Source organism: Saccharopolyspora sp. 6V, from assembly GCF_020176785.1.
Taxonomy (GTDB): domain Bacteria; phylum Actinomycetota; class Actinomycetes; order Mycobacteriales; family Pseudonocardiaceae; genus Saccharopolyspora_C; species Saccharopolyspora_C gregorii.
Window position 1 is genome coordinate 113,848 of record NZ_JAIUKB010000014.1, and the last position, 56,717, is coordinate 170,564.

Genomic DNA, 56,717 nt, shown 5'->3' on the forward strand with positions numbered 1-56,717 from the left:
GGCGCTGGCCGATGCCGCTCGCGAGGGCGGCCTGGAGTTCTGACATGCGTACGACTGAGATGACAACGATCGAGAGGGACGCCTGATGCCTGGACGCACTCGGCGTGACGGCGGTTCGGAGTCCGGCGGCAAAGACCGCCGGGACCGCCGCGACGGTGGCCGTGGCGGGGCGGCCCAAGAGAAGAGCATGCAGTTCGAGCGCGTCGTGACGATCAACCGCGTCGCGAAGGTCGTCAAGGGCGGCCGGCGGTTCAGCTTCACCGCGCTCGTGGTCGTCGGTGACACCGACGGCATGGTCGGTGTCGGCTACGGCAAGGCCAAGGAAGTGCCCGCGGCGATCGCCAAGGGCGTGGAGGAGGCGAAGAAGAACTTCTTCCGCGTCCCCCGCCTCGGCGGCACGATCACGCACCCGGTGCAGGGTGAGGACGCCGCAGGCGTCGTCATGCTGCGCCCGGCCAGCGCCGGTACCGGTGTCATCGCCGGTGGCCCGGTGCGCGCGGTGCTGGAAGGCGCCGGCGTGCACGACGTGCTGAGCAAGTCGCTGGGCAGCGACAACCCGATCAACATCGTGCACGCCACCGTGGCGGCGCTGAAGAGCCTGCAGCGTCCGGAGGAGGTCGCGGCCCGCCGCGGTCTGCCGCTGGAGGACGTGGCTCCCGCGTTCATGCTGCGCGCCCGTGCCGGTCAGGGGGCGTGACGTGGCACAGCTGAAGATCACTCAGACGCGTGGTCTGGTGGGCACCAAGAGCAACCAGCGGGACAGCATGCGCACCCTCGGGCTGCGCAAGATCCGCCAGTCGGTTGTTCGCCCGGACGACGCGAACACGCGTGGCCTGATCAAGGCCGTGCACCACCTGGTGACGGTTGAGGAGGTCGACTGATCATGGTCATCAAGATCCATGACCTGCGGCCCGCGCCGGGTTCGAACCGGGACAAGATCCGGGTCGGCCGTGGTGAGGGTTCCAAGGGCAAGACCGCGGGCCGCGGTACCAAGGGCACCAAGGCTCGCAAGACCGTCTCCCCGCGCTTCGAGGGCGGGCAGATGCCGATCCACATGCGGCTGCCGAAGCTTCGCGGCTTCAAGAACCGCAACCGCGTGGAGTACCAGGGCGTGAACCTCGGCCGCCTGGCCGTTGCGTTCCCGAACGGCGGCACCGTCGGTCTCGACGAGCTGATCTCGGCCGGTCTCGCCAACAAGGGCGAACTGGTGAAGATCCTCGGTGGCGGCGAGCTGGAGGGCGTCAAGCTGGACGTCACCGCGCACGCCTTCACCGGCAGCGCGCAGGAGAAGATCACTGCCGCGGGCGGTTCGGCGACCAAGCTGGACAGCTGAACGACGCGGTGATCCGGTCGTGGGGGGCGGTCGACCTGGGGGGGGGCGGCCCCTTTCGCATGTGCGGGGCCGGAACGCCGGATTCTGGTGATTTCCTGGTTCTTCGCCGTTCCACCTCGCGGGCGCGAGGCGCTGACCTGCGGTTCCGGTTCGTCGGCCGGGCGCGGGGCGCGCTGCGCCGCGGTTTCCGCGCCGCCGTGGTGAACGGATCGTGCCGCCGCGGTGAACGGCGGTGGTGCGCGGCCGGTCCGCTCCGCGTTCCCGACCGGGTGCGGCCGACGTCGGCGCCGAGCGGGTGAGGGCCTTGCTGTGCTGGGGTTTCGTCGTTCGGCGCTCGTGGTTCCGGTCGCCGCGCGGGGCTCACGGAGCAGTGGTGCTGCGCCGAACGGCCGCCGCGAAAAGTGTGAGCGCCCGCCGCCGTTCCGCCGAATGCAGCCCTCCCATTTGCTGGTGCAGACCAATCTCGGGCCGCTCTACCTTGATCGGGCAAGTGCCCCGAAGCACACCTCCGATCGACGAAGACCTGAGGAGCGGACATGCGGCTTCGAACGTTGCGCGCAGGACTCCCGCTGGTGGCGATGTCGCTGCTGGCGGCCGCCATTCCCGGAGTCGCCACCGCGGCCAAGACCGCGGACGCCGCCCCCGCGCGGCACTGCGCCTTCCACGCCGACACCGGGCAGCAGCACTGCTTCGACACCCTCGCCGAAGCCACCGGCAGCGCCGGCGCCGGCGCCGCGGACACCCGGGACGGCGAGGTCGTCCAGGGCACGCTGTTCGACGAGGAGAACTACGGCGGCGACAGCTTCACCATCTACGGCTCCGGGTTGTGCGAGAAGGACGGCTGGGTCGACTACCAGATCGACCTGCCGGACGACTGGAAGGACCGGGTCACCTCGGTGCAGCCGTGGGGCGACTGCTGGATCTGGCTGTACCCCGAGCCGGGCCTCGGCGGCGACCGGGACGGGCCGTTCAAGGAGAACACCGCCTACGTCGGCGACCTGATGAACGACCGCACCCAGTCGGTCGGGCTGAGCTGAGCGATCGGGCGGCCGGATCTCCCCGCGGCGCGATCCGCCCCCCCCGCACCGAGTTCCGCCGCGGGCCCCGCTCTCAACGAGGAGAAGCCATGTCCCCACGCCGGACCAGCGCGGTGCTCGTCTCCGCGTTCTCGCTGGCCTCGCTGGCCTTCGCCCCCGCGGCCTCGGCCGCCGACGAACCGACCACCCGCGAGCTGATGGAGAAGTGCGACAACGGCACCGACAGCTGCGTGTTCCACCCGGAAGGGCAACCCGAGTACTACGTGGAGGACCGGCACACCGTCGGCGACCCGGTCTACAACTGCACCGACGGCCTGCAGCGGTTCTCGGTGGAGTGGTCGGACACCACCTCGCAGAGCAACAGCGTCGGCCTGTCCATGACCACGGAAGCCGGGTTCGGCAAGGTCTTCGCCGTCGCCTACGAGCAGAGCTACGAGCACACCTGGGAGGAATCGCACACCGAATCCCAGACGACCCACGTGGACACCGAACCGAACCAGGTGGGTTCGGTGGAGCGCGCCGCGCAGATGCAGAAGGTGAAGGGCACCTACGAGCTGCATTTCGAGGACAAGTTCCACGACCACTACATCTGGTACGTGCCGATGGAGATCACCGGGCCGGCCCCGGACCCGACGAGCGCGGTCAGCCAGCACGTGCGGGACATGACGGAGGAGGAGATCTCCCAATGCCCGTGACGGGAACGGCGGGCCCGCCGCCCGGCCCCAGCCCCCACGCGCCGCGGACCGCGCCGAGCTCCGATCGAGAAGAGGTCTCCCGATGATCCGACGCATCGCCACCGCCGCGGCCGCGACCGCCGCCGCGGGACTGCTGATCGCCCCGCCCGCCTCCGCCGCGGAGGAACCGACCGCTCGCGAACTCCTGGAGAAGTGCGACAACGGCACCGACAGCTGCGTGTTCCACCCGGAGGGCGAGCCCGAGTACTTCCAGAACACCTCGGAGCAGGTGGGCAGCCCGACGTTCAACTGCACCGAGCTGCCGCAGCGGATGGGCGTCAGCTGGTCCGACACCACCTCGGAGAGCAACAGCCTCGGGCTGTCCATGTCGACCTCGTTCGGCGAGGTGTTCAAGGTGACCTTCAAGGCCAGCTACGGCCACGAGTGGAAGGAATCCCACACCGAGAGCCAGACGACGAACATCGACGTGCAGCCGGGCGACGCCGGGCGGGTCTACTACGGACCGAAGATGCAGAAGGTGACGGGCACCTACGAGCTGCACTTCGAGGACAAGTTCTACGACCACTACATCTGGTACGTGCCGATGGAGGTCACCGGCCCGGCCGAGGACCAGCAGAGCACGGTCGTCCAGGACACCAGCCCGATGACGGAGGAGGAGCACGCCGCGAATTGCGGCTGATCTGCTCCGCTCGTCTTGTTCCGGGGGTGGGGTGGCGGAACCTCAGCGTCCTCCTCGCTGCGGGATCGTTCTCACCGGTGGCTCCGCCACCGGAGGAAACGCTGTCCTCGCGAGGAGAACGCTGAGAACCCCGAGTGGTCCTCTTGCTCGGGTGGTCTCCGCTCATCGGCTTCGCCGCTGACATGGCGGACCGCGCGACTCTTCGTGGGGTTTCGAATTCGGGCGGTGTGGGGGTTTTCTCCGTCGCGCGGGGCGGGGTGCTCGGCCTCGGCGGTGGCGGTCACCGTGCGTCGCTCGGGTCGTTCCCAGTCGTGTTCGCCGAACGGGAACGATCCGAGGTGCGGCGGATCACCGCCGACCGGCGGGACGCGTTAGGCGACCTGCTAGAGTCGCCCAGGCAGCACCGTGCCGAGCACGGTGCTGTGGATTTTCCAGCCGTGCCGGCCCCGTGTACGAGGAATTGGGAAGCCGGCCATCGTTCGGCCGGTACTCCCGGCTTGCGCACCAGGAGGTTCGCGTGCTCGGCGCCTTCCGCTCGGCTCTGGCGACGCCGGACCTGCGCCGCAAGATCCTGTTCACTCTGGGCATGGTCGTGCTGTACCGGCTCGGCGCCACGATTCCCTCCCCGGGGGTCTCGTATCCGAACGTCCAGCAGTGCTACCAGGAGTTGCAGGGCAGTCAGAGCGTCTTCTCGCTGTTGAACCTGTTCAGCGGTGGCGCGTTGTTGCAGTTGTCGGTGTTGTCGCTGGGCATCATGCCCTACATCACCGCGAGCATCATCGTGCAGCTGCTCCAGGTGGTCATTCCACGCTTCGAGCAGCTGAAGAAGGAAGGCCAGTCCGGCCAGGCGAAGCTGACGCAGTACACCCGGTACCTGGCGATCGCGCTGGCGGTGCTGCAGGCGACCGGCATCGTCGCGCTCGCCGAGCGCGGCCAGCTGTTCCCGAACTGCACCGCGGACGTCATCCCGGACAGCTCGGTGCTGAACCTCATCACGATCGTGGTCGTGATGACGGCGGGCGCCGCACTGCTGATGTGGATGGGCGAGCTGATCACCGAGCGCGGTATCGGCAACGGCATGTCGCTGCTCATCTTCACCTCGATCGCGGCGCGGATCCCCGCCGAGGGCGGCCAGATCCTGCAGACGCACGGCGGCCTGGTGTTCGCGGTGATCCTGGTGTTCGCGGTGGCCATCATCGCGACGGTGGTCTTCATCGAGCAGGCGCAGCGCCGCATCCCGGTGCAGTACGCGAAGCGGATGATCGGGCGCCGCATGTACGGCGGCACCTCGACCTACCTGCCGTTGAAGGTGAACCAGGCCGGTGTGATCCCGGTGATCTTCGGTTCCTCGCTGCTGTACCTGCCGCAGCTGCTCGGGCAGCTCGCGGGCAACCAGGACTCCTGGTGGGCGCGGTTCATCCAGACCTACATCGTCGACCCGTCCAGCTGGGTGCACATCCTGCTGTACATGGCGATGATCATCTTCTTCGCCTACTTCTACGTCTCGATCACGTTCAACCCGGAAGAGCGGGCGGACGAGATGAAGAAGTTCGGCGGGTTCATCCCCGGCATCCGGCCCGGCAGGCCGACCGCGGAGTACCTGAGCTTCGTGCTCTCCCGGATCACGCTGCCCGGTTCGCTGTACCTGGGCATCATCGCGATCCTGCCGAACTTCTTCCTGGGCCTGACCGGCCAGGGCGGGAACCAGAACTTCCCGTTCGGCGGCACCGCTGTGTTGATCATGGTCAACGTCGGCTTGGACACGGTGAAGCAGATCGAGAGCCAACTCACGCAGCGGAACTACGAGGGTTTCCTCCGGTAAACTCGTCGGACAACGGATACCGGACACGGCGTTTCGCATCGCGGAAGCTCACTCACGAGCGTTCCGCGCAGCGCTTGCACTAGGGTGTCCGTCCGCGGCGACGTCTGACGCGGTGCCTGCCTGGGCTGAGATCCCAGGCGCACCGCACGGTCGCCGGAGCGCCGGGCAACGCGCGCGGTGACCAGCATCCGCACTCCACGGGGTGAGTGCGGAGCGCTCGACGAAGGTGGCGGCAGACCACCGGAATGATTCGGAGGCAGACCCTTGGTGCGATTGGTTCTCGTCGGCCCGCCGGGTGCGGGCAAGGGCACCCAAGCGGCCGTGCTGGGCGAACGGCTCGCCGTTCCGCACATCTCCACCGGCGACCTGTTCCGGGCGAACATCGGCAATTCCACGCCGCTCGGGCAGCAGGCCAAGTCCTACATCGACGCCGGTGAACTGGTGCCCGACGAGGTCACCAACGAGATGGTGCGGGAGCGCCTCGCGGAGCCGGACGCGCAGAAGGGGTTCCTGCTCGACGGGTTCCCGCGCACCACGCCGCAGGCCGACGTGCTCGGCGAGATCCTGGCCGAGAACGGCATGGAGCTGTCCGCGGTCCTCCAGTTCGACGTGCCGGAGGAGGAGCTGGTGAGCCGCATGCTGGCCCGCGGCCGCTCCGACGACACCGAGGACGTGATCCGGCGCAGGCTCGCGGTCTACCACTCGGAGACCGAGCCGCTGCTGGACTACTACCGCCCCAAGGTGGTCAAGATCAACGCGCTCGGTTCGGTCGAGGAGATCACCGACCGCGCGCTGGACGCGCTGGGCCAGAAGGCCTGACGAGCGGCACCGAGGAACGGACGGGAGCACGGGTGTTTCGGCGAGGCAAGGGCATCGAGCTCAAATCGACCGGCGAGATCGAGGCCATGCGGGCCGCTGGGCTGGTCGTCGCCGACGCGCTCGCCGCGGTGACCGCGAAAGCGGAGCCGGGCGTGAGCACCGGTGAGCTCGACGAGCTCGCCGAGCAGGTGATCCGGGACGCGGGCGCGGTCCCGTCGTTCCAGGGCTACCACGGTTTCCCGGCGTCGATCTGCGCGTCGCTGAACGAGAAGGTCGTGCACGGCATCCCCTCGAAGTCCGAGGTGCTCGCCGACGGCGACCTGCTCTCGGTGGACTGCGGGGCGATCCTGGACGGTTGGCACGGGGACTCCGCGGTCACGCTGTCCGTCGGCACCGTCAGCGCCCGCGACCAGGCGCTGTCCGACGCGACCCGCAAGGCCATGTGGGCCGGTCTGCAGCGCGCCCAGGCCGGTGCGCACCTCACCGACATCTCGCACGCGGTGCAGAGCGCCGCCCAGGCCGCGGCCAAGGCCGACGGCAACCAGTACGGGATCATCGCCGAGTACGGCGGGCACGGCATCGGCACCGAGATGCACATGGAGCCCTTCCTGCCGAACCTCGGCAAGCCGGGCCGCGGTCCGAAGCTGCGGGTCGGCATGGCGCTGGCGGTGGAGCCGATGCTGACGCTGGGTTCCGCGGAGACGGAGGAGCTCGACGACGAGTGGACCGTGGTCACCGTCGACGGTTCCCGCGCGGCCCACTGGGAGCACACCGTCGCGATCACCGAGAACGGCCCCTGGGTGCTGACCGCCCCGGAGAGCTGACCGGACCCGAACGCGCAGGACGCCCCGCTCGCCGATCCGGCGGGTGGGGCGTTCCGCTGTTCGGGGCCACCGGCCCGCCCGCGAGCACGCGTTCGCGGCAGGGCTGCGGCGGCAGGGGTCAGCGGGGGCGGCGGCAGACGTAGACGCGGGCCGGCGGGACGTTGCGCCACACGGTGCTGCGCGGCAGGACCTCCTCGAAGGTCTCCCGCAGCAGTTCGGTGAAGGCGATCGTGTTCCGCCGCCACAGCGTCGTCACGTAGGTGACGGTGGTGAACACGCCGCCGGGGGTCAGCGCCTTCGCGACCTCCGCGAGCAGTTCGCGCTGCTTGTCCGCCGGCAGCAGGGTCCACGGGATGCTGCTGATCACCGCGTCGACCTGGTTGCGGTTCGCGGTGCGCAGCAGGTCGCCGAGGTGCCCGGCGTCGCCCTCGATGACCTCCAGCCACGGCTTGGTCGCGGCGAGGTAGCGCACCATCTCCGAGTCGATCTCCACCGCGAAGTGGTCGGCGCCCGCGGGCAGCCGTTCGTGCAGCGCGCCGCTCAGCGCCCCCGTGCCGGGGCCCAGTTCGAGGACCGTCGGCGTCCCGTGCGCGGGTACGACCTCGGCGACCGCGCGGGCCACGTGCTCGGAGGTGGGCAGCACCGCACCTACGGTTCCGGGCTGCCGCACGGCTCGCGTGACGAAGGTGCGGTACTCGTGCAGCTTGGCTCGCTTGCTCACTCGGCGCTCCTGGATCGGTCGGGCGGTCCGTGCGGCACGGTAGCGACTCGGGCGCCGCGCGCGGGCGATGACGCTGCCGTGCGGGGGAATTGCGTGCGCTGGGCGGTCCGTCCGATCAGAGCAGCGGTCGGCGGCAGATGTAGTGCAGGATCGGCGGGAGGTTGCGCCACGTGGTGTGCGTGATGACCTCGTCGAAGGTGGCGGCGAGCCGTTGCCGGAAGCGCCGCCCGCCGGTGTTGTGCTCGGCGGGCAGGTAGGTCAGCGCGGTGAACGCGCCGTGCGGGGCGAGCACCTTGGTGACCTCGCCGAGGATCCGGTCCTGGTCGGCTTCGCCCAGCAGCGACCAGGGCAGGCTGCTGATCACGGCGTCCACCTGGTCGACGCCCCGTTCGGCCAGCAGCGGGACCAGGTCGCCTGCGTCGCCGTGGACCAGCTCCATCCACGGGGCGTGCACCTGCAGGTGGCGCACCATTTCGTCGACGAGCTCGATGCCGACGTGCCGGGCCCCGGCGGGCAGCCGATCCCGGATGCCGCCGCTGAGCGAACCGGTGCCGGGGCCGAGCTCCAGCACCACGGGCTGGCCGGTGGTGGGCACCACCTGGGCGACGACCCCGGCGACCGCCGCCGAGGTGGGGGTGGCCGCGCCGACCTTCTGCGGGTTGCGCACGGCTCCGGCGAGGAAGGCGCGGTACTCGCCGAGCTTGCCGGGCAGGCCGGACGGGCGAGTGCTGGCGGGACGGTCCTGTTGGGCGGTCACTGCTCTCCTCGAAGCGCGGTTCGGTGGTCGGAACGGGATCGCTGGGGTGGCCGATGCCCTGGGCGGGCGGCCTCGCGGCTTCCCGTGGCCGGGGTGCGCGGCGGAGGCACCGGTGACCGGAGTGCCCGCGGCTCCGGGCGACGTCGTCGTCGCGCCGCCGGGTGAGATCGAACGTAGACAGCCCGCGAGCGGCCCCGCAACCGCCCGAGTGGGCGGTCCCGTCCCACCGCCGCGCCGGGACGGACCCGGCCCGCGGGCGTCCGCCGAACCGGCCGAGCCCGCCGACCTGGGGTGTTGCCCGGCCCCGGGTGAAGGCGCGATCCGCGTGCGCGTACAGTGGAGCAACGGCGCACTCATCGCGCCGGTTCGTCGTGCGTCCTGCTCGCAGGGGGCGCGTGCAGGGGGTCGGTTCCGGCTCGCTGGCCAAGTCGCCCCACGGGTGTCCAGCGGTTCACGCCGCAGGGCTCAGGGCGTCCGGACCGGCCGCAGTGCGCCTGCCACCAGTCCTGGGGGAAGTCTCCTGGTCAGGTGGCCGAAGGCGCAAGCCTTACCAACCGTCACCGTCACGAAACGCGGAGGACATGGGCAAAAAAGACGGGGCCATTGAGGTCGAGGGTCGCGTGATCGAGCCGCTCCCCAACGCGATGTTCCGCGTCGAGTTGGAGAACGGGCACAAGGTCCTCGCGCACATCAGTGGCAAGATGCGTCAGCACTACATCCGCATCCTGCCCGAGGACCGGGTCGTCGTGGAGCTCTCGCCCTACGACCTTTCCCGTGGGCGCATCGTCTACCGCTACAAGTGACCTCCACGGTGTCCGGGAGACCGGGCACGCGTCCGAGCAGGAGAGCACAGGCCGTGAAGGTCCAACCGAGTGTGAAGAAGATCTGCGACAAGTGCCAGATCATCCGCCGTCACGGGCGGGTCCTGGTCATCTGCGACAACCAGCGCCACAAGCAGCGCCAGGGCTGATCGCGTCCGTCGCAGACGGGTAGCTACAGACAATCCAAGGGAACTCCCCTGACCTGCCGGCTCGCGAGGTGAGCCGGTCGACCCCCGGTTCCAGGCCGGGGCTTCGCGCCGTCCGCGGCGCGGAGGTGGCTGGGGTTGCAGACCTGGAACGACACGAAGGAGACCTGCCGCAATGGCACGGATCACCGGTGTCGACCTCCCGCGCGACAAGCGCATGGAGGTCGCGCTGACCTACATCTTCGGGATCGGCCGCAGCCGTTCCCAGGAGATCCTGAAGGCGACGGACATCTCGTTCGACGCCCGCGCGAAGGATCTCGACGACGAGCAGCTCGCGAAGCTCCGCGACTACATCGAGAACAATTTTCGGGTCGAGGGTGACCTGCGCCGCGAGGTCGCGGCCGACATCCGCCGGAAGATCGAGATCGGTTGCTACGAGGGGACGCGGCACCGCCGCCACCTCCCGTTGAACGGGCAGCGGACGAAGACCAACGCCCGTACCCGCAAGGGGCCGAAGAAGACGGTCGCCGGCAAGAAGAAGGCCGGGAAGAAGTAAGCGTCGCTAGGAGACCACGACAGCTATGCCACCCAAGTCTCGCACCGGCGCCGTCAAGAAGGTGCGGCGCAAGGAAAAGAAGAATGTCGCGCACGGACAGGCGCACATCAAGAGCACCTTCAACAACACCATCGTGTCCATCACGGACCCGACCGGTGCTGTGATCAGCTGGGCCTCCGCGGGCCACGTCGGGTTCAAGGGCTCCCGCAAGTCCACCCCGTACGCCGCGCAGATGGCCGCTGAGAACGCTGCCCGCAAGGCCGCCGAGCACGGCATGAAGAAGGTCGACGTCTTCGTGAAGGGCCCGGGCTCGGGCCGCGAGACGGCGATCCGCTCGCTGCAGGCCGCCGGCCTCGAGGTCGGCACGATCCAGGACGTGACCCCGCAGCCGCACAACGGTTGCCGGCCGCCCAAGCGGCGCCGGGTCTGATCGCGGGAGAGGAGTAGAAGAAGATGGCACGTTACACCGGTCCCGCGACCCGCAAGTCCCGCCGTCTGAAGGTTGACCTCATCGGTGGGGACCAGGCGTTCGAGCGTCGTCCGTACCCGCCGGGTCAGCACGGGCGCGCGCGCATCAAGGAAACCGAGTACCTGCTGCAGCTCCAGGAGAAGCAGAAGGCTCGTTTCACCTACGGCATCCTCGAGCGCCAGTTCCGCTCGTACTACGAGGAAGCCAACCGCCGCACCGGCCGTACCGGCGAGAACCTCCTGCAGCTGCTGGAGTCCCGCCTGGACAACGTGATCTACCGGTCGGGCCTGGCCCGCACCCGGCGGATGGCGCGGCAGCTGGTCAGCCACGGCCACTTCGTGGTCAACGGCACCAAGGTGAACGTTCCGAGCTTCCAGGTCTCGAAGTTCGACATCATCGACGTGAAGCCGAAGTCGATCAACACCACGCCGTTCATCATCGCCAAGGAGACCTTGGGCGAGCGGCCGGTGCCGGCGTGGCTGCAGGTCGTCCCGTCGAACCTCCGCGTCCTGGTGCACCAGCTCCCGGAGCGCGCGCAGATCGACACCCCGGTCACCGAGCAGCTCATCGTCGAGTACTACTCGAAGTGATGCTTCCCGCCGGCGGCCCCACCAGGTCGCCGGCGGTGGCCGTCCGGGCGGCGGAGCCGGATTCCGCCGTCCGCCCGCGGTTCGCCGCGGGCAGCCATTCCACCGACGTCAAATAGCGGGCGTCGTAGGCAAAGGAAACTCACATGCTCATCTCCCAGCGACCCTCACTGGCCGAAGAGGCCGTGACCGAGACCCGCTCCCGGTTCGTCATCGAGCCGCTGGAGCCCGGCTTCGGCTACACCCTCGGCAACTCGCTGCGCCGCACCCTGCTGTCCTCGATCCCCGGTGCGGCCGTCACCAGCCTGCGGATCGACGGTGTGCTGCACGAGTTCACCACCATCCCGGGCGTGAAGGAGGACGTCACCGACGTCATCCTGAACCTCAAGGAGCTCGTCACGAGCTCCGAGGAGGACGAGCCGGTCACGATGTACCTGCGCAAGCAGGGCCCCGGTGAGGTCACCGCGGCCGACATCGTGCCGCCGGCCGGGGTCACCGTGCACAACCCGGATCTGCACATCGCCACGCTCAACGGCAAGGGCAAGCTGGAGATCGAGCTCGTCGTCGAGCGCGGTCGCGGCTACGTCCCGGCGGTGCAGAACAAGCAGACCGGTGCCGAGATCGGCCGCATCCCGGTCGACTCGATCTACTCGCCGGTGCTGAAGGTGACGTACAAGGTCGAGGCGACCCGCGTCGAGCAGCGCACCGACTTCGACAAGCTGATCCTGGACGTCGAGACCAAGCCGTCGATCACGCCGCGCGACGCGGTCGCGTCGGCCGGTCGGACCCTGGTCGAGCTGTTCGGGTTGGCGCGCGAGCTCAACGTGGATGCCGAGGGCATCGAGATCGGGCCGTCGCCCGCGGAGGCCGACACCATCGCGGCCTACGCGATGCCGATCGAGGACCTGGACCTGACGGTGCGTTCCTACAACTGCCTCAAGCGGGAGGGGATCCACACCGTCGGTGAGCTGGTGTCGCGCAGCGAGGCCGACCTGCTGGACATTCGCAACTTCGGTGCGAAGTCCATCGACGAGGTCAAGCTGAAGCTGGTGGGTCTGGGCCTGTCCCTCAAGGACAGCCCGCCCGGGTTCGACCCGTCGGCCGCCGCTGCCGAGTACGCCTCGGAGGGCTGGTCGGCGGACGACGACACCCCGCTGGGCTCCTTGTCGGTGGCCGAGGACAACGGCTACGACGACGGTCAGGACTACGCGGAGACAGAGCAGCTGTAGCTGTGTTGCGCGGGAGGGCCACCCGATCCGCGCCTTGAGAGGAGCAAGCGATGCCCACCCCCACCAAGGGAGCGCGTCTCGGCGGGTCGCCGGCGCACGAGCGGCTGATGCTGGCCAACCTGGCCACGTCGCTGTTCGAGCACGGCAAGATCACGACTACCGAGGCGAAGGCGAAGCGGCTGCGTCCGCTCGCCGAGCGCCTGATCACCAAAGCCAAGAAGGGCGACCTGCACAACCGTCGCGAGGTCATGAAGACCATCCGCGACAAGGACGTCGTGCACAAGCTCTTCGCCGAGATCGGTCCGCACTTCGCGGAGCGGCCGGGCGGCTACACCCGGATCGTCAAGGCGATGCCGCGTCGCGGTGACAGCGCCAAGATGGCCGTGATCGCCCTGGTGACGGAGAAGACCGTCACCGCCGAGGCGGAAGCCGCTCGCGGCACCAAGTTCGCCAAGGACGCCGAGGCCACCCCGGCTGCGGAGGAGACTCCCGCGGTCGAGGAGACCACGGCCGACGAGGCCGTCGAGGCCAAGGCCGACGACGCCGCTGAGGCAGGGGTCGAGGAGACCGCGAAGAAGGACGAGTCCTGATTCGGGTCGACGACGCCGCGAACGAGCCCGCCGCTCCCCACGGGGACGGCGGGCTCGTTCGTCTCCGCCTGGACGTGTCCTACGAGGGCACCGACTTCTCCGGCTGGGCGAAGCAGCCCGGCAGGCGCACCGTGCAGGGGCTGCTGGAGGACGCGCTGGCCAAGCAGCCCCCGGGCCGCGACGTCCCGCGCTCGGTTGTGGTGGCCGGACGCACCGACGCCGGGGTGCACGCCACCGGTCAGGTGGTGCACGTGGACGTGGTGCCGTTCGAGCCCGGCTCGACCGTGCGGATCCCCGTGGACGAGCGCGGGATCCCGGACCTGGAGCGGATGCGGCACCGCTGGAACCGGATCCTGCCGGGCGACGTGCGGGTGCTGGACGCGCGGGTGGCTCCCGCGGGGTTCGACGCCCGGTTCTCGGCGCTGCGGCGGCACTACCGCTACCAGGTCTCGGACGCGTCGTGGGGAGTCGATCCGCTGCGGCGGCGGGACACCTTGGCGTGGAACCGCCCGGTGGACGTGGCGGCGCTGAACGCGGCCTCGCTGGACCTGCTGGGGTTGCGGGACTTCGCGGCGTTCTGCAAGCCGCGGGAGGGCGCGACGACGGTGCGGGAGCTGCAGCGCTTCGAATGGGAGCGGGTGGCGGAGCACCTGATCGTGGCGCGGGTGAGCGCGGACGCGTTCTGCCACTCGATGGTGCGGAGCCTGGTGGGGGCGCTGCTGCTCGTCGGGGACGGGCGGCGCGGCGGTGGCTGGCCCGCGGAGCTCGCCGGAGCCGGGGAGCGCACCAGCGCGGTGGCGCCCGCGCACGGGCTCACCCTGCTCGGCGTGGACTACCCGGACGAGGCCGAGCTGGCGGTGCGGGCAGAACAGACGCGCGGCCTCCGCTCGCTCGGGTGAGGCTGCGCCGTCCCCCTGCTGCTCGGGTGGTGGGGTGGCGGAACCTCAGCGGCCCCCTCGCTGCGGGATCTTTTTCGCAGGTGGCTCCGCCACATGCGAAAAAGCTGTCCTCGCGAGGGAACCGCTGAGAACCCGCGGGTGGTCCCGTTGCGTGCTGGGTCTCCGCTCAGCGGCTTCGCCGCTGACAAGACACGGCCAAGACCTGCCGGGCAGCGGGAGGGTCGGGCCTGCCGGTCAGGTGCGGCGCAGGGCTTCGGTGAGCTTGACCCGGGCTCCGGTGCGCAGCACCGCGTTCGCGTAGATCCGCCCACCGAGCCGCAGCAGCACCAGCAGCGCGGCGACGCCGAGCAGCACCGACACCACGCACTCCCACGGTTCGGCGACGCCCAGCGCGGTCCGCATCGGCATCAGCACCGGTGAGAAGCCGGGCACCAGGGACAGCACCGCGCCCAGCCGGCTCTCCGGGTCCTGCGCCAGCACGGTGACCCCCACCAGGAACGGCACCACCAGCACCATGATCACCGGGCTGACGACGCTCTGCAGGTCCTCCTGCCGGGAGACCAGCGAGGCCGCCGCCGCGAGGACCGTCGCGTACAGGTAGAAGCCGAGCAGGAACCACACCAGCGTCCACACCAAGGTCCCGGCCAGGGCGGTCGACGGCAGCGCGAGCACACCGGACCCGATGGCGGCGGCCAGCCCGATGCCGCCGATCAGCACGAACTGCGCGAGCCCGGCCAGGCCGATGCCCAGCACCTTCCCGGCGAGCAGCTGGGCGGGGCGGATGGTGGACAGCAGGATCTCCACGACCCGGCTGGTCTTCTCCTCCACGACGCCCTGCGCCACGGCCTGCCCGAACATGATCAGGAAGAAGTACAGCAGCATCCCGGCGCCCACGGCCACGCCGAGCCGTTGGTCGCGCTGGGGGTCCGCGGGTTCCAGGGTGCGCACGTCCACGTGCGCTCCGGCCAGCACCTGGTGCACGTCGGCGGGTTCCAACCCGGCCATCGCGAGCTGGGCGTCGAGGGCCTGCTGGCGCACCACCTCGTCGAGCGCGGTGCGCACCGCCGAGTCCGGTTCGCCGCGCACCACCAGGTGCAGCGCGTCCGGGGCTCCGGTGACCAGCCCGTCCAGCTCGCCGTCGGCGACGAGCCGTTCCCCGGTGGCCCGGTCCGGGATCCGGCTGCTCTCGACGGTGGTGCCGAGCCGGGCCGCGGTGCTCCGCAGCGGGGTGGCGACGGCGGTGGCCTGGCCGGTGAACCCGATCTTCGTGCTGCCGCTCTGCTGCCCGATGAAGAACATCAGCCCCGCGTAGCCGATCAGGATCACCAGGATCGCTGCCGTGCTGAGCAGGAACGATCGGGTGCGGATGCGGGTGTTGACCTCGCGGCGGGCGACGAGCCACACGGTGCGGGCGGGGCTCATGCGGCGGGCTCCTCGGTGACGACGGTGCGGAACAGGTCGGTGAGGTCGGGGCGGTCCCGGCGGAACTCGTGCACCGGCCCGGTGGCGAGCGCGGCGCGCAGCACCACCTGGTCGTCGGTGCCGTCGGCGAGTTCGAGGGTGCTGCGGCCGTGCTGCTGGCCGAGGACGCGGACGCCGGCGAGCCCGTCGGTCCAGCCGGGCGCGGCCTGCGGCGCGTGCACCACGAGCCGGGCGGGCCCCCGCTCGCGCAGCTCGTCCACCCCGCCGCAAGCGATCATGCTGCCGCCGCGGACGATGCCGACCCGGTCGCAGAGCCGCTGCACCAGGTCGAGCTGGTGGCTGGAGAACAGCACGGGGACGCCGCGGTCGCGGGTTTCGCGCAGCACCTCGCCCATCACTTCGACGGCGACCGGGTCGAGGCCGGAGAACGGTTCGTCGAGCACCAGCACGTCGGGGTCGTGCACGAGGGCCGCCGCCAGCTGGACGCGCTGCTGGTTGCCGAGGCTGAGCCGCTGCACCTGGTCGTCGCGCCGTTCCCGGAGGCCGAGCCGGTCGGTCCAGCGCTCGGCGGCGGCGCGGGCGGCGGCACGGCTCATGCCGTGCAGTTCGCCGAGGTGGGCGAGCTGCTCGGCGACCTTCATCTTGGGGTAGAGCCCGCGTTCCTCCGGCATGTAGCCGAAGCGCCTGCGCACGTCGAGGTCGAGCGGCCGGCCGCGGAAGCGGACCTCGCCGGAGTCGGCGGCGAGTACGCCGAGCGCGATGCGCATGGTGGTCGTCTTGCCCGCGCCGTTGCTGCCGACGAAGCCGAACAGCTCCCCGGGTCCCACGGTGAACACCATGTCGCGCAGGGCGGCGATCTCGCCGTAGCGCTTGGAGATGTGGTCGATCTCCAGACCGCTGTCCACCACGTGCAACGCCTCCTCCGGTCGGCTGCCGACTCGGATCATCGTCCCCGATGGCAGCGCCGGAGTGGGCGCCGGGGGAATTCCCCGCGGGTCAGCCGAGCAGACCGTGCAGGGCCTTGTCGACCAGTGCGGTCACCGCGGGCGCGGCCCGCGCTCGCAGCTCGGGGTGCATGCCGAGGCGGCTGCGGCGGTCGAGCACGTCGTCGGCGTCGAGCGCGCCTTCGTGCCGCACCGCCCACAGCACTTCGGCGGCGGTGAGCTCGGTGCCGGGTGCGACGGGGTCGGCGAGGTCCGGGTCGAGTTCGGCGAGCGCGGCGACCCGGGCGGCTTCGGTGCCGTGCCGGGCGACGAGCCGCTGCGGACCGTCGATCTCGTGCAGCCGAGCCCGTTCGGCGGCTCCGACCAGCGGGACCGCGGTGGTGCGGGACGGGCCGGCGGGCAGTCCGGCGGCGCGGACCGCGGTGTCGACGGCGTGGGCGGCCAGCCTGCGGTAGCCGGTGGTCCGGCCCCCCACGACGGTGACCACGCCGTCCGGCGAGGTGCGGATCGCGTGCTTGCGGAACAGGTCGGGGGAGTCCTTGCGGTTGCCCGCGGAGTCGTCGTACCGCGGGCGCAGCGCGGCGAACGAGCCGAGCACGTGCTCCCGGCGCAGCGGCACGTCCAGCGCTTCGCGCACCGCGGCGAGCAGCGAGTCCACATCGGAGTCGGGTGCCTCGGCGGGGACGGGGCCGGTGGCCGGTTCGGCGGCGAGCCCGAGCAACGCGGTGCCGTCGGCCTGCGGCAGCAGCGCGGTCCACCGCCCGGATTCGGCGGGCAGCACCAGCCCGGTGGCGGTGATGCCTGCCGCTTCGGCGTCCACGACCAGGTGCGCGGCGCGGACGGTGCGCAGCCGCACCTCGGGGTCGAGCTCGGCGGCCCGCGCCCCGGTCGCGTTCACCACGGCCCGCGCGGAGAGCCGCAGCCGCCGGCCGGTGCGCTCGTCGACGGCGTCCGCGCCGTTCCGGTCCAGCGCGGTGGCGCGCACCCGGGTGAGCACGCGGGCGCCGAACCCGGCGGCGGTGCGGGCCAGGGCGACGACGAGCCGGGCGTCGTCGAGGAGCTGCCCGTCGTAGCCGAGCAGCCCGCCGCGCAGCCTTCCGGCGCGCAGTCCGGGGACCAGCGCCCCCGCTTCGGCGGCCGGCACTCGGCGCGGCGCGGGCAGCAGCGCGGACGGGGTGCGGGCGGTGCGCCGCAGCGCGTCGGCCGCGTGCAGCCCGGCGGTCAGCAGTGCTTCGGTCCGGCGGGGCGTGCCCTCGTGCAGCGGGATGAGCTGCGGCAGCGTGCGCACCAGGTGCGGCGCGGTCCGCGTCATGAGCACGTCGCGTTCCACGGCGTTCTCCCTGGCCAGCGCGAGGTCGCCCGGAACGAGCCCGTGCGGCCCGGCGTGCGCGGCCTCGCCGCACCAGCGCGCGGCGCCCCGGGCCAGGTCCTCGGCTTCGACCAGCGCGACCCGCAGCCCGCGGGAGGCGGCGTCCAGGGCGATGCCGCTGCCGGTGACGCCACCGCCGACCACCAGCAGGTCCAGCGCGTCCTCGGCGGCCGCGGTGAGCTCGGTGGCGCGCCGTGCCGCGTTCAGCGAGGTGGCGCGCAGCGAACCCGCGGGCAGCGGCGTGGTGCTCATGGGGCCTCCGGGACGGTCGGTCGGGGTGCGGGGCGCAGTGCCGCGTCGAGCAGTTCGCCCAGTTCGCGGTGCAGCGCGTCGGGGTCGGTGCCGGTGGTGCCCGGCCGGGCGGAGATCACGAAGGACTGCAGGAGCAGCAGCAGCGCCCGGGCCTGCACGGCGGGATCGGAGCTCCGCACCGAGCCGTCGGCGCGGCCGTCGGCGAGGTAGTCGAGCAGGAATGCCTCCGCGGCGAGCTGGGTGCTGCCGAGGTGGTCGACGAGGTACGGCAGCAGCAGCTCGGCGTCGGTGTCGATGATCCGGCGCAGCAGCGCGGAGCGCTGGAGCTGTGCGACGACGTCGAGGAGAGCGGTGACGAGCCGCTCGCGCGCGGTCCCGCCGCTCTCCCGTTCCCGGGCGCTGCGCAGGATGCCGGAGAACTCGCAGCCCACCAGGGTTCCGACCAGCGCGGTGGCGTCGGGGAACCGCCGGTACAGCGTCATCCGGCTGATGCGGGCGCGGCGGGCGACGTCGGTGAGGGTGGTGCGCCGCACCCCGTGCGCGAGGACGCTGTCCCGCGCGGCGCGCAGGATCGCGGTGTCCTCGACGCGGTTCGCCGCGGTCCGGGTGGGAAGTCCCGGCCAGCCCGCGGCGCTGTGACGTTGCGGCGCCATGTGTAACACTGTACTGGTGAGCGAGTTGATCGACCACACCCTGCGCGGTGGCTGGACGCCCTCCGGGGCCGGTGCCGCACCGCTGCCCACCCACGCGCTGCGCTGGTTGTCCGGGCGCCTCGGCCTGGACGGTGCCAGCACGCCCGCCGCGCCGGCGTCGCTGCTGGAGGTGCCGGACGGCGCACTGCCCGTGGAGGCGCGCGAGGAGCTCGTGGAGCTCCTCGGCGAGCATCAGGTGCAGACCGGCGCCACCGCCCGGTTGGGGCGAACGGGCGGCCTGTCCTACAGCGACCTGCTGCGCCGCCGCGACGGCGTGGGCCTGGCGGTGCCGGACGCGGTGCTGCTGCCCGCGGATCCGGAGCAGGTGCAGCGGGTGCTGGAGGTGTGCGTGCGCCACGACGTGGCGGTGGTGCCCTTCGGCGGCGGGACCTCGGTGGTCGGCGGGGTGACCGCGCTGCGCGGCGCGAAGCGCACCGTGGTGGCGCTGGACCTGGCTCGGCTGGACCGGTTGGTGTCGGTGGACCCGGTGTCGCGGGTCGCCGTGCTGCAGGCGGGGGTGCGGGCGCCGGAGGCGGAGTCGCTGCTGGCCGCGCACGGGTTCACCTTGGGCCACTTCCCGCAGTCCTTCGAACGCGCCACCATCGGCGGGTTCGCGGCGACGCGCTCCGCCGGTCAGGCCTCCGCCGGGTACGGGCGGTTCGCGGACATGGTGGAGGGCGTGCGGGTGGCGACGCCGGTGGGGGAGTGGCGGCTCGGTGCCGCGCCCGCCTCGGCCACGGGTCCGGACCTGCGGCAGCTCGCGATCGGCGGGGAGGGCGCGCTGGGCGTGATCACCGAGGTGGCGGTGCGGGTGCGGCCGAAGCCCACCGAGATGCGCTACGAAGCGCTGGTGCTGGACGGTTGGCAGGCGGCGGCGGACGCGGTGCGCGCGCTGGCGCAGCAGCGGGTCCTCGCCGACGTCACCCGGCTGTCCGATGTGGACGAGACGGCGGTGCAGCTGGAGCTCTCCGGCGGCGTGAAGTCACGGGCGCTGCGCACCTTGCTGCTGGGCAGCCGGATCGACGAACCGTGCCTGCTGGTGCTGGGCTGGGAGGCGGCCTCCGCGGCGGAGCTCAAGCAGCGCCGCGCGGCGACGATGCGGGCGCTGCACGGGTTCCGCTCGCTGCGGCTCGGGCCGCGCGGCGGGGAGGCCTGGCACGCGGCCCGGTTCGCGGGCCCGCGGCAGCGGGACGCGCTGCTCGACGTGGGCGTGTGCGTGGAGACGCTGGAGACGGCGACCTGCTGGTCGAGGCTCAGCGAGCTGCGCTCGGCGGTGCGGGCGGCGCTGGTGCGCGAGCTGGACCGGGACGGGCAGCCGCCGATCGTGATGTGCCACCTCTCGCACGCGTACGAGACGGGTGCCTCGCTGTACTTCACGGTGCTGGCGGCGCGCGGCGCGGACCCGGTCGACCAGTGGCGGCGGGCGAAGGAGGCCGCCACCGGCGCCATCACCGAGCGGGTGCCGGGCCACGAGCTGGGGCGCGGCACGCTCACCCACCACCACGCGGTGGGCACCGACCACCTGCCGTGGCTCGAAGCGGAGATCGGCGGCATCGGCACCTCGGTCCTCGCCGCGGTCAAGCAGGCCGTGGACCCGACCGGAATCCTGAACCCCGGCAAGCTCGTCGGTCCGTGACCGCCCGCCGCCGGGTCGCGGACGCGGGTGCGCCCGCCGAAGACCGCGGCGGTCCCCGGGCGTTGGCGGGCGTCGGCGCGGAGGAACCGCCCGTCGAGGTCCGCCGCACGGCTCACCGGCCTGCGCGAGGTCTTCCCGCCGATGGCCGGCCACCCGGGCGCTCGCGGGTTCTCGACGGCCCCTCCGGCGTCCCGTGCAGGTGGCTGAGCCACCCGCGAGGACGCGGCGAGGGGCCGCCGAGGTCCCGCCGACCGAGCCGCTCGCGGCAGGAGCGGGGACGGCCGATCAGATGGTGACGAGCATCTTCCCGGTGTTCTCGCCGCGCAGCTGTCCGATGAGCGCGTCGGGCGCGTTGCGCAGCCCCTCCAGCACCGTCTCGGTGTAGTGGATCTTCCCGTCGCGGACCAGCGGCGCCACGTCGGCCTGGAACCGCTCCCGCAGGTCCTCGTGGTCGATGACGATGAACCCGCGGATGCTCAGCCGCTTCTTCACGATCTTGAACAGGTTCCGCGGGCCGGGTGCGGGCTCGGTGTCGTTGTAGACCGAGATGGCGCCGCAGGCGGCGACCCGGCCGAAGTCGTTGAGCTGGTCGATCGCGGCTTCCAGGTGGTCGCCGCCGACGTTGTCGAAGTACACGTCGATGCCGTCCGGTGCGGCTTCGGCCAGCTGCTCGCGGATCGAGCCGTCCTTGTAGTTGAACGCCGCGTCGAAGCCGAGGTCCTCGGTGATGTGCCGGACCTTCTCGGCGGAACCGGCGCTGCCGATGACCTTCGCCGCGCCGTTGAGCTTCGCGAGCTGCCCGGCCAGCGAGCCGACCGCGCCGGCCGCGCCGGAGACGAACACGGTGTCGCCTTCCTCGAACTTCGCGATCTCGAACAGCCCCGTGTAGGCGGTCCAGCCGGGCATGCCGAGCACGCCCAGGTAGGCGTTCAGCGGCGCGGCGTCCGGGTCGACCGGGACGGCGCGCTCGGCCTGCACCGACGCGTACTCGCGCCAGCCGCCGTAGTGCAGCACGTGCTGGCCGACCTGGAACAGCGGCGACGCGGAGGCGATGACCTCGCCGACCGCGCCGCCTTCGAGGGCCTTGCCGAGCTGGAACGGAGGCACGTAGGACTTGGTGTCGTTCATCCGGCCGCGCATCGACGGGTCGACGCTCATCACGACGTTGCGGACCAGGATCCGGCCTTCTCCGGGCGCGGTGACCGGGGCTTCGACGGTCTCGAAGTTCTCGTGGGTGGGGAAGCCCTGCGGACGGCTCGCGAGCCGGATCTCGACGCCGGTGTCCGGAAGTTCCTGGTTCGTCACGCTGGCCTCCATATATACGAAACTGGTTCGTGTCGGAAATAGTGCGCACTGAGGGTGCACTCATGGTGGGACGACGGCGCCGCGCGTGCGCGCCGACGGCGCCCCACCGGGAAACCCCACTCCGAGGTGGACCTATTCCTGTCGCGGCAGTGGCATCGCTAACGAAATCGAACCAGGTTCGAGTAGCCTTGGCAACATCACTCCGGCGGCTTCCCGCGGCGCCGCGACGGCGACCAGCGGGACTTCTCCAACGAGCGGCGCAGCACCAGGTACGCCGACTGCACCGACGCGATCAGGTCCGCCGCGCGGCCCGGCGCCACCCGGCGATCCGGGTGCGGCATCGGCGTCACCCGCATCCAGCGCTCGTCCCACAGCGCCTCCATCGCGTGCTTCCAGCGCAGCTCCACGCCCGCCACGACCTCGTCGCGAGCCTCCGCCGCCGCCGCGATCCGCTGCTCGGCGACCGCCACCTCCTGCGCCAGCCGGGCCGACTTCTCCCGCTCGTGCTCGCGCATCCGCTCCGCCGCGCCGGTCGCCGTCGCGATGATCTCCTTGTAGCGGGCCGAAGCCGGGGCCTCGCTCATTCCGCGTCCTCCTCCGGGATGTCCGCGGCCAGCGCGCCCGCCAGGTCGAACGGCAGCACCACCTCGGGCTGGGAGTGCACCGAGCGGTCGAAGAACAAGCCGCGCCGCGCCCGCGGCGACCAGTGCACCAGCTGCCCGGCGGCGAAGCTCGACAGCTCCTGGCCGTGCACGTCGAACGCCACCCAGGCGCCGATCTCGTCCACCGGGCCCATCAGCGTCGTCTTCACCCGCTGCGCGCTGCGCCACCAGCCGAGCACGTGCACCCGCTGCTCCGGGCCCTGCTTGAGCAGTTTGCGCAGGTGGTCGAGGCCGCTGGTGAAGTCGGGGCCCTTCTTCTCCATCGCGGAGTGCGCGGCGTCGACGCCGTAGAAGAGGACGTACTCCGAGGTCTCGGTGTTCCCCACCGACCCGGATCGATCATCGATCTTGCGGGCGAGTTCGCCGACGACCTCCACTGCCGCGTCCACGCCGTGCCGCACATCCGTCTCGTGGCCCAGCTCTTCGAGCTTGCCCTTGAGCTGCTCGACGTCCGGCGCGACCTCTTCGACCAGGCCCAGCACCGTGAACCGCGCCTTCTTCGCGTCGTGCTGCCGAGCCAGCGACAACGCCGCCGCCCCCAGCACGCTCACCGCGTCCACCCGCACCGACCCGATCACCGCGAGGTTCCGGCCCGGCGAACGCTCCATCCGCACCGCCGCCGCCGTGCCGTTCACGTCGATGACCTGCCCGAGCAGGGCGACCGGGGCTTCCGCGCCCGTCGTCAGCCCGGTGAAGTCCGGCAGCTCGGACAGTGCGGGCAGCAGCGAGCCGTCGAACAGCCGCGGCGGCGCCGCACCCTCCTGCCGCCGCTCCCACAACCGGCGCTGCAGCTCGTCGAAGGTGCCTTTCGCGGTCGCGTCCGGGATCCGCGCGACCTCGTTGCCGTGCTTCACCCCCGACTCGTGGTTGATCACCGCGTGCCAACGCGGCAGCGCGAGCGCCGCTTCGTTCTGGTCGGCGAGCACCCGCCGCGCCTTCGGCAGCGCGATCCGCAGGATGAACTGCTCGAAGATCGCCGGCTTGCCCCAGAACGCCTCGATGCCGGAGACGTCCTGGCTGGCCAGCACCAGGTGGATGCCCTGCGAGCGGCCGCGCCGCGCCACGTCCTCCAGCAGCGAGGTGGCCTGCGCGGACACCGTGTCCCGCTCGGCGAACAGGTACTGGAACTCGTCGATCACCGCCACGATCCGCGGCCAGCGCCCGGACGGGTTCTCCGCCCGCAGCTCCTCCAGCTTGGTGACCTCGTGCGCCTTCGCCGCGTCCGCGCGGCGGCGCATCTCGGTCGCGAGGAAGCGCAGCAGCGCCAGGCCGAACTCGCGGTCCTCGTTCACGTTCACACCGACCAGCTGCGCGTGCGGCAGCCAGGTCGGGTCGCGGCGGCCCGGGGTGAACTGCGCGAACGACACGCCCTCCTTGAAGTCCAGGAGGTACAGCTCCAGCTCGTCCGGCGAGTACCGGGCCACCATGCCGCCGAGCATCGAGTACAGGAAGTTGGTCTTGCCCGAGCCGCTCGGGCCGCCGATCAGCGTGTGCGGGCTCGCGTCCCCGAGCGTCACCTTCACCGGTTCGCCCTCGTGGAACCCCGCCGGTGCCTGCAGCCCGGAGGCGGAGCGCTGCACCCACAGCGTCTCCGGCACCAGGTCCGCGAAGGTGCGCACCCGCGAGCGGCGCGTCACGAACTCGGTGGCGATCGCCGAGCAGGCCTTCGTCACCAGTTCCCGCGACGGCGGTGCGTCCAGCCGCACCACCGCTTCCGGGCCGGTCATGCTGGTGCGCGCCTCCTCGGCGTGCAGCGTCACCGACTCGACGGAGCTGTTCACCGTCATCGGCAGGTCCGCCACGATCAGCTGGATGCCGCAGGCCAGCCCGTTGCGCGCGACCCGCTGCAACTGCTGCTGCTGTTCCTCCCGCAACGGTTCGCCGTCGCCGAACAGCACCGCGATCCGCCACGGCTCGTCCCGCTGCCCGGTGTCCTCCGCCAGCGCGCGCAGCGAGATGTGCCCGCCGTTGAGCGCGCTGGTGTGGATGCGGCGGATGTGGTCGGACAGCTCCTCCAGCATCTCGCCGAGCCGCGTCGGGTCGTGCGCGGTGAGCAGCCCCGCGTTCGTCAGCGGGTACAGGCCCGGCAGCGTCCCGGTCAGCTGCGCCACGTCCCACACGTGCACCCGCACCAGGCCCGGCTTGTAGTGGCTGAGCATCCGCAGCACCAGGTTCTGCACCAGGGATTCGCGGGCTTCCAGGTTCTGCCGGTTCGAAGTGATCCGCAGGTGCGCCTCGTCGATCATCGGCACGGCCACCGGGAACGGGCGCGGGTCGGGGGAGGCGGGTACCTGGCCGGTGCCGATGCGCCACAGCTGCGGCGGCAGCGAGCTCGCCTCGGCGGTGCCCGGTTCGCCGAGCCAGTCCTGCCACGGGCGTCCGGCGGTGCCGGGGGCGGCCTCGGCGACCAGCGCGGCCAGCCGGTCCGGGCCGTGCCCGCTCCACTCGGTGAAGATCTGCTCGCGCTCGGACCGGGCCTCCTGCATCGCGCCGTCGAACGCGAGGTCGCGGGAATCGCAGACCACGGAGGGATCGCGCTCCGCCCTGGCCAGGCCGACCGCGGCGATGCGCTGGGCGAACTCCCGCTGGGCGTAGGAGGCGCGGACCCGTTCGAGCTCGTTCTCGGCGGCGCCGAGGGCGGTCGCGACGGTGGTGCGCAGGTGCTCGAAAGCCGTCTCGATGCTGCTACGCCGCTCGTTGCGTTTGCGCACACCCCACCTCGGCACCTGGTGTTGCAGACCGTGAGGAAACTACCACTCGGAATGTGTGGTCAACGGCGCGCGGTGGCGCGGGCCACCGCGCATCGAGCGCGCGGCGACCGGCCGGCGGCGGCCCGCCCGGCAACCGGCTCACAGCCGCATCGCGAACGCGCGCAGCGCTTCGACCACGTGCGTGATCGAGTCCAGCGTGCGTTCCAGCCCGTCGTCGGCGCGGCGCAGGTCCGCGGGCACGACCGTCTCCGGGTTGTCCGGGTCCAGCCGGGCCAGCGCCGCCCGCGTCTCCGACAGCGAACGCCTGCCCGTGGACAGCTGCCGCCGCGCCTCGTCCAGCTTCGCCTCGGTGGCGCGCACCGCGGCGAGCAGTTCGGTCAGCGACGACACGTCACAACCGCCCCGCCCAGCTCTCGGCCGAGTCGATGCTGCTGCGGATCGTGCCGCCCACCATCCGCAGGTTCTCCGTCGCCTCCACCAGCATGTTGCGCGCCATCAGGATCTCGTCCTGGCCGCTGCCCTGGATGGCCTGCGTCAGCATGTTCTGCGCCTCGTCCAGCGCGGAATGCGCCTGCTGGAGCGCGCCTATCGCCTCGTCGGCCTTCTGCTTGGCATGAGCAACTCCACTGCGAACATCGTCCACGCTCGCCATCTGCAGCCAACCTCCGGAGGGAGCTGATCGGGGTACGTCGATCCACAAGTTAGCGCCCGCCACTAGCCCGTTCGCGCGCAGGGCGGACGATGTTGATCAGAGGTGGTGACCGCGCCGAGGCCCCTCCGTGCGGTGCCGCCGCGCCCGCGGCGGACCTCCTCGGACGATCTCCAGCCGGTCATCCCGCGGGCTGCCGCTCCGCCGCGCCCGGAGCGGGTACGGCCGCGCTCAGCTCCACCGCGGCGATCCCGGACGGCGGTGTCGGCGCCGCCGACCACCGGGATTTCGCCGACCGTTCACGCACCTGCAACCGGGACCAGCCGCCGCCGCCCAGCACGCGCACCGCGTCCCGCACGATGTCCGCGGGCGCGCCCACCGACGGGCCGAGGTCCAGCACGATCCGCACCATCGGTGGTCGTTCCGTCCAGTCCACGATCGTCGAGTTCCGGGACAACCGGCTCGCCAACGCCCGGGCCGGCCACTCCGCGCCCGCCTTGCGCTCGGTCACCACGTCCACCAGCAGCTCCAGCCGCGGCCGCGGCCTGCCGCGCTCGTCCAGCTCGTCCACCACCGGTTCCGGTTCCGGCGCGGGCTCGTCCGGGTCGTCCACCGCCGGGCCGGCACCGGCCCCGCCGGGCAGCACCGAACCGGCCCACGCCTCCACCAGCAACCGCTCGCCGCCCGCCACCAGGGCTCCGAGCAGCTCCGGCTCGTCGATCACCGTCCACGCCGTCGGCGGCTCGCACGCCACCCGGTGCCCCGAGTAGCCCGGCCCCAGCTCGCGCAGGAAGTTCCGCACCGCGCGCGCCAGCGCCGCGGGGCCCGGCCGCTCGTCCGGCTCCGCGGCGGAACGACCGATCGTCACCGACCAGCAGCCCGGCTCCTCGTCGGAGCAGTCCCCGGATTCCACGATCCGGCCACCGACCCGGTGCAGCAGGGCGCGGCACGCGTCGCGTGCTGATCGGTCGTCGTCGGCGCCCACGACGACGGTGATGAGCAGTTCCAGCCCAGAGTTCTCAACCATCGCCGGGGCATTGTCTCGCATCCGGCACCCCGGGACGAAGGGTTGATCAGGTGAACCGCGTCGCCGCCCGGCTCATCCGGCAGCGGCCCACCCGACCCGGACGGTGGCCCCGGAGCCGTCCGGACGGGTGGTCCCGCCACCCGTTCGCACCTACCCGGGACGTGCGACGGCCCCGCCGCCCGAGGAGGACGGCGGGGCCGAACCGCGCGGTGGTCAGCCGCTGCTCGAACCGCCCCGCTGCTCGTCGGAGCGCTCGTGCTTGCCGCCGCCCGTGCGGTCCTGCACGTCGAACCGCTCCCGGCGCACCTCGTCCTGCACCGTCCGCTCCTCGGTGACGAGCTCGGTGCGCAGCCGCAGCCGCTCCACCGGCACCGTCTCCTTCGTGACCATCGGACGGTCCTCGTGCAGCACGACCTCCTGCTCGTCCTCGGCGAGCGAACCGGACCGGCCCATCGATCCGCGCTCCGACTCGGCGATCGGCTCCCGCTCGATGCGCACTTCTTCGTGGCTGATCGGTACCGTGACGGACTGCTGCTCGGTCACCACGTACTTGCGCACCCGCACCCGGCCGGTCTCGATCTGCTCGGTGTCGACCCGCAGCCGCTCCTCGGAGCGGGTCATCGACTTCATGCCCGCCGCGTCCCCGGCGGAGCCCGCCGTCGCGGAGCCGGACGTGGTCTTGCCGGTCGAGCCCTTCGTCGTCGCCGTGCCGCTGCCGGAACCCGTCGTGCCGGACTTCGCGGTGTCCCGCTCGGTGGCGCCGGTCGACGTGCGGCCCCCGGTCGGCGCGGCGCCGCCCGCGGCCGCCCCACCGGCCGCCATGCCGCCGGCCGCCGCGGTGCCCGACCCGGACTCGGTGGTGCCGCTCTGCTGCTGCGGCACGTCCCGCTGCTGCGGGGACGCCGAACCGCGGGCGAGGCCGTAGTAGTCGTAGAGGTCGTGGCCCTCCTTGTCCGACAGGTGGCCCTGCTCGGCGTCGACGCGCGGGGCGTCGCGCACCTTCTCCTTGGTCACCCCGACGTTGATCCCCTTCTCACCGCGCTCGGCGCCGGACAGGGGGACGAAGCTCTCCTTCGTGCCGAACATCCCGGTGCGGACCGTCACCCACTCCGGCTGGTGGTCGGCGTCGTCGACGTAAACGTTGCCGACCCGGCCGATCCGGTCGCCTTCCCGGTCGTACACCTCGCTGCCGATGAGGTCCTGTGCACGCTTGACGTCCTTCATGACTACCGCCTCACTCGTCTGCTGGGATCGCAGCCCGGGCTCGTCGCTCCGGCCGGGGAAGCGCGCCCGGCCGTTCGTGCGGTGCCGCGTACACCCGTGGTGCCCTGCTGGATTCGCCCGCAATCGGCGGTGCCGCCCACTTCGCTCGTGTGGGTGAGCACCCGGTGGGGGCGTTCGGCAGCTGGTCGTAGCGTTGCGTGCGAGCCAGTAGTAGCAGTCAGGCCGACGAGTGATCGCCGGTTCAGGTGTTGAGCTCGCGCCCCACGAACGTCAGCACCTCGTCGACGACCTCGGCCCGGTTCGTCTCGTGGAACAGCTCGTGCCGCGCGCCCGGGTAGATGTGCTCGTGGAAGTCCTGCCCGCGCACCCGGTCGATGCCCGTGCGGGTGTCGGCCTCCGGGACCAGCTCGTCCTCCTCGCCGTGCACCCACAGCGTCGGCACCCGCAGCACCGGGCCGTCGTTCACCGCCTCCAGGCAGCGGTCGATCATGTTCAACGTGCGGCGCTTGAACGAGCCGTGCCACACCAGCGGATCCGCCTCGTACGCCCGGCCCACCTCGGGGTCGCGGGACAACGTCGACGGATCGATCGGGGCCTGCGGGATCTCGTCGCACTCCAGCAGGTCCAGCACGTGCCAGGTGCCCAGCACCGGCCCGGACAGCACCACCGCGGCCAGCCCGTCCTGGTGCTCCTGCGCGAACCGCACCGCGAACAACCCGCCCAGCGAATGCCCGATCAGCACCACCGGCAGGTCCGGGTACCGATCCGAGACCTCGCGGCGCACCGCGCCCAGATCGGCCACCACCTGCTCGGCGTCCCCGATCAGCACGCGCTCACCAGGGGATTCGCCGTGCCCGACCAGGTCCGGCGCCACCACCAGCGCCCGCGCCGCCACCAGCTGCTCGGCGAGCCACTCGTACCGGCCGGAGTGCTCGCCGTAGCCGTGCACCAGCAGCGCCACCCAGCCGGGGGCGCGCCCCGACCACTCGCGCACGAACAGCTCGCCCTGCGAACCCCCGACGGACCGCTGAATAGCCTCGATCATGGTTTCCACCCCAGCACAACCGCACCGGCAAGACCAGCACCCGCGATGAGCCTGTCACCTGGTCGTTCCGCGAAGGTGCCCGGTGCCGACGGCACCGGGCACGACGTCCGCACCGCGCTCAGGCGTGGTAGGCGCTGTTGTCGATCGATCCGAACCCGCACACCGAGCCCAGGTCCCAGCGCACCGTCAGCGGGTCCTCCTCGTCGGGCGGGGTCACCAGGGCGCGCGCCGGCTCCGGCTGGCACGGGCCCTGCTCCGACTCGCCCTCGTGCGGCACCGCGGTCCAGTGCAGCGTCGAGCTGGCCGACTCGCCGGGGGCCAGCCGCACCACCTGCGGGCCGGGGTTCGGCGTGCGCTCCAGCTGCGTCGGCAGCTGCTGGCCGTCCGCGCCGAGCAGCTGCATGCCGCCGTAGCCGTAGAGCGTGCAGGCCTCGCCGCTGGTGTTGGTGAGCGTGAGCTCCGCGTACCGCTGGCCCGCGCCGGAATCCCCGTGACCCACCGCGCCGGACAGCTGCGAGGTGTGGCAGCGCTCCACCTGGTCGCGCGGTTCCGCCGCGGCCTGGCCGGAGGCGTCCGACCTGCTCTGCGCGGCCGTCGACGGATCGGCGTCGGAGGTCTCCGCCGGGGCGGGCTGCGCCTCCGAGGGGGTCGGCTGCGGGATGGTCGACGCCGGGGCGTCCGCGGTCGAGGCCACCTGCCCGGTCGGCGAACCGCAGGCGCCGAGCAGCACCGTGCCCAGTGCCGCGGCTGCGAGCGGGCCGATCCTCAGGCTCGCCCGGTTCGTCCTGCCCGGCTTCCTTGCGTCCAGTCGTTGCGAGAACACGGTTGCCCACCTCCATCGGCCGCCTCGTACGGCCCGTCGTCGTATCCGGTCCGCTGTTGTGAAGACGTTCGGCGCCACAGGTGGTTGCACGTCTTGCGCGGTCCGCCCGGAGTTCCCCCGGATGGAGGCGCCGCCGTGCGGGCCGCCCCCACTCTGCCGCCACCCGGTCGGGTTCGCGACCCGCGCGGCCGAGCATGATCGATTTCTACGGCGGTCGGCGGGCGACATGATCGCTTTGGCGAAAACAGGACCGATCGGGTGGAGCTCTTGACCTGAACGGCGGAACTCGATGATCGTTGACCTTCGATACGTTGGCTGTGAGAACTGTCCCCGCCCGGCAGCGAAGATCGTTCCTCGCTTTCGGAAGAAATGCCGGCGCCGGGGTCGGCGGAACAGACCGAAGACCGAGACGAGACCGCCGATCCGGTTCGTGCGCCGCGACTCGCGCACCGGGCCGCATCCGGTGAAGTGAGGGGGTTCGGGGATGGCGAGCATTCCAGGAATCGATGTCGCGCGATATCAAGGAGAACCGGACTGGGCCGCGGTGCGCGGCGCCGGATTCGCCTTCACCTACATCAAGGCGACCGAAGGCGTCGGCTATGTGAGCCCGACGCTGGATTCGCAACTCGGCGGGGCTCGCGGGGCCGGCCTGGTGACCGGGCTGTACCACTTCGCCCGACCGGACACGAACTCGCCGCAGGCCGAAGCCGCGGACTTCGCGGGCCAGCTGGCCCGCACCGGCTCGGCCGGGCCGGGGAACCTGCCGCCGTGCCTGGACATGGAGACCGAGGCCGCCGACCTCGGCGCGTGGATCAAGGGGTTCGTGGACGCGCTGCGCGGGCACACGGGGCGCAACGAGGTCGTCGTGTACGCCTCGTCCACGTGGTTCAGCGACAAGCTGGCCACCGATTCGTGGGTCGACCCCGGGGTGTTCCTGTGGGTCGCGCACTACGGCCGCCCCGCGGGCCAGCCGGGCTTCCTCACCGACCGGGTGGCGATCCACCAGCACGCCTCCGACGGCAAGGTGCCGGGCATCGCCGGTGACACCGACCTGAACGTGTCGCTGGTGGACCTGCCGGTGCTGACCGGCGGCACCGAGGCGCCGCCCGCGCCGCCCGCCCCGCCCGCGCCCGAGACCTACGTGGTGCAGCCCGGGGACACGCTCTCCGGGATCGGCGCGAAGGTCGGTGTGGCCTGGCAGTCGATCGCCCAGGCCAACGGGATCACCGACCCGAACCTGATCTACGTCGGCCAGGTGCTGCGCATCCCGCGCTGACCCGGCTCAGGTGCTCAACGGCCCACCCGGACGGCGGGTGGGCCGTTCGCCGGTGCGCGGTCAGGTGAGGACGGGGGCGCGGGCCAGCACCGCGCCCAGCCCGTAGGCCGCGCCCATCACGCCCACCTCCACCGCCGCCCAGGTGATCAGCGCGGTGCGCCGGTGGCGTTCCACCAGCGGCAGCAGCCGGAACCGGGCGTGCCCGCCCAGCGCGGCCAGCAGCACCAGCAGCACCGCCTTGAGCAGCACGATCCGGCCGTACCCGGTGCCGATCAGTCCACCGAGCCCGGCGCCGGCGGTGGTGAGCTCGGTGCCGCCGTTGAACACCCCGGACACCGCGACCAGCACGATCGCGCCGGTCGCCAGCTTCGAGTAGCGCGGCAGCGTGCTCGCCAGCAGACCGCGGCGCGGGGCGACGAACGCGGCGATCGCGGCCAGCCCGCCCGCCCACACGGCCGCGGCGAGCACGTGCAGCTGCACCGAGAGCATGCTCAGGTCGTGGTACTCCCAGTCGACGGCGTGCCCGGTCAGCGGCATCGGCAGCAGCCCGAGCAGCGCGAGCACCGCGCCCAGGTCGTCGGTGAGCCGGTCCGCGCCGTTCCCGCGGGCATCCCGGACGACCCCGGTGAGGCCGAGCGCCGCGCAGCCCGCGGCGCACCCCGCGCCCAGCGCCAGCGCCGCTCCGGCCGGGACGCCGCTGACGTAGCGGGCCACGTCCTCCGCGGTCGGGCTGCCGGTGGCGAGCTCGGCCGTGTACAGCCCGAGCAGCAGCAGCGAGCAGGCCAGCCAGCTCAGCGCCGTGACCACCGCGGCGCGCCGGGTCAGCGCGAGCAGGGCGCGGGCGCGGCCACCGTGGTCCGGGACCAGGCGGGGCAGCATGCCGAGTCCGACGGTGGCGACGGCGGCCACGTCGAGCAGCGCGCGGACGACCGGGGCGCCGTAGCGCACCGCGACCGCGGGATCGACCAGGCCGGGTACGTCGTCCGCGCCGACGTGCAGGGTCGCGGCCCAGGCCGCGGCCGCGGCCAGCAGTGCGGGAACGGCGAGCAGCGCCGGGGCTGCTCGGGTCGAGCGGCCGACGCCGGTGCTCGGCCGCCGGGCGGACGGGGAGGTGCGGCCGGTGGGTTCGGGCGCGGTCCCGGGGTCGGCGGGCATCGCAGCATCGTCCCACCCCCGGCAGGTCCGGGGGAGCGGTCCGCGGCTCACCGGGAACGGTTCAGGGTGTTGGTCCTATCACGATCCACCGGCGATTAGTTGATCTTGTTTGTGCGGTCGTCGCCCGCTGGCGTGCGTTTATTCCTGCGGCGCAACGATGTGCGCGGTTCGCAACGGCTGCGGCGACCGCGGCGGGAAACCGCTGTTCGTTGTGTTGCTGACAAGCGTCTCAGGGGTCTTGTTCTACAGTCGTGCACGTGGATCAAGCGGGAGGTAATGAGTGGGCGGGGTATGTGGCGCATACCCCGCCGCTGCTCGTGCCCGCGGATTCCCCGGAGGTGTGCGCCGTCGAGCGACCGAACCGGCACCGCCCGCGTTCGACCGTTCACGGCACGCATTCCCGATATCCGGTTCGAGGCTTCCGCGGGGCGCCCGCGCGTTTCGCGCGCGCGGGCCGTTCGCGGCTATTCGCTGATTGTTTCCCCGCGGGTTCTCGCGGAGCTGGAAGTCTTATCGCGCGGGCCGCGGTCGAACGGGAGCAGCGGGGCCCGGGTGTCGAACGGGGTGGTCCGGGTGATCCCTTGCGCGGAACGGACGATGCCGGGGGCGACGGGTCGTCGCTGCGGTGTTCGGTCGAATCGGACGCCGGTGTCCAGGGCGAACCGGTCGGATCGTCGGAAGTGCACCCGGGGGTGAGCGGGCCGGGGCCATCATGGGGTGGCGGGCCCGGGATCGCGGGGCCGCGGGAGCGGCCCGGTGCGGCGGACGAGCCGGATCAGGGAAATTGAGGGTGTGCCCCGATGTGGGGCGAACCCGCGATGCGCGAGATTGAGCGGTGTGGACGAACAGCACGGGCTGCCGGCGGCAGCAGCGACCAGGGGTGGAGCCGGTGGACGTCCGTTCGCGGGCGTCGTCACCGGTGGTGCGCGCCCGGTCGCGCACCGCGCAGACCGCGCCGGGCGGGGCCCGGCGAGGTCCGCGGCGCCCGGTGACCGGCAGGTGAGCTTCGTGGAGCGGGGTGCGCGGTGACCACACTCGCGGTGGCGCTGGCCGCGCTGGGCGCCTGCGGTTACGCCGTCGGCGCCCGGTTGCAGCACGGCGCGGTGCAGGACGCGATCGGCGACGACGGCTTGAAGGTGCGCAGCCAGGTGCGGCTGCTGCGCAACCAGCGATGGCTGCTGGGGCTGCTGGCGCTGGGCAGCGGGGCGCTGCTGCACGCCTGCGCGCTGGGGCTGGCGCCGCTGAGCGTCGTGCAGCCGGTCGGCGTGCTGGCGCTGCCGATCACCGTGCTGCTCAACGCCCGCCAGCAGGGCATCCGCACCCGCGACCTCAACGTGCACGTGGTGCTCTCGGTGCTGGCCGCGACCGGTGGTGTCGCGGCGTTCGTGTTCCTCGCGGCGGGCAGCGCTACCTCCACCCCGGTGATGCCGGACGACCAGCTGCTCGCCACTCAGCTGGTGGCGGGCACGGTGCTGGCGCTGGGCGTGGTCGGCCTGGTCACCAGGTCGAAGGTCCGCTGCATGGCCTACGCGGCGGGCTGCGCCGTCGCCTACGGGCTGGTCTCGCTGCTGGTGCGGGCGCTGGTCCAGCAGTTCGGCAGCGCGCCGCTGCTGAGCATCAACCCGCTGCCGCTGGTCGTGATCGTGGTGGCGATGGCGGTGGGCGGCTGGTTGCTGCAGCACGGCTACGCGAGCGGCCCCCCGGACCTGGTCGTGGCCTGCCTGACCGTGATCGACCCGCTCGTGGCGGTGGGCCTGGGCATCGGGCTGCTGGGTGAGGCCGATGCCGTGGACGGTGCGACCGCGATCGGCGAGCTGCTGTGCGCCGTGATCGCCTGCGCAGGCGTGTTCGCGCTCGCGCGGCACCATCCGGACACCCAAGATCGGCGAGTGCAAGCAACCGTGACCGGCGACGGCGACGCCGACGTTCGGCGGATACGTTCTGACGGGAGTTCAACTTGACTTCGCAACCGTTCGGCGGAGATCGGCTGCGCATCGTGATCGGCGCGGTGATGTACCCGCCCGAGGTGAACGGTGCGGCGAACTTCGGCCACCGGCTCGCGACCGGGCTGGCCCGCCGTGGCCACGACGTGCACGTGATCTGCCACTCGGTGGACCGCAACGAGAGCACCGGCGTCGAGGACGGCGTGACGGTGCACCGCGTCGCGTCCTACCGGACCCCGGCGCACCCGACGTTCCGGGCGTGCCCGCCGTGGCAGGCCTCGTCGGTCGCCGACCGATTGCTGCGCGAGATCCAGCCGGACATCGTGCACGTCCAGTCGCACTTCTTCATCGGCCGCGGCCTGATCAACGCCGCGCGCCGTCAGGGCATCGGGCTCATCGCCACCAACCACTTCATGCCGGAGAACATCTTCGGCTACGTGCGCATCCCGAAGGCCCTGCAGAAGGCGGGCGCGCGGTTGCTCTGGCACAACCTGATCAAGCACTACGGCAAGGCGCAGCTGGTGACCGCGCCCACGCCGCGCGCGGTGCAGCTGCTCCAGGACAACGGGTTCTCCCGGCCGGCGGTGCCGGTGTCCTGCGGCATCGACGTCGGGCGGTACCGGCGCCGGGCGCAGGAGCTGCGCAAGCAGGACCCGAACTCCGCGACCCGCACCGTCCTGTTCGTCGGCAGGCTCGACGAGGAGAAGCACATCGACGACCTGCTGCGGGCGATGGCGCTGCTCAAGACCGAGCACCCGACCCGCCTGGAGATCGTCGGCGACGGCAGCTGCCGCGAACCGCTGGGCGAGCTGGCGGCGGAGCTCGGCATCTCGGACCGGGTGCACTTCGCGGGCCTGGTCGACGAGGAGGAGCTGCTCGACGCCTACGCCAGGGCGGACCTGTTCTGCATGCCGAGCATCGCCGAGCTGCAGAGCCTCGCCACGATGGAGGCGATGTCCGCGATCACCCCGGTGGTGCTGGCGGACGCGATGGCGCTGCCGCACCTGGTCGAGGCGGGGGAGAACGGCTGGCTTTACCGGCCGCGGGACGTGCACGCCCTGGCGCACGCCATCGACGACGTGCTCGCGGACCGCGCCACCATCGACCGGATGGGCGCCGCCGGGGAGCGGCTGGTCAGCAGCAAGCACGACATCGACGCGGTGCTGGCCCGCTTCGAATCGATCTACCGGCACGCGCTCGCGCACGACGACGGGGTGACACCCGTCGAGCTGCCCGCCGAGCTGGCCAGCTGAGGAGCCGCCATGAGCAGCAGAACACCGGCACTGGGCACCGCGGTGCACGAGCAGGAGCTGCGGCCGGAATCGCAGGTGGCGCGGATCCAGGGTTCGGACCTGCACTTCTGGACCTACCGGTCGAGCGCTCCGGACGAGGCGCCGGAGACCTCGGAGCCGCCGGAGACCTCGGCGGACGAGGAAGCGGACCGGCTGATCGTGATGGTGCACGGACTGCGCGGCACCCACCACGGGCTGGAGCCGATCGTGGCGCGGCTGGGCGGTGGTCGCACCGTCGTCGTCCCGGACCTGCCGGGGTTCGGCGACTCCGGGCCGATGACCGGGCGCGCGCACGACGTGCCCGGCTACGCCGACGCGATCATCGAGCTCATCGAGCACCTCGGTGGGCGGGACCGGCCGGTGGTGCTGCTCGGGCATTCCTTCGGTTCGATGGTGGCTGCGCACGTCGTCTCCCGTGGTCCGGAGTTGGTGGAGCGGCTGGTGCTGGTCAACCCGATCTCGACGCCCGCGTTGCGTGGGCCGCGGGTGGTGCTGTCCTGGCTGACTTCGCTGTACTACGCCCTGGGCACCGCGTTGCCGTCGCGGCTGGGGCGGGCGCTGCTGGCCAACCGGCTGGTGGTGTGGGGCACCGGGCTGGCGATGTTGCGGACCCGCGACCCGGAGGTGCGCCGGTTCGTACACGACAGCCACCAGCGCCACTTCTCCCGCTTCCACAGCCCGGCGCTGCTCACCGAGACCTACGAGGCCTCGGTGACCGGCACGGTGGCCGACCACAGCGCGTCGCTGACGCTGCCGACGCTGCTGATCGCGGGGGAGTCCGACGACATCGCACCGCTGGCCGGGCAGCGCGAGCTCCTCGCGGGCCTGCCGGATGCCGAGCTGGTGGTGATCCCCGGCGTCGGGCACCTCGTGCACTACGAGACGCCGGCCGCCGCCGCGCACGCGATCGACCGCTTCTTGGGGGAGTCTTGAGCGCCCGGCCGACCGATCCGATCGAGCCGCACGAGCCGACGGGAACCACCGAACCGGCCGGAACCACCGAACCCACCGGACGCGCCGGGACCGCCGGTACGCCGGGCCCCGACGAGTCCCGCGATCCGGCGGACGGGGACGGGGAGCTCCCCGCTGGCGGTGGGCGGCCCGCGCGGGTGTTCGTGGACGCCCGCTGGACGCGCACCGACGCGCACGACGGCATCAGCCGGTTCGGTGCGGAGCTGATCCGCGCGCTGCACGCCCTGCACCCGGTGACGATGCTGATCAACGACCGGCGCCAGCTCGCGCTGCTGCCGGCGGAAGTGCCGCACATCAAGATCAACAGCCCGTTCTCGGTGCGGGAGCTGTCCCTGGCGAGCAGGCTGCACGCGCTGGGCGCGGACGTGGTGTTCAGCCCGATGCAGGTGATCGGCGGGTTCGGCCGACGCTACCGCCTGGTGCTCACGCTGCACGACCTCATCTACTACCGGCACCCGGAACCGCCCGGTTTCCTGCCGCTGCCGGTGCGGGTGATCTGGCGGCTGTACCACCGCGCCTACTGGCCGCAGCGGCTGCTGCTGAACCGGGCGGACGCGGTCGTCACGGTCAGCGACCCCCCCCCGCGGCTCATCCGGCGCCACCGCCTGACCCGGCGGCCGGTGACGGTGGTGCCGAACGCGCCGTCCGGCCTGCCGGAGCCCGTCGACGCCGAGCAGGCCCCCGCCGGGCAGGTCCGCGAACTGGTCTACATGGGTTCGTTCATGCCCTACAAGGACGTCGAGACGCTGATCGCGGGGATGGGATCGCTGCCCGGGTACCGCCTGCACCTGCTGAGCCGCATCGCCCCCGCCCGGGAGGCGGAGCTGCGCGCCCAGGTGCCGTCCGGTTCGGACGTGGTGTTTTGGAACGGCATCGACGAGGACGCCTACCGGACGCTGCTGCGCGGGGCGGCGGCGCTGGTGACGGCCTCGCGGGACGAGGGCTTCGGGTTGCCGATCATCGAGGCGATGCATGCCGGAACTCCTGTCGTGTGCAGCGATCTGGAGATCTTCCGCGAGGTGACGGGTGGTCACGCCCGGTTCTTCCCGGTCGGGGACGTCGCGGCCTTCGTCGCGGCGGTGCGCGAGGTGGACGATCCCGAGCAGCGCGCCGAACTGGTGCGCGGCGGCTGCGAGCAGGCCGCTCGGTTCACCTGGGAGCGCTCGGCCCGGCGGCTGCTGCGCGTGCTGGTGCCGGGCGCGGCGGGAACGGCCGGGGGGGGGGGGGGGGGGGGGGGGGGGGGGGCGCGGGGCGCGGGGGGGGCGGCCGGGCCCCCCCCCCCCCCCCACGCCGGATCAGCGTGACCAGATCTTGATCGCTCGCGGCACGTAGTCGGACCGCGGCGCGTGCGAACCGGACGGGTAGGTGGCGAAGTCCGCGTGCGTGTCGCAGTCCGGGTCCTGGTACACCGTGACGGGTTTCCCGGTCTGGTTGGCGAAGGACTTCACCTCGGGCTCGGCCGGGAGTGCGACGCACTCCTCCACGGCGGTCGCGCGCAGTTCGGCGCGGTGTGGTTCGCCCTGGAGTTCGACGTGCGGGTAGGCGCAGAACGCGCCGTCCTGGCAGGGGACCGGTGTCGCGGGACCCGCGTTCGCGGCTCCGCCGAGCCCGCCCAGCGCGATGCCCAGCGCCAGCAACGGGATCAGCGCGGAGCGCCCTCTGGTCCACAGTGGACGAGTTCGGCGACGCGGGTTCGAGATCGTGGTGGCGGCAGCGGACATGCTGGATCTCCTTTCACAGCAAGGGGAATTCGGAAGAGGTGTCCTGTCGGCCCAAGACGTGGCCCGGACTAGATCCAGATTCCCGAAACCGTGGTGCGAGCGCCAGCACTTCAGCTGGATACACCCCGACCGAGTGGATTTCCGGTCTGGCGCCGCGAAGGGGCGGCGGCAGACCGGAGAACCCGGTTCAGCCCCTCGGCCGGCTCACCAGCGCGCGGGTCACCCGCACCGCGCCCTGCCGCACCGCGCGCTCGACCGCCCACCGCCGGGCGCGGAACTCCGCGATCGGCAGCGAGATCGCCACCGACGCGGTCACGCAGCCCGCCGGGTCGAACACCGGCGAGGCCATGCACGCCAGCCCCGGCTGGAACTCCGCGATCTCCAAGGCGATCTGCGACTGCCGCACGTGCGAGAGGTGCTCCTCCAGCGCCTCCCGGGTGCGGATCGTCGACGGCGTGCACGGCGTCATCCCGGCCTGCTCCAGGTACCGCGCCCGCTGCTGCTGCTCCATCGCCGCCAGCATGATCTTGCCGAAGGCCGTGGCGTGCGAGGCCTGGTGGAACCCCACGTCCAACGGCTGCACCCGAGGACGCCGGTCGGAGTCCTCCACGTGCGCGATGACCACCTCGGTGTCCCGGTAGATCGCGTAGTACGCGGCGGCGTCCGCGTGGTGGTGCAACCGGCGGATCGCCGCGGCGATCTCCGGCGGCACCGCGAGCTGCCGGGACAGGGCCTGCCCGAGGAAGCGGGCCTTGTAGCCCAGCGCGAACACCTTCTGGTCGGTCAGGTGCACCACGTGCCCGGCCTCCACCAGCGTCGTCAGCAGGTGGTACGTCGTCGGCAACGTCAGGTCGAGCTGGGCGGCGAGGGACTTGGCGCTCACCCCGCACGGGGAGGCCGCGATCGCCTCCAGCACGCGCAGTGCGCGGCCCACCGACTGCAACGTCCCCGCCGGCGCCTTGGCGCCGTTGTGCTGCGGATTCCGTCCGCCGGTGGGCAGCGCGTCCATGCTCCTCAATGTAGGCCAGGCCGGGCGGTTCCCCCGCCGGGCCCGTACCGGGTGTCGAGCAGGCCACGACACCAGCCGGCGTTGCCCTCGATACTGACCCGCGTGGTGCGGGCGAACCGCAACCGCGCGGACAGCCCCTCGACGGGCACGGGTGCGCCGGCGTCGTCGACCAGCAGCGGGGCGTCCGGCCCGGACGGCAGGCCCAGCTGGTCCCGCCGCCTGCGCAGCCGGTCCAGCGCCTGGCTCGGCGGCAGGTTGCCGAGCCGCACCTGCACCAGCTGCTCCAGCCCGGTGCCCGAGCGCAGCAGCTGCTGGGCCACCTGCTCCTGGTAGGCCAGGTGCGCCTTGCGCAGGAACGTGGTGCGCAGCTCCTCCAGCTCACCGGCCGCCAGCCCGGGGAACGCGGCGTCGAAACCGTCCCCGGCCGCGACGCCCGCGTTGATCTCCTCGGACGCGAAGTGGTCCAGCAACCGCACCCGCACCCGCCGCACCCACGGCAGCTCCGCCACCGCGTCGTGCGCGTCGGCGACCATCAAATAGGCGAAGTTCGGCGCGCAGAAGTAGGTGGGCAGCCGCAGGTCGACCTGCACGTCCGAGCGGTCCACCGCCACCCGCGACACGAACTCCAGGTCGGTGACCGGCTGGTCCAGCTCCGGGTCGAGCACCGCGTCCAGCGCCCGCCACACCTCGGTCTCCAGGTTCACGGCCGTGGTCATGACGACAGCACCTCCTGGTTCAGCTCGGAGGCGACCGGTTCGCGGCCGGCCGGGACCGCGGGTTCCGCGGCGCGCATCTCCGCGGGCACCTCGATGTCGTAGAGCCGCGCCGCGTTCAGGCCGAGGATCTTGCGCTTGACGTCGGTGGTCAGCACCCCGTACTCGTCCTGCATGTCCTCCGGGATCTGGAAGTCCACGAACTGCTCCACCAGCCACTTCGGCGTCCAGATCGCGTAGTCGCTGGAGAAGGTGATCCGGTTCTCGTCCAGCCAGAACAGCAGCTCACCGATGATCTGGGCGAAGTAGCGCGGCCGGTGGTGCATGAACGCCATGGCCACCGCGAGTCCGCCGTAGACGTTGGGCTCCTGGGTGGCGATCCAGCAGAAGTCCTCCAGCCGCGGCAGCCCGACGTGCTCCACGATGAAGTTCAGCTCCGGGAACGCCGAGGCCACGTCGTCGACGTCGGCCACGTCGAACGCGTCCCGGTTCAGCGGGTAGATCGTCGGTCCCTTGTGGATGTGGATGTTGCGGATGCCCAGCTCCTGGCACTTCTCCAGGTACCGGTACGACCACGGGTCGGTCAGCTTCCAGCCCTTGGACTCGCCCTTCCACTCCGCGGTGTAGAGCTTGGTGCCCTTGAGCTGCCAGCGCTCCGCCAGCCGTTCCAGCGCGCCCAGCCCGGCCTCGCCGTCCCGCGGGTCCCAGCCGCCGTTCACGATGAACTTGTCCGGGTGCTTCTCGGCGAGCGCACCGTCCTGCTCGGTGGTGTTGAAGCCGTTGACGAAGAAGTCGGTGAGGTAGGTCGGCTGGAAGATGGCCTTGTCGACGTACCCGACCTCGAACAGGTCGTGGAGGATCTTCTCCTCGCTCTGCTTCTGGAACTGCTCGTGCGTCCAGATCTCCGACTCCGGGCTCAGGTTCCGGTGGTAGTCGAAGAAGCAGTTCAGGAAGCCCTCGCCGTAGCGGTTGGCCTGGTTGGCCGGCGTCCCGTCCCACGCGTGGATGTGGCTGTCGACGATGAAGTACTTCGTTCCGTCCTTCTCATACATGGCGAACCTCCGTGGTGGGGCGGGTCAGGGGACGAGGATGGCGCGGCCGCCGGGGATGCGACCCGAGTCGAGGTCGTCGAGCGCGTCCAGCGCGGCGTCGAGCGGGTAGGTGCGGGTGCGCAGCGAGACCTTGCCCTGCGCGGTGAGCGTCATCAGCTCGTCGAGGTCGAGGTACGAGCCGACGAGGTTGCCGACCACGTTGATCTCGCGGGAGATGACGTCGATGGTGGGCACGTCGAGCCGGCCGCCGTAGCCGATGACGAAGTACGAACCGGCGTCGCGGGTCATCGCGATCCCGTCCGCCTCGGTGCCGTTCTCGCCGACGAAGTCGAGCACCACCTCGGCGCCCTTCCCGCCGGTGATGTCCCGGACCGCGTCGACCTGACCGCCGTCGGCCCGGACGGCGTGGTGCGCGCCGAGCTGCTCGGCGAGCCGCAGCGCCTCCGGGGAGCGGTCCACCACGGTGATCTCGGCCGGGGTCAGCGCCACCAGGGACTGCAACCCGATGTGGCCGAGCCCGCCCGCGCCGATCACCACCACGTGCGCGCCCGGGTGCAGCAGCGGCACCGCCTTGCGCACCGCGTGGTAGGCGGTGAGCCCGGCGTCGGCGAGCGCGGCCACCTCGGCGGGTTCCAGCCCGTCGTCCAGCTTGACGACCGAGCGGGCGTTCGTGCGCAGCAGCTCCGCCATGCCCCCGTCGGTGTCGATGCCGGGGAACAGCGAGTTCTCGCAGTGCACGTCGTCCCCACCACGGCAGGGGCGGCACAGGCCGCAGGTGACCAGCGGGTGCAGGATGACCTTGTCACCGGGCCGCACGTTGCTCACGGCGCTGCCGACCTCGCGGACCGTTCCCGCGTTCTCGTGCCCGATGATGTAGGGCAGCGCGACGCCGCTCTTGTCGGCCCACTGCCCTTCGATGATGTGCAGGTCGGTGCGGCACACGCCCGCCGCCCCGACTTCGACCAGCACGTCCAGCGGTTCCCGCACGGCCGGATCGGGAACCGATTCGACCACGGGTCTCTCGCCGTAGGCGTGCACTCTGACCGCTCGCAACGCGGACTCCTCTCCGTTGAGCTGTGTCCTGGTTCACAGGCTGGCCGGAACGTCCCGCGACGTGGAAGAGGCGTTGTCAGATGCTGATAACCGCATGTCCGCCACCTGGTGGCGGCAGCTCCTTGAGCGGTTCAGCCCAACGTCCACCGCCGAACGCGGGAGCGGGCGCCCGCGGACTGGTGTCGGGGATGGCGCGGCGGCCTATAGTTCGCAGAGCTTCCGACCGGGTGAGCAGAGGAGTCGCTGGTGGCGTTCGACGCCGATGTCATCGTGGTGGGTGCCGGACTGGCCGGACTGGTCGCGACCGCCGAGCTGGCCGACGCCGGCCGCCGCGTGCTGCTGCTCGACCAGGAACCCGAGGCCTCGCTGGGCGGGCAGGCGCACTGGTCCTTCGGCGGCCTGTTCCTGGTGGACTCCCCGGAACAGCGCAGGCTCGGCGTGCACGACTCCCGCGAGCTGGCCTGGCAGGACTGGCAGGGCACCGCCGGGTTCGACCGCGCCGACGACCACTGGCCGCGCCGCTGGGCCGAGGCCTACGTGGACTTCGCCGCCGGGGAGAAGCGGTCCTGGCTGCGGCAGCAGGGGCTGTCGCTGTTCCCGCTGGTGCAGTGGGCCGAGCGCGGCGGATCGCTGGCCACCGGGCACGGCAACTCGGTGCCCCGCTTCCACATCACCTGGGGGACCGGGCCCGGCGTGCTGGAGCCGTTCCTGCGCCGCGTGCGCGCCGCCGAGGAGCGCGGCCGGGTGGAGCTGCGCTTCCGGCACCGGGTCACCGGGTTGACCACCACCGGCGGTGCCGTGGACGGGGTGCGCGGCGAGGTGCTGGAAGCCAGCGGGGTGTCCCGCGGCCAGCGCAGCTCCCGCACCGCGATCGGCGAGTTCGACCTGCGCGCGCAGGCCGTCGTGGTCACCTCCGGCGGCATCGGCGCGAACCTGGACCTGGTGCGGCGGAACTGGCCCGCGCGGCTCGGACCCGCCCCGGAGAAGATGATCGCCGGGGTGCCCGACCACGTGGACGGGCGGATGCTGGAGGTCGTCGGCGACACCGGTGGCCGCATCATCAACTCCGACCGGATGTGGCACTACACCGAAGGAATCCGCAACTACGATCCGGTGTGGACCGACCACGGCATCCGCATCCTGCCGGGACCGTCCTCGTTCTGGATCGACGCGCTCGGCCGCAGGCTGCCGCCGCCGCTGTTCCCCGGTGCGGACACGCTGGCGACCCTGGCGCACATCGGCTCCACCGGCCACGACCACACCTGGTTCGTGCTCAACCGGCGCATCATCAGCCGCGAGTTCGCGCTGTCCGGTTCGGAGCAGAACCCCGACCTCACCGGCCGCAACGTCGCCGAGGTGCTCGCCCGCGGCGGGGAGGTGACGCCGGGCCCGGTCGCCGAGTTCGTCAAGCGCGGCGCCGACTTCGTCACCCGGCGCACGCTGCCGGAGCTGGTGCGCGGGATGAACGAGCTGACCGGCGCGGACCTGATCGACGCCGAGCGGCTGGAGCGGGACATCGTGGCACGGGACCGGCAGGTCACCTCCGGGCTGGGCAAGGACGCGCAGATCTCGCTGATCCGCGCCGCCCGGCACTACAGCGTGGACCGGCTGGTGCGGGTCGCCCCGCCGCACCGGTTGCTGGACCCGGCGGCGGGTCCGCTGGTGGCGGTCCGGCTGACGCTGCTGACCCGCAAGACCCTCGGCGGGGTCGAGACGGACCTGGACGCGCGGGTCATCGGCGCGGGCGGCTCGCCGCTGCCGGGGCTGTACGCGGCCGGTGAGGTGGCCGGGTTCGGCGGCGGTGGCATGCACGGATACCGCTCGCTGGAGGGGACCTTCCTCGGCGGCTGCCTGTTCTCCGGGCGCACCGCCGGGCGGGCGGCCGCCCGGGCCACCGCCTGACCGGCCCGGTCCGCGCGGCGGTCACAGGAAGCAGGAGCTGACGTAGCCGGTGACCCGGGTGCGCCGGTCCAGCACCTGTGACCAGGTGTGCCGCGTGCGGCCGTCCGGGCAGGTCACCCGCTCGCCCTCGACCTCCCGGCGCTGCACCACCCGATCGCCCGGGTTGCCGACGCCCACCACCACCGACGACGTGCCGGGACCGGCCCGCAGGTTCACCCCCGGCACGCGGAAGTCCTCGGCGCGGTCGGGACCGGCGTCCCGGCTCAGCTCGGCGAGCCGCTGGCCGAATTCGAAGACGAAGTGCGCGACTCCGGCCCCCAGGCCGTGCACTTGCAGCACCAGTGCGGCGACTCCCGCCAGCACGGCGTTCCGGATCGTGTGCATGATTTTCCCCCTGGCTCCCGCGCCGGGCCGAACGCTCCCGGCCGGGAGTTTCGCGAAGAGATCGTTCCGACGTTTCCCCCGTAGCCGAACCAATCAACGCGCCGTTCATCTTATCGGCCGCGGAGGGTTCGCCGGGAGTGTCCGATCGTGTGCTTCGGGGAATGTGCCGACGCCTGCCGAACTCCGAAAAGAATTCGCGCTAGGACAGCGGTGAGCGATCACGATTACTTCGCAAGTGTCCACGATGCGGTGAACTGAATCGTCAGGTTCACCGCTGAGTGACCACATCGCGGTGGCGGTTAAGCTTCCGGCCGAGTGCGGCGGCATTCCGGCGAGCCCGCCGCGGACCGACGCGGAACCGTGCCGCCGAGCCGGAGCGGACCGGAGGAAACGATGGACGACGCGGATCCCTGGGACGGTTTGGCCGTTCCCGCCGGGTTGTGCCGGTACTGCGAGCACCCCTCGCTGAACCGCACGCGACGAGGTGTCACGTACATGCGGTGCACCCGAGCCGGATGGGATGAGCGGATTCCGCGCTATCCGGGGCTGCCGGTCGCGGAATGCGTCGGATTCGAACCCCGGACGGGATCCTGACGACCGCTCCGGGGGAAAGCGGCGCCGTCCGGACCGGCGCGGACGCGCCCGGAGCCGCACCTCCGGACGCCCCGCGGGAGCGGGTCAGCCCTTGCCCGCGCCGATCCCGGTCAGCGAGCGGACCTCCATCTCGGCCCGCCGGTCCTCATCGGGCGTCTCCTCGCTGAACAGCGTGCCGATCGCGGCGAACAGGAACGAGATCGGGATGGACACGATGCCCGGGTTGCGCAGCGGGAACAGCGCGAAGTCCACCCCGGGGAAGATGGAGTCCGGCGAGCCGGAGACCACCGGGGACAGCACGACCAGCACCAGGCAGGACACCAGTCCGCTGTAGATCCCCCACAAGGTTCCCGAGGTGTTGAACCGCCGCCAGAACAGCGAGTACAGCAGCGTGGACAGGTTCGCCGAGGCCGCGAACGCGAACGCCAGCCCCACCAGGAACGCGATGTTCTGCCCGTTGACGGCGATGCCGCCCAGGATCGACACCCCGCCGATGGCCAGCGCCGTGTACCGCGCGACCCGCACGACCTGGCCGGAGTCGGCGTTGCCGTCCCGGATCAGGTTCGCGTAGATGTCGTGGGCGAACGAGGCCGACGCGGTCAGGGTGAGCCCGGCGACCACCGCGAGGATGGTCGCGAACGCGACCGCGGCCACGATGCCCAGCAGGAACGTGCCGCCCACCTGGTAGGCCAGCAGCGGGGCCGCCGAGTTCTCCCCGCCGGGGGCGTCGAGGATGGTCGGGGTGCCGACCAGCGCCGCCGCGCCGAACCCGATGATCAGGGTGCACAGGTAGAACGCGGACATCGTCCACACCGCCCACACGACCGAGCGGCGGGCCTCCTTCGCGTTCGGCACCGTGTAGAAGCGCATCAGCACGTGCGGCAGCCCGCCGACGCCGAGCACCAGGGCCAGCGACAGCGAGACGAAGTCCAACCTGGTCATCGAGGACAGCCCGTACTGCACGCCCGGCGCGAAGATGTCCCGGCCGTTCGGGTTGTTCTCGGCGGCGTGGACCAGCAGCTTCGACGGGTCGTAGCCGAACTTCCCGATCAGGAAGATCGTCATCATCCCGACGCAGAGGAACAGCAGCGCGGCCTTCACGATCTGCACCCACGTGGTGCCCTTCATGCCGCCGACCAGCACGTACAGCACCATGACGACGCCGACGACGGCGATGACGATCGCCTGGCCGCCCGCGCCGTGCACGTCGAGCAGCAGGGCCACGAGCCCGCCGGCCCCGGCCATCTGCGCGATCATGTAGACGAAGGTGATGGCCAGCGTGGAGACGGCGGCCGCGGCGCGGACCGGGCGCTTGCGCATCCGGAAGCTGAGCACGTCGCCCATGGTGAACCGGCCGGTGTTGCGCATCCGCTCGGCGATGAGCAGCAGGTTGATCAGCCAGGCGACCAGGAATCCGATGGAGTACAGGAAGCCGTCGTAGCCGTGCACCGCGATCGCCCCCGCGATGCCGAGGAACGAGGCGGCGGAGAGGAAGTCGCCGGAGAGCGCGATGCCGTTCTGCGCGCCGGTGAACGAGCCGCCCGCGGCGAAGTAGTCGGCGGTGGTGCTGCGGCGGCTGCTGACCCGGTAGACGAGGAACAGGGTGAGCAGCACGAACCCGGCGAAGATCGCCGTGTTGACCGCGGGCCCGTCGGCGGGCAGCAGCGAGCCGCCCGGGGAGTCCTGCGCGACGGCGGGGAGGGGGTGGTTCATCGCCGGTCACCGTCCGCGGCCGGCGCGGTGGAGGCGTCCACTTCGGCGCGCAGCTCTTCGACGAGGGGGTCGACGGAGCGTTCGGCGAAGCGGACGTAGGCGGTGGTGATGAGCACCGTGGACACGAACTGCCCGATTCCGAGCAGCAACCCGATGTTGATCAATCCGAGCACGGGGCGGGCCATCAGCTCGGTCTGATAGGCGGCGAGCAGGACGTAGCCGAGGTACCAGACGAGGAATAACGCGGTCATCGGAAATACGAACCTGATCACCTTCCGGCGCAGGTCGTGGAATTCGGCGCTGGACGCGATGGCCGGGTAATCCGGACCGGTTCGCAGCGTGATGTCGGTGCTGCGCTCGATTCCGGCGAAGGGTTTCGGGGTTTGCCTCCGCGCCCGGTGCTGCGGGTAAGCGCGTATTGCGGTTCGAGTGGCGTCGCTCATGCTTCCTTCCCGGAAGTTCTCTGTTCGGGTCGGTCGGAACTCGGGGGACCCGGTGGATGCGATGTCGAAGCTCAGCGGCGGCGAAGTTAACCACCTCTCTGCCGCAATTGGGAAGAGATGTCGCCACACAGGATGACGGATCGATCACGAAGAGTGATGAACGTGGGGTGCCTCAGGCGTCCCGTGACACGTCCGGTTGAACCTCGACCACACGGCTGCTCGCGGCGGCGAAGGTTTTCCGGGAGCGCCGACAGCGATCGTCCGGAGGTGAACCTGCTTCCGCGCAGTGAAAAATTCCTCGTTCCGGTAGGTGCGGAGCCGTCCCCGGAAGACGTGACGTGCGGTGTTGCTCGGAGTCGATTGCGCCGAAAACGCCCTCCGCTGTTTCCCGGGGGCAGGGTTTATAGTGCAGGCACCCGAAAGCAGACCGCCTCCTCTTCCTTCGCCCCGGTTAGGTGTCCGTGTCCGGAATGCCGTCAGTCCCGGCACAGCCCGTAGCGATCGGTTCGGTAACGCTCGGTCTCGCTGGAGCCACCGCACCGATACGGTTCTGTGCTGGAAGTTCGCCCCGCCGACTACGAGCCTGCCCGCCGCCGGACCGCTTTCCCCCCGACAACCCAGACGACGATTGCGGGATCACACGCATGCGCCGTTCCCCGACGCCAAGTTCACTCGAAAGAGGTCGCCTGCTGAGCAGGGCCGACCGGCCGACGCCGAGGTGGTGCTCGTGACGGCGTCGACTCCCCCGCGCGAGCGGGCACGGTTAGGCCAGTGGCGGAACTGGAGCCTCTCGGTCAAGTTCGCCGCGGTCGTGCTGGTCCCGGTGATCTTCGCGGTCGGCCTCGGCATCTCCCAGATCCGCTGGCAGGTCGACCAGGCCAACGAGTACGAGCGCGTCGCGCACGTGCTGGACGGCGCGCAGAAGGTCGAACCCCTCGTCGCCGCGCTGCAGAACGAGCGCAACGCCGCCGTTCTGATCAACAACGCCGAGGAGCTGGACCGGCGGGTCGCCGAAGTGGACGCCGCCTTCGCCACCGTCGACGAGGAGATCGGGCACTCCGCCGGTCCCGGTGAGATCGACTACGGCCAGATCGTCGACGACCGCCACCACGAAGTGCACACCGCGCTCGAACAGCTCGACGGCGCGCGCGAAGCGGTCCGCCGCGAATCGCTGTCCACCCCCGACACCATCAACGCCTACAGCGCCGCCATCACCTCGGTGCTGTCCCTGGACCGCGCGCTCACCAGCACCGTGTCCGAGCCGACGCTGGCCGCCACCGCATCGGCGCTGCAGGACATGCTCGCCATGATGGAAGAGGTCCGGCTCCAGCAGGCCTGGGTGCTCAGCGGACTCTCCCAGGGCCAGCTGGCGCCGCAGTCCGGCGACGCGCTGCAGGGCTCCCGCGCCCGGCTCGTCTCCAAGATCGCCGACGCCCGCGCCACCGTCGCTCGGCACTGGCAGGAGCGCCTGGACGCGACCACGCAGGGTCCGGAGATCGTGCAGCGCAACGCGATGCTCACCCAGGTCCTGATGGCCGGGATGAGCGGTGGCGAGCTGCCGGTGACCGCGGCCCAGTGGAACGACATCTCCGACCAGGTGGTCGGGCTCATCGACGACGGCCACAACGACCTCGCCGACGAGGTCCGCGCCGGGGCGAGCGAACTCCGCGAGGACGCGGGCAACGCGGCGGGCTGGGACTCGGCGCTGCTGCTGGCCTCGCTCATCATCGCCGCCGCGGTGATCACCACGATCACCCGCCAGCTGATCGGCTCGCTGCGCCTGCTCCGGCAGGGCGCGCTCGACGCCGCCCAGCACGGGCTGCCGGACGCCGTCGCGGGCATCCGGTCCGGTGAGGAGGCCCGCGAGCTGCGGCCGCTGCCGGTCCGGACGACCGAAGAGGTCGGCCAGGTGGCGCGCGCCTTCGACGAGGTGCAGGCGCAGGCGCTGCGGCTCGCCGCCGAGCAGGCCTCGCTGCGGCACGGCTACAGCGAATCGTTCGTCGGCGTCTCCCGCCGGAGCCAGGGCCTGCTGGAACGCCAGCTGCGGCTGTTCGAGCAGCTGGAGCAGGACGAGGAGGACCCGGACCAGCTGTCCCGGCTGTTCCAGCTCGACCACCTCGCGACCCGGATGCGCCGCAACAACGAGAACCTGATGGTGCTCTCCGGCAGCGACCTGGCGCGGCGGTTCGTCCGGCCCACCGAGCTCGGCGACATGCTGCGCGCCGCGGTCTCCGAGATCGAGCAGTACCCGCGGGTCGTCGTGCAGCCGCCGCCGCAGGTGCGGCTGCTGGGCCACGCGGCCAGCGACCTGGTGCGGCTGATGGCCGAGCTGATGGACAACGCGGCGAACTTCTCCGCGCCCGACACCTCGGTCACCGTCTCCAGCTACCAGGCCGGCGACGGGTCGATCACCGTGGACGTGCTCGACGAGGGCATCGGCATGGGCGACCAGGAACTGGCCGCCGCCAACGAGCGGCTGTCCCGGGTCGACGAGAACGACCTGGCGACCTCGCGCCGGATGGGCCTGTTCGTGGTCTCCCGGCTGGCACTGCGCCACGGCGTCACCGTGCAGCTGCACGGCGGCCCCGATGTGGACGGTGTGCGGGCCACTGTGAACATCCCCGCCGAGCACGTGGTGGCGGGCGCGTCCGTCCCGCAGCAGCCCACGCCCGCGATGGGCGGGCAGCGCAACGGCGTGGCGCACCACGACATGCCGACCTCCGGTTCCTTCGGGACCGGCCCGCAGCCGATGACGTCCGCCCTCGACGGTGCGCAGCACGACGACACCGGGTTCGTGTGGAGCGCGGGCGGCGAGACCGGGTTCAGCACCGCCGAGACCGGGTTCAGCACGGCGGAGGGCGAGACCGGCTTCAGCACGGGCACCGGATTCGCGGCCGAGACCGGCTTCGCGGCCGAGACCGGGTTCAGCACCGGCTTCGGCACCGCGGACCCGGTCGGTCCCGGCGGCGCCGACCCGGCGGAGACCGGGTTCAGCACGGCGGAACCGGACGGCGAGCGGAACACGTTCAACACCGGCTTCCTCACGCCCGGCGACACGTCGAACTCCCCGCTGCCGAAGCGGGAACCGGCGGCCGGCCTCGTCGGCCCCTCGCAGCAGGAGCCCGCGGGCGACCTCGGCAGCCTGTTCACCCCGGTGGACATCCCGGAGCAGGCCGACTCGCACGACTTCGCCGCGGACTGGACCTCCTCGGACCTGGCGTGGCCGCCGGCGCCGGAGGACGCCCCGGCCGCCGCGGACGACGCCTCGTCGCCGATCTTCGAAGAGGTCTCCACCCAGTGGTTCCAGCCCATCACGGACGAGGACCTCGACGAGTACTCCCGCGAGCAGGAGGCGCGCCGGGAATGGCCCGGTGACGAGCAGGCGACGTCCATCATGGACAGCGGTTCCTGGTCGTTCACCGCGGATTCCGCGGCGGAGGCCGAAGCCGAGGCGAAGGCCGCGGAGGCCGTCGACGCCCCGGAACCCGGCTTCACCGACTCCGGCCTCCCGCGGCGGAACGGCAGCGGCCCCGCCGAGGAACCGGTGGTGCACGTCGACGAGCACGACCCGCTCGGCATCGGCGAGCTCGACCAGGACCGCGCGGACGCGGCCCCCGCCGCGGGTTCCCCGGCGGAGCGCAGCCCGCAGGAGCTGAGCCGCAGACTGGCCGACCTGCAGGGCGGCCTGCGTTTCGGGAGGAACGGCGCCATGACCTCGTCGTCGCAGGACGGTTCCGACCCGGGCCCCGCGCAGGCGGACGGCCCGGACCTGCCGGCCGGGAGCTCCAGCCGGATCGCCGACGACGAAACCCCGGCGGCGAACGGGAACGGGAACGGCGGCTGGACCTTCGCGACCGACGAGTCCTGGCGCCAGGCCGAAGCCGTCACGAACCTCAGCCCCACCTCGTTCACCGAGTCCGGGTTGCCCCGCCGCACCCCCAAGGCGCAGCTGGCCCCGGGCAGCGCGCAGGCCGGTCCGAGCAGGCCGGAGGGCCAGCGCCCCGAACGGGACGCGAGCGCGCTGCGCGGCAGGTTGTCCAGCTTCCAATCCGGTGTCGAGCGCGGCAGGCACCGGGCGCCGGACGAGTCGTAGGGAGGGCGCGTGCGGAACTCGAACGTCGTCGTTGATGGTCCCCACCGGAAGAAGGAGCGCTAGCCAGGCCACTGAGGGCGCGGAGGACCGCGTCCGGTTCCACCGATTCGGCAACACGGAGTCGTTCGGACAGACCTCGGCGATTCCACGACCACAAGCCAGGAGGTTGCATGACTCCCCAGGAGACGATGTCCCGGCGGTTCGGGTGGCTGGTGACGGACTTCACCCAGCGCGTCGCCGGCGTGGCGCACGCGATCGTGGTGTCCGCGGACGGACTGCTGCTGACCGCTTCGGCGAACCTGCCGCAGGACCGCGCGGAACAGCTCGCCGCGGTCTCGTCCGGTCTGCTGAGCCTGACCAACGGTGCCGCGAAGTGCTTCGAAGCGGGCGAGGTCACCGAGACCATCGTGGAGATGCAGTACGGCACGTTGATCCAGATGGGCATCAGCGACGGTTCCTGCCTGACGGCGCTGGCGGCGCCGCAGTGCGACATGGGCCTGATCGCCTACGAGATGGCGATGCTGGTGGAACGCGTCGGCCAGATGCTCACCCCGGAGCTGCGGCACCAGCTGCAGGGCGCGAGGAATCCGTTCTCCCGCCCGGCCGCGGTGAGGTGACGCGATGAGCGATCCGGAGTTCGGCGAGCAGGACCGAAGACGGGACGAGCCGGACGAGAACACCTTCGCCGACGTGATGAACGGGTTCACCTTCGACAGCGGCCGCGGCAGGCGCGGGCGCCGGAAGAAGGCGGACCAGGCGGAGGACTCGGCCGCCGAGCAGGGCCCGGGAGACGCGGGTGCACCGCAACCCCAGTCGGGGCAGCCGCACTCCCGGCGACCCACCGCCCGGCCTCCAGCGGATCCGTTCGACCGGCGCGATCCGTTCGAAACCCCGCTGGAGTGGGAAACGCAAGGCCCGACGTACCGCGAACCGGACGCGGACTGGGGCGGGTCCCCGGAACCCGGTTCGGGGACGGCGGGATCGGCTCCGTGGACCGTCGGGGGGCAGCCCGCGGGCCGACCGGAAGCGGGGGGTGGTGAACCGGTGCCGGAACAGTCCAGGGGGGCGTTCGGCGCACCGGAGCGAGAACCGGAGCCGCAGGCCGAGGTTCCCGCGGCCATCCGCTCGTACACCTGGACCGGTGGCCGGACCAGGTCGAACTACGAGCTGCAAATGGAGACGCTCGTGTCCACGAGCGAGGCCTACCGGCCTGGCTCGGCGGGGCGGATGGAACACGAGTCGATCGCTGAAATGTGCCGGCATCCCAGGTCGGTGGCCGAAGTCGGAGCGCTGCTCTCCGTTCCGATCGGGGTGGCTAGGGTGTTGCTGGCCGACATGGCGGAACTGGGGATGGTCACCGTGCACCAGACGGTGACCGAAAGCGGTAGCGCACCACACCTGTTGTTGATGGAAAGGGTATTGAGTGGACTCCGTCGGCTATAGAGCTCCCCAAGGAGGCGCTCGGGGGCCGGTCGCCCCCCAGCGCGGTGCCACGACCTCGGCGAAGATCGTCGTCGCGGGCGGATTCGGTGTCGGCAAGACGACGTTCGTCGGCTCCGTCTCCGAGATCGTCCCGCTGACCACCGAGGCGGTGATGACGGAGGCCAGCGCGGGCGTGGACGACCTCGCGGCCACACCGGACAAGAGAAGCACCACGGTCGCGATGGACTTCGGCCGCATCTCGCTGGATTCGGACCTGATCCTGTACCTGTTCGGCACGCCCGGGCAGCAGCGCTTCTGGTTCATGTGGGATGACCTGGTCAAGGGCGCGATCGGCGCGGTGGTGCTGGTCGACACCCGGAGGCTGGCGGATTCGTTCTCCGCAGTGGACTTCTTCGAAGACCGCGGGCTGCCCTACCTGATCGCGGTGAACTGCTTCAACGGCGAACTGCAGCACCGCATGGAGGAGATCCGGGAGGCGATGGCGATCGGGCCGCACGTGCCGATCGGACCGTGCGACGCCCGGGACCAGCAGTCCACCAAGCAGGCGCTGATCGCCTTGGTGCAGCACGCGATGCGGCACTGGCAGCAGCAGGGGCAACCGGGCGGTCAGCAGATCGCGCGGTGAGTCCCGCGGCGGACCGGCCCGCGCGCCGGTGACGGGGAACTCCCCGGCCGGGTCGCGGGTGGTGGGTCGTACAACTCGATCGAGCGAGTGGGCGAGCGCGCCTGCGGAGCGGATGACCGCTCTGCGGCGCGCTCGCTGCTGTGCGGGGGATTGAAAGGTCCGCGGGGGCGGGTTTCCGGGCGGCTGGGGGGATCTCAGGCGGGTTCTCGGGGGTGCTGGGGCGGCCCGGGAGGTTCGGCGCGGGGGCCGGGGTTCCGGGGAACGGCGGGTACCGGGTCCGGTGGTGCCGGTCGGGGGAGCGGAGCGCGGTGTCCGCCCGGTGGCGCGATCGGCGGCCCTGGCGGGGAGTCGGCGCGCGGGTGTGCGGCGGGCGGGGTGCGGCCGGGGTCGGGTGGCGTCCTGCGGTCGGCGGTGGAAAACCCCGTTCGCAGCGCGGTTTTCCCGGTTCTCGGGGTGGTGGTGCGGCGGGACTGTCCACCTTGATCAGTGGATCTTCGGCACCGCGCTGCGGTGCGCGGTGGCGCACCACCCGGGGCGGTGCGGCTGGGCGACAGGTGCCGCCGAACGGCGTGATCGCGTTTTCGCTGCCATGCCGGGACTTTTCAAGTGGCTCGGTACCGATTCGGGCTGGTTGGCGCACTCGTGGAATACCGTCCGCTGTGGACGAAAGAGCGGAAGTCGGTTCGGTTCGGGGCTTGGGACATTCACCCAATTGAAAGAGTGCGCGCATCGTTATCGTGCGGCTAGCATTCTTTTATAGCGGCCAGTGGTCGACTACTTCCACTTCTCAAGATCACCTGAAACGCGCGGGATCGACTGCGCGACCAAGATCTTCTTGGTCGGCGGATTCCGTCGTGCCAGGTGGTTTTCCCAGTCATGCAAGGCGATCTGATGAAAGGTGGCCACTGTGGACTTCGACGCGCTCTTCCATTCGCACTTGGCGGCGATTCGAGCCAGCGTCCACGAGGGTTTTCGATTCCGGTACCTGCCGACCGGGCGGAACGACGAGTTCGTGCTGCAGGGATTCCGCGTGGAGCACGGGGTGATGGACACGTTCCTGGCCCATGCGGCCGATGACGCGGTCGCCGCCCGATACCGGCTTTCCGACCTGGAAATCCCCGATCCTCCCGCGCTGTGGCGGCGGGACGGGCCGGTGGACGAGGTGGTGCTGGCGTTGCTGGCGCTCCCCGCCCACGGGGCTCGCGGATCCCCGGTTTCCGGCGGATTCCCGGTGCACTTCGGCATTCCGCGCCTGCGGCGACCGCGCGGTGGCGCACTCGATCCGAATTCGCCGCCGGACGTGCTCTCCCGCATTCCGCAACCGCGCTGCGGCGGGTGCGGGCCACGATCGGGCGCCCCGCGCGGTTCCCGCCACCTGGGAGGTGGCCGATGAACGTGAAGAAGGACTTACCGATGACCTGGCACTTCGAACGGATCTCCGCGCGCGAGTCCTACACGTTCCGCTGGGGGCGCGGCTCCGGAATGATCACCGTGCACCGCGGGGACGCGCGCGGTTCGCACAGCGACGACAACCTCGTCGATTGCGTGCAGGTCGGCATCGACTGGATAGACGACCAGGACGTGCGGGTGCAGGCCCGCAAGTGGATCAGGGTCAACGCGGGACGTGGCGTGCGATGAATGCGCCGCTCGTCGCACAGCGCATTCCGGCCTGGGGTGCGCGGCCGATTCCGCGCCGCCGGTTCCGGGCCGGATCGCGCACCGCGCGCCCGGCCGCTCGCACCGCCCGGCGCGACGGCGGAACGCGGTGGGCGCCGCGCTCGCGACCGCGTCGGACGACCGCGGGAGCGCGCGGCGAACCCGGACGTGGCGCCGGCGGAGCGCGCGCACCACCAGGGAACTCCCGCGCGGCGGCGGCTCCGGGAATTTCGCGAGCCGTTACCCGCGCGACCCCGCCGGTCGGAGCGCGCGGGGTAGACCGGTGGGCGGGGCCTCCGCACCGGAAGTCCCGCCCACGCAGCCGGAATCGAGCGCGACGCCCGGCGGAACAGGAGGTGCGCGGTGAACGTCCTGCCGCCCGCGCCCACCGCGGAACTGCCCGCCGAGTGGTCCTGGTGCCCGGACTGCTCGGGAACGGGCCTGCTCGACCCCGGTCCGGCCGACCCGGCACCCGCCGTCGCGGAGGAGTGCTGGACCTGCCGGGGCCTCGGCGCCGGGGCGCGGCACGTCCTGTGACCGGACCGATCCGGGGGGGGGGCCCCCCCGGCCCCCCCCGGGGGGGGCCGGCGGGGGGGGGGCCCCCCCCCCGGGGGGGGGGGGGGCCCCGGGCCCGGGGGGCCCGGGGGGGGGGGGGCGCGGACCGCGGCCGTGGGCCGCGCCCCCCGCCCCCCCCCCCCCCCCCCCCCCCCCCCCCCCGGCGGCCCCCCCCCCCCCCCCCCCCCGCATTTCCGCGTCCGGGCGGGGAACCCGGACCGCGGGGACCGGAGCGAACCGGTCACCGGCTACCCGTTCGCCTGACGTCCGCGGTCCACTACCGTGAGGTGGTTGGTTCCGTGCCGGGAGGAGGCCGCGGGTGGCGACGCAGCGGGTCCCGCCGGACGTGTTCCGCTTCGCGGTCGGTGCTCAGGCCGAGTCGTACTCGGCGATCCTGCGCGCGTTCGCGGACGCGGCGCAGTGGTGGGAGGGCTCGCTCGGCATCGATGACGTGCGGGACCGGGTGCGGGCGAGCGGCTGGCTCGACGCGCTCGGCGACGGAGACCTCGCGGAACGGCTGAAGAAGCTCGCCGAGTGGGGGCTGCTCGACGTCGTCCAGCACCACGCGGAGGACTACCGCACCGCCGCCGAGTACGAGCGGCGCAACCTGCACTACGCGTTGACGAAGGCGGGCGCGGCGGCCTGGTCCGGGCTGCGGCACGCGATGGCGAGCTTCGACGAGACCGGCGCGTTGCAGACCGCGGTGCTCGACGCCATCGCCGACCGGCTCGCCGAGATCGCCGCGCTGCTGGCCGAACCGGGTTCGGCGGACCGGCGGCTGTGCGCCGCGGTGCACGAGCTGGAAGGGCACCTGGAATCGCTGCGCACCGGCACCGCGCACTTCCACGCCGAACTGCGGCGGCTCCAGCGGTCCGACGACCCGGGCGAGTTCGACGAGGTGAAGGCGGCGACCGTCGCGCACCTGCAGGAGTTCACGACCGACCTCGACCAGCGCCGGCCCGTGATCTCCGCCGCGCTCGCCGAGGTGGAGGCGCACGGCGTCGCCGACCTGCACCGGCGCGCGCTGCGCGGCGCGGACCTGCCGCCCACCGCTGACGAGCGGGACTGGCTGGAGCGGCGGGCGGCGAGCTGGGGGACGCTGCGGGACTGGTTCCGCCCGGCGGACGGCTCGCCACCGCGCGCGGAGCTGCTGCGCGCCGCCGCCCGCGGAATCGTCGGGGAGCTGCTGCGGGAGCTGGAGCGGATCACCGAGGCCCGCAGCGGATCGTCCAGCGCCGCGGCCGATTTCCGCGAACTGGCCCGGTGGTTCACCACCGCCGACCGGGACGAGGACCTGCACCGCCTCTGGTCCGCCGCGTTCGGGCTCGGCCCCGCGCGGCACGCGCACCTCGCCCACGAGGACCCCGAACTGGTGGCG

Annotated in this window: 57 protein-coding genes (2 of these 57 only partly in view); 33 read left to right on the forward strand and 24 right to left on the reverse strand. The window is 71.9% G+C overall.

Features of this window, described 5'->3' with window-relative positions; genetic code table 11:
* From rplR to map, 10 genes are all read left to right on the forward strand, one after another.
* A protein-coding gene (gene rplR / locus LCD35_RS03045; protein ID WP_255614166.1) for a 50S ribosomal protein L18 crosses the window boundary here: on the forward strand, positions 1–43 show its 3' end. The gene continues 362 nt to the left of window position 1, outside the view; only the last 43 of its 405 coding nucleotides appear in the window; its start codon lies off the left edge, out of view; the stop codon is at positions 41–43.
* Positions 44–85: 42 nt separating this feature from the next.
* Entirely contained in the window at positions 86–697 is a 612-nt protein-coding gene (gene rpsE / locus LCD35_RS03050) for a 30S ribosomal protein S5 (RefSeq protein WP_184476393.1), read from the forward strand.
* A gap of 1 nt (position 698) precedes the next feature.
* Positions 699–881 carry a 50S ribosomal protein L30 gene (gene rpmD / locus LCD35_RS03055; RefSeq protein WP_224956643.1) on the forward strand — a complete coding sequence of 61 codons (183 nt, stop codon included), beginning with the start codon at positions 699–701 and terminating at the stop codon, positions 879–881.
* A gap of 2 nt (positions 882–883) precedes the next feature.
* A complete protein-coding gene (gene rplO / locus LCD35_RS03060; protein ID WP_224956641.1) occupies positions 884–1,333 on the forward strand; it encodes a 50S ribosomal protein L15 in 450 nt (149 codons plus the stop codon).
* Between the two features lie 536 nt (positions 1,334–1,869).
* A complete protein-coding gene (locus LCD35_RS03065; RefSeq protein WP_225043669.1) occupies positions 1,870–2,370 on the forward strand; it encodes a hypothetical protein in 501 nt (166 codons plus the stop codon).
* A gap of 89 nt (positions 2,371–2,459) precedes the next feature.
* Positions 2,460–3,065 (forward strand): hypothetical protein, encoded by a 606-nt coding sequence (locus tag LCD35_RS03070; RefSeq protein WP_224956637.1) that lies wholly within the window; start codon positions 2,460–2,462, stop codon positions 3,063–3,065.
* 82 nt (positions 3,066–3,147) lie between these two features.
* Positions 3,148–3,744 (forward strand): hypothetical protein, encoded by a 597-nt coding sequence (locus tag LCD35_RS03075; RefSeq protein ID WP_224956635.1) that lies wholly within the window; start codon positions 3,148–3,150, stop codon positions 3,742–3,744.
* Positions 3,745–4,261: 517 nt separating this feature from the next.
* Positions 4,262–5,566 carry a preprotein translocase subunit SecY gene (gene secY, locus LCD35_RS03080; RefSeq protein WP_224956633.1) on the forward strand — a complete coding sequence of 435 codons (1,305 nt, stop codon included), beginning with the start codon at positions 4,262–4,264 and terminating at the stop codon, positions 5,564–5,566.
* Positions 5,567–5,830: 264 nt separating this feature from the next.
* Positions 5,831–6,385 (forward strand): adenylate kinase, encoded by a 555-nt coding sequence (locus tag LCD35_RS03085; RefSeq protein WP_224956632.1) that lies wholly within the window; start codon positions 5,831–5,833, stop codon positions 6,383–6,385.
* Positions 6,386–6,417: 32 nt separating this feature from the next.
* Positions 6,418–7,209, forward strand: coding sequence for a type I methionyl aminopeptidase (map, locus tag LCD35_RS03090; protein WP_224956631.1), 792 nt, complete (start codon positions 6,418–6,420; stop codon positions 7,207–7,209).
* A 118-nt stretch (positions 7,210–7,327) separates the two neighbouring features.
* Here the strand turns inward: map and LCD35_RS03095 are convergent, their stop codons facing one another.
* Positions 7,328–7,930 carry a methyltransferase domain-containing protein gene (locus tag LCD35_RS03095; RefSeq protein WP_224956630.1) on the reverse strand — a complete coding sequence of 201 codons (603 nt, stop codon included), beginning with the start codon at positions 7,928–7,930 and terminating at the stop codon, positions 7,328–7,330.
* A 115-nt stretch (positions 7,931–8,045) separates the two neighbouring features.
* Positions 8,046–8,687 (reverse strand): methyltransferase domain-containing protein, encoded by a 642-nt coding sequence (locus LCD35_RS03100; RefSeq protein ID WP_224956629.1) that lies wholly within the window; start codon positions 8,685–8,687, stop codon positions 8,046–8,048.
* 581 nt (positions 8,688–9,268) lie between these two features.
* On the opposite strand from LCD35_RS03100, the gene infA reads away from it, so the two are divergent.
* The 8 genes from infA (at position 9,269) to LCD35_RS03140 (ending at position 13,984) form a co-directional block, all read left to right on the forward strand.
* Complete coding sequence (gene infA, locus LCD35_RS03105; RefSeq protein ID WP_009948665.1) at positions 9,269–9,490, forward strand: translation initiation factor IF-1; 222 nt, start codon at positions 9,269–9,271, stop codon at positions 9,488–9,490.
* A gap of 53 nt (positions 9,491–9,543) precedes the next feature.
* Entirely contained in the window at positions 9,544–9,657 is a 114-nt protein-coding gene (rpmJ, locus tag LCD35_RS03110; RefSeq protein ID WP_184476415.1) for a 50S ribosomal protein L36, read from the forward strand.
* Positions 9,658–9,829: 172 nt separating this feature from the next.
* Entirely contained in the window at positions 9,830–10,210 is a 381-nt protein-coding gene (gene rpsM, locus LCD35_RS03115) for a 30S ribosomal protein S13 (RefSeq protein WP_224956628.1), read from the forward strand.
* A gap of 25 nt (positions 10,211–10,235) precedes the next feature.
* Entirely contained in the window at positions 10,236–10,640 is a 405-nt protein-coding gene (rpsK, locus tag LCD35_RS03120) for a 30S ribosomal protein S11 (protein WP_224956627.1), read from the forward strand.
* Positions 10,641–10,663: 23 nt separating this feature from the next.
* Positions 10,664–11,269, forward strand: coding sequence for a 30S ribosomal protein S4 (gene rpsD, locus LCD35_RS03125; RefSeq protein WP_224956626.1), 606 nt, complete (start codon positions 10,664–10,666; stop codon positions 11,267–11,269).
* Positions 11,270–11,412: 143 nt separating this feature from the next.
* Positions 11,413–12,495 (forward strand): DNA-directed RNA polymerase subunit alpha, encoded by a 1,083-nt coding sequence (locus LCD35_RS03130; protein ID WP_224956624.1) that lies wholly within the window; start codon positions 11,413–11,415, stop codon positions 12,493–12,495.
* A gap of 50 nt (positions 12,496–12,545) precedes the next feature.
* Positions 12,546–13,085, forward strand: coding sequence for a 50S ribosomal protein L17 (gene rplQ, locus LCD35_RS03135; protein ID WP_224956622.1), 540 nt, complete (start codon positions 12,546–12,548; stop codon positions 13,083–13,085).
* A gap of 68 nt (positions 13,086–13,153) precedes the next feature.
* Positions 13,154–13,984, forward strand: a complete 831-nt coding sequence (locus LCD35_RS03140) for a tRNA pseudouridine(38-40) synthase TruA (protein ID WP_224956704.1) — start codon at positions 13,154–13,156, stop codon at positions 13,982–13,984.
* 234 nt (positions 13,985–14,218) lie between these two features.
* Here LCD35_RS03140 and LCD35_RS03145 read toward each other — a convergent pair whose 3' ends face one another.
* The 4 genes from LCD35_RS03145 to LCD35_RS03160 are packed head-to-tail and all read right to left on the reverse strand — an operon-like array spanning position 14,219 to position 18,624.
* Positions 14,219–15,406 (reverse strand): ABC transporter permease, encoded by a 1,188-nt coding sequence (locus LCD35_RS03145; protein WP_225043670.1) that lies wholly within the window; start codon positions 15,404–15,406, stop codon positions 14,219–14,221.
* Positions 15,403–16,353, reverse strand: a complete 951-nt coding sequence (locus tag LCD35_RS03150; protein ID WP_225043671.1) for an ABC transporter ATP-binding protein — start codon at positions 16,351–16,353, stop codon at positions 15,403–15,405. Before LCD35_RS03150 ends, LCD35_RS03145 begins: the two co-directional genes overlap by 4 nt.
* 49 nt (positions 16,354–16,402) lie before the next feature.
* On the reverse strand, positions 16,403–17,971 hold the full coding sequence (locus tag LCD35_RS03155; RefSeq protein WP_225043672.1) for a glycerol-3-phosphate dehydrogenase/oxidase: 1,569 nt from the start codon (positions 17,969–17,971) through the stop codon (positions 16,403–16,405).
* The gene (locus tag LCD35_RS03160) at positions 17,968–18,624 is read right to left on the reverse strand and encodes a TetR/AcrR family transcriptional regulator (protein ID WP_224956618.1); all 657 of its coding nucleotides are present in this window, start codon (positions 18,622–18,624) and stop codon (positions 17,968–17,970) included. Before LCD35_RS03160 ends, LCD35_RS03155 begins: the two co-directional genes overlap by 4 nt.
* 16 nt (positions 18,625–18,640) lie before the next feature.
* On the opposite strand from LCD35_RS03160, the gene LCD35_RS03165 reads away from it, so the two are divergent.
* Positions 18,641–20,299, forward strand: coding sequence for an FAD-binding oxidoreductase (locus LCD35_RS03165; RefSeq protein WP_225043673.1), 1,659 nt, complete (start codon positions 18,641–18,643; stop codon positions 20,297–20,299).
* Between the two features lie 285 nt (positions 20,300–20,584).
* On the opposite strand, the gene LCD35_RS03170 is transcribed toward LCD35_RS03165, so the two are convergent.
* The 9 genes from LCD35_RS03170 to LCD35_RS03210 all read right to left on the reverse strand — a co-directional run bounded on the left by LCD35_RS03170 (position 20,585) and on the right by LCD35_RS03210 (position 29,745).
* Positions 20,585–21,616, reverse strand: coding sequence for an NADP-dependent oxidoreductase (locus LCD35_RS03170; protein ID WP_374108024.1), 1,032 nt, complete (start codon positions 21,614–21,616; stop codon positions 20,585–20,587).
* 185 nt (positions 21,617–21,801) lie between these two features.
* A complete protein-coding gene (locus LCD35_RS03175; RefSeq protein ID WP_224956615.1) occupies positions 21,802–22,188 on the reverse strand; it encodes a hypothetical protein in 387 nt (128 codons plus the stop codon).
* Positions 22,185–24,977: an FtsK/SpoIIIE domain-containing protein gene (locus LCD35_RS03180; protein WP_224956614.1), complete on the reverse strand. Its 2,793-nt coding sequence runs from the start codon at positions 24,975–24,977 to the stop codon at positions 22,185–22,187. Before LCD35_RS03180 ends, LCD35_RS03175 begins: the two co-directional genes overlap by 4 nt.
* A 138-nt stretch (positions 24,978–25,115) precedes the next feature.
* The gene (locus tag LCD35_RS03185; protein WP_224956613.1) at positions 25,116–25,367 is read right to left on the reverse strand and encodes a hypothetical protein; all 252 of its coding nucleotides are present in this window, start codon (positions 25,365–25,367) and stop codon (positions 25,116–25,118) included.
* 1 nt (position 25,368) lies between these two features.
* The gene (locus LCD35_RS03190; protein ID WP_224956612.1) at positions 25,369–25,629 is read right to left on the reverse strand and encodes a hypothetical protein; all 261 of its coding nucleotides are present in this window, start codon (positions 25,627–25,629) and stop codon (positions 25,369–25,371) included.
* A 178-nt stretch (positions 25,630–25,807) separates the two neighbouring features.
* A complete protein-coding gene (locus tag LCD35_RS03195) occupies positions 25,808–26,653 on the reverse strand; it encodes a hypothetical protein (protein ID WP_224967898.1) in 846 nt (281 codons plus the stop codon).
* Positions 26,654–26,866: 213 nt separating this feature from the next.
* Positions 26,867–27,877, reverse strand: coding sequence for a DUF2382 domain-containing protein (locus LCD35_RS03200; RefSeq protein ID WP_224956607.1), 1,011 nt, complete (start codon positions 27,875–27,877; stop codon positions 26,867–26,869).
* Between the two features lie 241 nt (positions 27,878–28,118).
* The gene (locus tag LCD35_RS03205; protein WP_224956606.1) at positions 28,119–28,922 is read right to left on the reverse strand and encodes an alpha/beta hydrolase; all 804 of its coding nucleotides are present in this window, start codon (positions 28,920–28,922) and stop codon (positions 28,119–28,121) included.
* Between the two features lie 118 nt (positions 28,923–29,040).
* The gene (locus tag LCD35_RS03210) at positions 29,041–29,745 is read right to left on the reverse strand and encodes a DUF4232 domain-containing protein (RefSeq protein WP_224956605.1); all 705 of its coding nucleotides are present in this window, start codon (positions 29,743–29,745) and stop codon (positions 29,041–29,043) included.
* Between the two features lie 484 nt (positions 29,746–30,229).
* Between LCD35_RS03210 and LCD35_RS03215 the strand changes: the two genes are divergently transcribed.
* A complete protein-coding gene (locus LCD35_RS03215) occupies positions 30,230–31,021 on the forward strand; it encodes a GH25 family lysozyme (protein ID WP_224978358.1) in 792 nt (263 codons plus the stop codon).
* A gap of 60 nt (positions 31,022–31,081) precedes the next feature.
* On the opposite strand, the gene LCD35_RS03220 is transcribed toward LCD35_RS03215, so the two are convergent.
* A complete protein-coding gene (locus tag LCD35_RS03220) occupies positions 31,082–32,176 on the reverse strand; it encodes a CopD family protein (protein ID WP_224956603.1) in 1,095 nt (364 codons plus the stop codon).
* A 1,025-nt stretch (positions 32,177–33,201) separates the two neighbouring features.
* Between LCD35_RS03220 and LCD35_RS03225 the strand changes: the two genes are divergently transcribed.
* The 4 genes from LCD35_RS03225 to LCD35_RS03240 are packed head-to-tail and all read left to right on the forward strand — an operon-like array spanning position 33,202 to position 37,687.
* The gene (locus LCD35_RS03225; protein WP_224963112.1) at positions 33,202–34,137 is read left to right on the forward strand and encodes a hypothetical protein; all 936 of its coding nucleotides are present in this window, start codon (positions 33,202–33,204) and stop codon (positions 34,135–34,137) included.
* Entirely contained in the window at positions 34,134–35,372 is a 1,239-nt protein-coding gene (locus LCD35_RS03230) for a glycosyltransferase (protein ID WP_225043674.1), read from the forward strand. The genes LCD35_RS03225 and LCD35_RS03230 overlap by 4 nt, the downstream gene beginning before the upstream one ends.
* 9 nt (positions 35,373–35,381) lie before the next feature.
* Entirely contained in the window at positions 35,382–36,344 is a 963-nt protein-coding gene (locus tag LCD35_RS03235) for an alpha/beta fold hydrolase (protein ID WP_225043675.1), read from the forward strand.
* Positions 36,341–37,687, forward strand: a complete 1,347-nt coding sequence (locus tag LCD35_RS03240) for a glycosyltransferase family 1 protein (RefSeq protein ID WP_225043676.1) — start codon at positions 36,341–36,343, stop codon at positions 37,685–37,687. The genes LCD35_RS03235 and LCD35_RS03240 overlap by 4 nt, the downstream gene beginning before the upstream one ends.
* Here the strand turns inward: LCD35_RS03240 and LCD35_RS03245 are convergent.
* The 5 genes from LCD35_RS03245 to LCD35_RS03265 all read right to left on the reverse strand — a co-directional run bounded on the left by LCD35_RS03245 (position 37,679) and on the right by LCD35_RS03265 (position 41,931).
* Positions 37,679–38,104, reverse strand: a complete 426-nt coding sequence (locus tag LCD35_RS03245; RefSeq protein ID WP_224978329.1) for a peptidase inhibitor family I36 protein — start codon at positions 38,102–38,104, stop codon at positions 37,679–37,681. The two genes, LCD35_RS03240 and LCD35_RS03245, sit on opposite strands and share 9 nt — an antisense overlap.
* Positions 38,105–38,291: 187 nt before the next feature.
* Positions 38,292–39,113: an IclR family transcriptional regulator gene (locus LCD35_RS03250; RefSeq protein ID WP_224961895.1), complete on the reverse strand. Its 822-nt coding sequence runs from the start codon at positions 39,111–39,113 to the stop codon at positions 38,292–38,294.
* 5 nt (positions 39,114–39,118) lie between these two features.
* A complete protein-coding gene (locus LCD35_RS03255; RefSeq protein WP_224961897.1) occupies positions 39,119–39,829 on the reverse strand; it encodes an iron-sulfur cluster assembly protein in 711 nt (236 codons plus the stop codon).
* Positions 39,826–40,878 carry an amidohydrolase family protein gene (locus tag LCD35_RS03260; RefSeq protein ID WP_224961899.1) on the reverse strand — a complete coding sequence of 351 codons (1,053 nt, stop codon included), beginning with the start codon at positions 40,876–40,878 and terminating at the stop codon, positions 39,826–39,828. The genes LCD35_RS03255 and LCD35_RS03260 overlap by 4 nt, the downstream gene beginning before the upstream one ends.
* 24 nt (positions 40,879–40,902) lie before the next feature.
* Complete coding sequence (locus LCD35_RS03265; RefSeq protein WP_224961901.1) at positions 40,903–41,931, reverse strand: NAD(P)-dependent alcohol dehydrogenase; 1,029 nt, start codon at positions 41,929–41,931, stop codon at positions 40,903–40,905.
* Positions 41,932–42,177: 246 nt separating this feature from the next.
* Here LCD35_RS03265 and LCD35_RS03270 point away from each other — a divergent pair, with 246 nt between their 5' ends.
* Entirely contained in the window at positions 42,178–43,833 is a 1,656-nt protein-coding gene (locus LCD35_RS03270; RefSeq protein ID WP_224961903.1) for an FAD-binding dehydrogenase, read from the forward strand.
* A 21-nt stretch (positions 43,834–43,854) separates the two neighbouring features.
* Here the strand turns inward: LCD35_RS03270 and LCD35_RS03275 are convergent, their stop codons facing one another.
* The 3 genes from LCD35_RS03275 to LCD35_RS03285 form a co-directional block, all read right to left on the reverse strand.
* Entirely contained in the window at positions 43,855–44,217 is a 363-nt protein-coding gene (locus LCD35_RS03275) for an SH3 domain-containing protein (protein ID WP_224961905.1), read from the reverse strand.
* Between the two features lie 678 nt (positions 44,218–44,895).
* Complete coding sequence (locus tag LCD35_RS03280) at positions 44,896–46,524, reverse strand: cation acetate symporter (protein WP_224961907.1); 1,629 nt, start codon at positions 46,522–46,524, stop codon at positions 44,896–44,898.
* On the reverse strand, positions 46,521–46,967 hold the full coding sequence (locus tag LCD35_RS03285) for a DUF485 domain-containing protein (protein ID WP_224961909.1): 447 nt from the start codon (positions 46,965–46,967) through the stop codon (positions 46,521–46,523). The genes LCD35_RS03280 and LCD35_RS03285 overlap by 4 nt, the downstream gene beginning before the upstream one ends.
* Before the next feature lie 727 nt (positions 46,968–47,694).
* Between LCD35_RS03285 and LCD35_RS03290 the strand changes: the two genes are divergently transcribed.
* From LCD35_RS03290 to LCD35_RS03325, 8 genes are all read left to right on the forward strand, one after another.
* Positions 47,695–51,060, forward strand: a complete 3,366-nt coding sequence (locus tag LCD35_RS03290; RefSeq protein WP_225043677.1) for a sensor histidine kinase — start codon at positions 47,695–47,697, stop codon at positions 51,058–51,060.
* A 170-nt stretch (positions 51,061–51,230) separates the two neighbouring features.
* Entirely contained in the window at positions 51,231–51,677 is a 447-nt protein-coding gene (locus tag LCD35_RS03295) for a roadblock/LC7 domain-containing protein (protein WP_224961914.1), read from the forward strand.
* A gap of 4 nt (positions 51,678–51,681) precedes the next feature.
* Positions 51,682–52,503, forward strand: coding sequence for a DUF742 domain-containing protein (locus LCD35_RS03300; protein ID WP_224961916.1), 822 nt, complete (start codon positions 51,682–51,684; stop codon positions 52,501–52,503).
* The gene (locus LCD35_RS03305; RefSeq protein ID WP_224961919.1) at positions 52,484–53,128 is read left to right on the forward strand and encodes an ATP/GTP-binding protein; all 645 of its coding nucleotides are present in this window, start codon (positions 52,484–52,486) and stop codon (positions 53,126–53,128) included. The genes LCD35_RS03300 and LCD35_RS03305 overlap by 20 nt, the downstream gene beginning before the upstream one ends.
* 907 nt (positions 53,129–54,035) lie before the next feature.
* Positions 54,036–54,521, forward strand: a complete 486-nt coding sequence (locus LCD35_RS03310; protein ID WP_224963027.1) for a hypothetical protein — start codon at positions 54,036–54,038, stop codon at positions 54,519–54,521.
* A gap of 20 nt (positions 54,522–54,541) precedes the next feature.
* The gene (locus tag LCD35_RS03315; protein ID WP_224963029.1) at positions 54,542–54,766 is read left to right on the forward strand and encodes a hypothetical protein; all 225 of its coding nucleotides are present in this window, start codon (positions 54,542–54,544) and stop codon (positions 54,764–54,766) included.
* Between the two features lie 381 nt (positions 54,767–55,147).
* Positions 55,148–55,321, forward strand: a complete 174-nt coding sequence (locus LCD35_RS03320) for a hypothetical protein (RefSeq protein ID WP_224963031.1) — start codon at positions 55,148–55,150, stop codon at positions 55,319–55,321.
* Between the two features lie 337 nt (positions 55,322–55,658).
* Positions 55,659–56,717, forward strand: the 5' portion of a protein-coding gene (locus LCD35_RS03325; RefSeq protein WP_225043678.1) for a TIGR02677 family protein. It continues 459 nt past the right edge of the window; the window shows 1,059 of its 1,518 coding nt (coding positions 1–1,059); it begins with the start codon at positions 55,659–55,661; its stop codon lies beyond the right edge, outside the window.

Coding starts and splice junctions, on each gene's coding strand:
- rpsE (WP_184476393.1), top strand. CDS start 86: ATGCCTGGACGCACTCGGCGTGACGGCGGTTCGGAGTCCGGCGGCAAA.
- rplO (WP_224956641.1), top strand. CDS start 884: ATGGTCATCAAGATCCATGACCTGCGGCCCGCGCCGGGTTCGAACCGG.
- LCD35_RS03065 (WP_225043669.1), top strand. CDS start 1,870: ATGCGGCTTCGAACGTTGCGCGCAGGACTCCCGCTGGTGGCGATGTCG.
- LCD35_RS03070 (WP_224956637.1), top strand. CDS start 2,460: ATGTCCCCACGCCGGACCAGCGCGGTGCTCGTCTCCGCGTTCTCGCTG.
- LCD35_RS03075 (WP_224956635.1), top strand. CDS start 3,148: ATGATCCGACGCATCGCCACCGCCGCGGCCGCGACCGCCGCCGCGGGA.
- infA (WP_009948665.1), top strand. CDS start 9,269: ATGGGCAAAAAAGACGGGGCCATTGAGGTCGAGGGTCGCGTGATCGAG.
- rpsM (WP_224956628.1), top strand. CDS start 9,830: ATGGCACGGATCACCGGTGTCGACCTCCCGCGCGACAAGCGCATGGAG.
- rpsK (WP_224956627.1), top strand. CDS start 10,236: ATGCCACCCAAGTCTCGCACCGGCGCCGTCAAGAAGGTGCGGCGCAAG.
- rpsD (WP_224956626.1), top strand. CDS start 10,664: ATGGCACGTTACACCGGTCCCGCGACCCGCAAGTCCCGCCGTCTGAAG.
- LCD35_RS03130 (WP_224956624.1), top strand. CDS start 11,413: ATGCTCATCTCCCAGCGACCCTCACTGGCCGAAGAGGCCGTGACCGAG.
- rplQ (WP_224956622.1), top strand. CDS start 12,546: ATGCCCACCCCCACCAAGGGAGCGCGTCTCGGCGGGTCGCCGGCGCAC.
- LCD35_RS03145 (WP_225043670.1), bottom strand. CDS start 15,406: ATGAGCCCCGCCCGCACCGTGTGGCTCGTCGCCCGCCGCGAGGTCAAC.
- LCD35_RS03150 (WP_225043671.1), bottom strand. CDS start 16,353: ATGATCCGAGTCGGCAGCCGACCGGAGGAGGCGTTGCACGTGGTGGAC.
- LCD35_RS03155 (WP_225043672.1), bottom strand. CDS start 17,971: ATGAGCACCACGCCGCTGCCCGCGGGTTCGCTGCGCGCCACCTCGCTG.
- LCD35_RS03160 (WP_224956618.1), bottom strand. CDS start 18,624: ATGGCGCCGCAACGTCACAGCGCCGCGGGCTGGCCGGGACTTCCCACC.
- LCD35_RS03170 (WP_374108024.1), bottom strand. CDS start 21,616: ATGGAGGCCAGCGTGACGAACCAGGAACTTCCGGACACCGGCGTCGAG.
- LCD35_RS03175 (WP_224956615.1), bottom strand. CDS start 22,188: ATGAGCGAGGCCCCGGCTTCGGCCCGCTACAAGGAGATCATCGCGACG.
- LCD35_RS03190 (WP_224956612.1), bottom strand. CDS start 25,629: ATGGCGAGCGTGGACGATGTTCGCAGTGGAGTTGCTCATGCCAAGCAG.
- LCD35_RS03195 (WP_224967898.1), bottom strand. CDS start 26,653: ATGGTTGAGAACTCTGGGCTGGAACTGCTCATCACCGTCGTCGTGGGC.
- LCD35_RS03200 (WP_224956607.1), bottom strand. CDS start 27,877: ATGAAGGACGTCAAGCGTGCACAGGACCTCATCGGCAGCGAGGTGTAC.
- LCD35_RS03205 (WP_224956606.1), bottom strand. CDS start 28,922: ATGATCGAGGCTATTCAGCGGTCCGTCGGGGGTTCGCAGGGCGAGCTG.
- LCD35_RS03215 (WP_224978358.1), top strand. CDS start 30,230: ATGGCGAGCATTCCAGGAATCGATGTCGCGCGATATCAAGGAGAACCG.
- LCD35_RS03220 (WP_224956603.1), bottom strand. CDS start 32,176: ATGCCCGCCGACCCCGGGACCGCGCCCGAACCCACCGGCCGCACCTCC.
- LCD35_RS03235 (WP_225043675.1), top strand. CDS start 35,382: ATGAGCAGCAGAACACCGGCACTGGGCACCGCGGTGCACGAGCAGGAG.
- LCD35_RS03245 (WP_224978329.1), bottom strand. CDS start 38,104: ATGTCCGCTGCCGCCACCACGATCTCGAACCCGCGTCGCCGAACTCGT.
- LCD35_RS03250 (WP_224961895.1), bottom strand. CDS start 39,113: ATGGACGCGCTGCCCACCGGCGGACGGAATCCGCAGCACAACGGCGCC.
- LCD35_RS03255 (WP_224961897.1), bottom strand. CDS start 39,829: ATGACCACGGCCGTGAACCTGGAGACCGAGGTGTGGCGGGCGCTGGAC.
- LCD35_RS03260 (WP_224961899.1), bottom strand. CDS start 40,878: ATGTATGAGAAGGACGGAACGAAGTACTTCATCGTCGACAGCCACATC.
- LCD35_RS03275 (WP_224961905.1), bottom strand. CDS start 44,217: ATGCACACGATCCGGAACGCCGTGCTGGCGGGAGTCGCCGCACTGGTG.
- LCD35_RS03280 (WP_224961907.1), bottom strand. CDS start 46,524: ATGAACCACCCCCTCCCCGCCGTCGCGCAGGACTCCCCGGGCGGCTCG.
- LCD35_RS03285 (WP_224961909.1), bottom strand. CDS start 46,967: ATGAGCGACGCCACTCGAACCGCAATACGCGCTTACCCGCAGCACCGG.
- LCD35_RS03295 (WP_224961914.1), top strand. CDS start 51,231: ATGACTCCCCAGGAGACGATGTCCCGGCGGTTCGGGTGGCTGGTGACG.
- LCD35_RS03300 (WP_224961916.1), top strand. CDS start 51,682: ATGAGCGATCCGGAGTTCGGCGAGCAGGACCGAAGACGGGACGAGCCG.
- LCD35_RS03315 (WP_224963029.1), top strand. CDS start 54,542: ATGACCTGGCACTTCGAACGGATCTCCGCGCGCGAGTCCTACACGTTC.